Here is a 41,424-nt window from a genome sequence, read left to right as displayed (position 1 = left end):
GTTCCCCCTTCGGGGGGATCCCTAGAAATTGGAAACAACTTGTTGGATCCCTTGCCACCTTGGGGTGTATTTGTTGAGTCAGTTTCCCTGCAGTGAGGGATTCCTGAGGATGGGGAAAGGACTCAACAGCTTGCACCGGCTGGCGCGTCAGTATGCGCTTCGAGTTCTGGATGCTGCCGGCATAACCCTCAATGGCTCACAGCCCTGGGATATTCAAGTTCACGACGAGCGGCTTTACCTGCGCTGCCTGCTCTATGGATCCCTGGGCTTTGGCGAGGCCTACATGGAGGGCTGGTGGGATTGCGAGGCTATTGACGAGCTGGTTTGTCGTCTCCTGACGGCCCAGGTGCCGCAGCGGGTGGGTTGGCTCATTCAGCCTCTAGTGGCTTTGGACAGTTACTTTGTCAACCGCCAGCGGGGCAAGGGGGCATTCGTGGTTGGCCAGCGCCACTACGACCTCGGCAACGACCTCTACGAGGCCATGCTGGATCGCCGCCTAATCTATAGCTGTGCCTACTGGGACGGGGGGGCGCAGACCCTGGACGAGGCCCAGGAAGCCAAGCTGGATCTCATTGCCCGCAAGCTGGATCTGCAGCCCGGCATGCGCGTGCTCGACATTGGCTGCGGTTGGGGCGGCACGGCTCAGTACCTGGCCGAACGCTACGGGGTGCAGGTGGTGGGCATTACCGTCTCCCAAGAACAGGCCAAGCTGGCTAGCGAACGCTGCCGGGGCCTACCGGTGGAGATTCGGCTGGAAGACTATCGCCAGACCCAGGGAAAGTTCGATCGGATTCTTTCGGTGGGCATGTTCGAGCATGTGGGCTACCGCAACTACCGAACGTTTATGCAGGTAGCCCGTCGCCTCCTGACCGACGATGGTTTGTTGCTTCTTCACACCATCGGCACCAATGTCGCCTACCAAGGTCGGGATCCGTGGACTGAGCGCTACATTTTTCCCAACTCGATGCTGCCCTCGCCTCGTCAAATAACCGCGGCCTTCGAGGGCCTGTTCGTGTTGGAAGACTGGCACAACTTTGGCATCAACTACGTGGCCACCCTAAAAGCTTGGCACGCCAATTTTGAGCGGGCATGGCCCCAACTGGCTAGGCGCTACGACGAGCGCTTCCGCCGCATGTGGCGGCTTTACCTGCTAATGAGCGCCGGCAGCTTCAAGGCCCGGGCTAGCCAGCTCTGGCAACTGGTCCTCTCCCCGAGGGGAGTAAAAGGCGGCTATCGCTCGGTGCGGTAGCGAAGACAACCCTTCCCTCTTTGGCTTTTCCGACCCACCCCCGCGCGCAGTAGGCGCTCTCGGCGAGGGTGTTATGATTGATTATCATTCTCATTCAGGCCAGTGGGTTGATGCCCGAAGCTCTGCGGCAGATTGTAGGTCGCTTTCAAAAGGCCAGAACCTCCCGTCAGAAGTACGAATTGCTTCTGGCCTATGCCAAGCGCCTGCCCCCTTTCCCCGAGTCGCAGCGAACAGAGGAGAATCTGGTGCGGGGTTGTGCCTCGCGGGTGTGGCTGGCCACCGAGCTAAAAGACGGCAAGGTCTACATCCAAGGGGATGCCGATGCCCAGTTGGTCAAGGGCTTGGTGGCTGTTTTGGCGGAGGGGTTGAGCGGTCTGCGCCCAGAGGAGATCCTGGAGGTTTCCCTAGAGTTTGTGCGGGAGATGGGCCTCAACTTTAGCCTTAGCCCTTCCCGCAGCAATGGCCTGGTGAGCATGTTTTCGCTGCTGCAGCAGCGGGCCTTGGCTTTTCAGAAGTCAGGCGCTTCCGGCTCTGCTGTCTCTGTCGTCTTGTGAGGTACTAAGGCTCATGGCTGATAAAGCTAACTCTCTGCGTTCGGCTCGACCTGTGCGGTCACTGGTCTCGCTGGTGGCCGCCCTCTCGGTCGGGATCCTGGGCGGCTTGCAGATGCGCCAAGAAGAGTCCCAGGCGCAGCAGGGATCCGACCCCCCGAAGGTGGTGACCACCATCCTGCCGATGACGCAATTTACCCGCGCCGTGGCGGGGGATCGGGCGGAGGTGAGGCCTCTAATCCCTCCCCAGATGGGGCCCCACAGCTTTCAGGCTCGGCCCGAAGACGCGCGTCTGCTGGCCCAGGCAGATGTGCTGGTGATCAATGGGTTGGGAATGGAGACCTTCCTGGAGGGATTGCTCGCCAACGCTGGAAACCCCAAGCTGCGCCTTATTGACAGCAGCCAAGGGATCCCGACCTTGCGGACTGAGGAGCCAGAACATGGGCACTCCCACAGCCATGGGCATGGGCATTCTCACGGTCATGGGCACTCTCATGGGCACAGCCATGGGCATGGGCATTCTCACGGTCATGGACACTCTCATGGGCACAGCCACGGCAAGTTGAACCCCCACATCTGGCTAGATCCCAGGCGGGCCATTCAGCAGGTGGAAAACATCCGCGACGGCCTGATTGCTGTGGATCCAGAAGGGGCAGAGATTTACCGCGCCAATGCTGCCGCCTTTATCGAGCAACTGGAAGCTTTGGATAAAGAAATCGAGCAGAAATTGGCGCCCTTTGCCGGCAGAAAGTTTGTGGTCTTCCACGACTTTGCCCCCTATTTTGCTGAGCGCTACAACCTCAAAGCGGAGTTCTTGGTGGAGATCCCGGAAGCCAGCCCCTCCCCTGAGGATGTGCGGCGGGTGATGGATACGGTACGGCAATCGGGCCTGAAGACGATCCTAGTGGAACCTCAGGTGGGGAGTGACAACCCCTTTGAGGTTTTGGCCAGAGATCTGGGGGTACAGGTTCGCGTGTTCGATCCCATCGAAACCGCCGGCCCGGAGGGGATCGAGCCGGAATACTACCTAGCCATCATGCGGCAAAACGTGGAGAACCTGGTCTCCGCCTTTGAGAAGGAAAAGGCCTGGCTTCCCCTGCAGTTGCCCTTGGTGGGCCAGGCAACTCTCGAACACCTGCTGGCGAGGGGACGGTGACCTCTGGCGAGGTTGTCCTACACGTAGAGGGGTTGACGGTCTATCGGGGATCCCAGTTGGCCGTGCAGAATGTGTCGTTTGCGCTGGAGGCGGGATCCCATACCGCCATTGTCGGCCCCAATGGTGCCGGCAAGAGCACGTTGGTGCAGGCCATCCTGGGCATCCTGCCGCGGCAGTGTGGCTCGATTGGCATTCTGGGAGAGCCGCTGCGCCTGTCGGGGTACTTGCCCCAGAAAGTGCGGCAGCAGATTGCCTACGTGCCCCAGCGGTTGCAGTTCAACCCCGCCATTCCCCTGACCGTGGCCGAGTTTGTCGCCCTGGGCTGGGGATCCCTCAAACCTCGCTGGCCCTGGCAGCAGCAAGCTGCTCGGCAGGAAGCCGTCCAGAAAGCCCTGCAACGGGCCGAGGCTCTACACCTGGCCTCGAAACTCCTGGGTCAACTCAGCGGCGGCGAGCTGAAGCGGGTGCTGCTGGCCTATTGCCTAGTCTGGCCGCGGCGGCTGCTGGTGCTGGACGAGGCCCCCGCCGGCTTGGATAGCCCCAGCGAAGGGGAGTTCTATCGGATGTTGGAAGAGCTGCGCCGATCCCTGGGCTGGACCATCCTACAAGTCTCCCACGACCTGGAAATGGTGTCCCGCCATTGCGACCGCGTGTTGTGCCTCAATCGCTCCCTGATCTGCCAGGGATCCCCCAGCGTGACGCTGTTGCCCGAGGTGTTGAGTCAGGTCTATGGGCCGGAGTTTGCCCGCTACATCCACCATCACTGAGGAGGGGAAATGCCGGAGACCTGGGCGCGGGTGGCCGAGTTGCTGCAGTTGCCCTTCATGCAGCGGGCCCTGCTGGGCGGGATCCTGACAGGGGTAACGGGGGGGCTGCTGGGCAGTTTTGCCATCTTTCGGCAGTTGGCGTTTTTTAGCGATGCCCTGGGGCATTCGGCGCTCTTGGGTATTGTCCTGGGAGTGGTTCTGGGACTGAATCCTACGGCGGTGCTGATGGTGTTTGGGGTGGTGTTTGCCCTGGGGGTGACTTTTATTCTGGAACGCACCCAGCTTTCGGCAGATGCGGTGCTGAACATCATCTACTCTTCCTCCTTGGCCCTGGCCATCATCGGCCTCAGCCTGATCCCCGGCTACCGCGGCAACCTCAACCAACTGCTCCTCGGGGACATCCTGGGCATCAGCCCGCCGGCCCTCTGGATGAGCGGCCTGCTCCTGCTGCTGGCCCTGGGGTACATTGGGCTGACTTTGACTGCCCAGATGTTGCTGACCCTGGACGAGTCGCTGGCGCGGGCGCGAGGGGTGGAAGTGGGCTGGCAGCGGCTAGCCTTTGTGGTGCTGCTGGCTTTGGTGGTGGCGCTGTCGATCCGCTCGGTGGGGGTGCTGTTGGTAAGCGCCTTTGTGGTCATCCCCGCTTCGACGGCGCGGCTTTTGGGATCCCGCTTTACAACCTATGTGTTGCTGGCCATGGGTTTCGGGGGCTTGAGCGCGGTGCTGGGGATCCTCCTCTCGGCCGCCTTCAACCTGCCCTCCGGCCCCAGCATCGTGGCCACCCAGTTGCTGTTTTTTCTCCTGGCTATGGCGGCCAAGGGGGCGTCGCAACTGCTGCGGCTTTAGCCAGGTGCGGGGATCTCCTCACGAACCTGGCCAAACAGGCGGCGGTAGCTCTCTGGAAAGACCTGGCCCATCAGGGTGGGCTGCTCGTAGACCCGCTTGAGGGTGTTGAGATCCCGCTTGGTAATGGTGGGCACCCGCAGCAGGCGGCGATTGCCGGTAGCCTCCGCGTGGTGGCCGCCGTACATCAGATCCCGCGGGTTGGGACTATGGCCCCACAGCCCCAGCCCATGGCCAATCTCGTGCCGGGCCACTGCCGTAACTTCTGCCAGCCCCTGGCCTTCGGCGATGACAATGCGCACCCGCTGCTGCAGCGAGCCATCGGCGGCAAAGAAAAACTCTGGGCGCGCTGCCCCCGCTATCCCGTCGCCAATGCCAGGAACGCGATAAATGCTCATCCCGTAGAGGGCCTCTTCCTCTTTGGCCACCACCCGCATCGGGATATAAGCAGACCACTCCTTCACCGCCTGCTCCACAAAGGTTTTCCACTGGGGGTGATCCCCCTGGATGTAGACGGGGACGGGATAGAAGGCCCACTGGGCATAAGCTCCGCCCGGCAGCAGCGGCTCGATCTCTTCGAAGTAGTCTCCCGCCGACTTGTCGTAGGCGTAGCGGGCTAGGCCTGGGGGCAGCTTGAGGCGAACCGGCTGCGGCAGCTCTTCCAGGGGTCTCTGCGCCTGGGCCAGGGATCCCACCCCTCCTACCGCCAGAGCCAGGAGCATTGCGCAGGCAATAACCCCAAGCTGAAGGACGTGACGCCGCCGCCAGGCCATACCTTGGTTTTCTCCCTTCCTGATTAAAGGCTATTGGCTGGGGAAGCCAACGTCGAGGGCAGGCGAGGGATCCCCTGTCCTAGAAGCGGCAAATTGGCTACACTGAAAGTCTGCCGTCCATAGCTTGGCCAAAGGTTTCCCATGCAGCTTCGTCTTGGCGAGCCCCCTCTAACGCAGGCAGAATGTGCCCTGGTCTACTGCTTTGCCCCCAGCGGCGAAAACGCCACCTTCCCGCTGCCTGCTGAGATCGCTTCCCTGGACGAGAAGGTATGGTCGGGGCTGGTGGCGGAAGCGGTTCAAGAACAGAAGTTTCAGGGCAAGCCCAACAGCAGCCTCGCCCTGCGCCTGCCAGGGCCTATCCGCAAGCTGGTGCTGGTGGGGCTGGGGGATCCCGCAGCGCTGACTTTGGAAGGACTGCGACGGGCTACTGCCAACGGCCTGCGCCAGGCCCACAGCCTTAAAGCCAAGCAGGTAGTGCTGTCTTTGCCGGAAACTGGCTTGGATCAGGGGCGAGCAGTGCAGGCGGTGGTTGAAGCCAGCCTCCTGGTGGCCCACCAGGATAACCGCTTCAAATCTCCCCCCAAGCCCAACGAAGAGCGCGGCTTTTCCGTTGAAGAAGTCACGCTCTTGGTGCCGGGACTGGCCCAGGCCCGCCAAGACTGTGAGAACGCCCTTCAGCGGGCCACCGAGATGGCTGCCGGGACGATCCTGGCCCGAGAACTGGTGGCTGCTCCCGCCAACGTCGTCACGCCTCCTGCCCTGGCTGACACTGCCCGGCAACTGGCCCAAGACTACGGCCTAGAGGTGGAGATCCTGGGGCGGGAAGAGTGCAAAGCCCTAGGCATGGGGGCTTTCCTAGGCGTGGCCCAAGCCTCGGATCTGCCGCCTCAGTTCATCCACCTCACCTACAAGCCCAAAGAAGGGGATCCCGTTGCCAAGTTGGCCCTGGTGGGCAAGGGCCTCACCTTCGACTCCGGCGGCCTCAACATCAAAACCGACTCCCGCAGCATTGCCATGATGAAAACCGACATGGGCGGGGCGGCAGCCGTCTTGGGAGCGGCCCGTGCGCTAGCTGCCCTCAAGCCGCGGGTAGAGGTGCACTTTATCGTCGCCGCCACGGAAAACATGATTAGCGGTCGGGCCCTGCACCCGGGAGACATCCTCACCGCTTCCAACGGCAAGACCATCGAGGTCAACAACACCGATGCCGAGGGCCGTCTCACCCTGGCTGATGCCCTGGTGTTTGCCGAGAAACTAGGGGTGGACGCCATTGTTGACCTAGCGACCTTGACCGGCGCCTGCGTCATTGCCCTAGGAGAGGAAATCGCCGGCCTCTTCACCCCCGACGAGCAGCTGGCCCAGGAGCTGCAGCAGGCAGCCAACCTCTCTGGCGAAAAGATCTGGCGCTTACCCCTGGAAGAGAGCTATTTCGAGGGCCTCAGCTCCACCGTAGCCGACATGAAAAACACTGGTCCTCGCTCTGGCGGCTCCATCACTGCCGCCCTCTTCCTTAAGCAATTTGTGGAGAAAACCCCCTGGGCCCACTTAGACATAGCTGGTCCCGTCTGGGCCGAAAAAGACTCGGGCTACACCAACAAAGGCGCCACTGGCTACGGCGTGCGCACCCTCGTGGAATGGGTCTTGGCACGGGAGATGGCAGCCGCCTCCTCCTAGCATGGTTCACCACTCCCGAAGCTCTGCCTGTTGCGTAGGCGGGTCTTGAACGATCCCCAGAGTAAGGCTTTGTCTCTCCAGAAAAGGAGGGCTCTGCTGGAGGGCTTGCAGGGTCACCAGCCGCGGACTTTCTTCCTCTTGAGGTAAGGCGCTGCTATGCTAGGTCCGCTGCAAGAGAGGCTGCTACAGACCTGCCCTCCGACGATTGATGGAGTGGGAGCCAACCCAGAAAGTTGGCTCTGCAAAGGAACTGACACGATATGTGCTACTCGACTTTGACCGCTGCAAACTTCTGAGCTGCAATTGGGGGAGTCGAAGAGTTAGTAACCGTTACCAGTGCAGCAAAAGAAAAGCCGATTGGGTGTAGCTCAACAGTCTCACCCAAGATGGTCTTGGACATTCATACAAGCCAGGCATGTATCGTCTACTTAACTGTAATGTTCACACGTGCCTGCGCCGAGATAGGAGGACTAGAAGAGTCCGTAACAGTCACCAATGTCAAGAGAGTAGAGCCAATGGGGGCTGGACACTGCACCCTGATTGCCCCCGTTAGCCTGTCAAACGAAAAGCCAGCTGGCGGTGGAGGTTCAGGCTCTGCCTTGAAAGTTAGGGGTCTAAGGACTCTACCTTGGATGGTAATTTTTGGATTTACGATGACTAGCTTACCAGGGTTGTTGGTGCAATCTACTGAATCCTCATATTCAAGCTGGATAGAACCTACAGCTGATTTCACAGGAATCACAAAGTTAATATCACTGGTCAGGAAGTTGCTGGCAGTAGTTAAGGATGGGTTAAGCTTAATAGTGATGGAGCCAGTGAATACCCCGTCCGTTAGTCGAATAACTCCGAATTCTTGAGGCCCTTTGCTACCTTCCTTAAAGAGGAGAGTAGAGGTCGAAACAGTGAACGGAGCGCCCGCCCCAAAGGGGTTAGGAGTTCCGCTGACATCCAAAACAACCTGCCCACCAATCGGAGGGGCTGCGAGTTCGACCCTGACAACCTTGGTAGCCCCAACTATGTCATTATCGAGAAACTCTATCGTCGAAGGGGTAACCGTAATGGTAGGCGGCGCTTTCTGCAATACCTTAACCGGCACAAGAACATTCACACTGCCCACCGGGTAATTGACAGCTGTTGTGGCAGGGTCGCGGGTAACTATTATGGTGGCATTGCCTTCCTGAGTGGCCGGGATCAAACGGGTTAATGTAACTGTGGGCTTATCCTCGGATCCCGGTGGAATGACGACGGTTACAAAAGAGGCAGCCGTTGTAGAAATGCCCACCACCTGCGGGTTGCTGCTTTCCACTTTCAACACCAAACTGCCGTTGGCCGGAGGAGCAGAAGGCGTAAGCGTGAGAGTTTCTATGGAGCCAACAGTTGTCCCTGAGTCAAACGTAACTTTTTCTGGCGTAACGCTAACTTTCTCAACAGGGAACGGAGGGGGGGGAGGAGGAGGGAAAGGAGTAAAAGGAACAGGGATCTCCGCCTTAATGGTGGGAACAGGAGCAGGAGAGGGAATTGGAGGAATGGTTGGGGCTGGGAGAGGAGGTTGGATAGCAATGGTAGGAGTTGGTAAAGGGATCCCTGGGGCTATAGGAGGTAAACCCACCTCAGTGCCTCCGGTAGGTACGCTGGGCGTTTGCGGCGGAATGATCGGCCCAGGAACAAAGCTAGTGGCGCTTTTGTCGTTGGATTGCTGACAGCCGATCAAGCTTGCCGTAGTGAAGAAAACAGCCCCCGCGCTGCCTAAAGCCCGCAACCAACTTCTTTCAGTCTTGAACTTTTGCACCTTCATTTCCTGCCACCTTCGCTTACAAAACGGAAGTCCTCTCCAAAGCCGCATCACCATTGGCTGCTAGTTAGCTACTAGAGTGATGGGAGGAGCTGCACTGGGTAGAGTCTGATTGTTCGACACAAATAGCAGCGGCAATGTGTAGATCCCAGGAGCCGTTGCTTGAATGGAGATGTTCACCTCGCAAGTAGCACCTGCTGCCAGAACTCCGCCCGAAAGGTTGATGATCCTTGTTCCCGGTATTGCGCCCAAAGTGCCCCCGCAGGTATTTGGATTGGCAATGCCGGCAGGTGTGGGAGGATTGGCCACGACCAGCCCCTCTGGCAAGACTGCCTGGAAGCTGAGACCACTCAAGGGAATAGCGCCAGCCACTCGGTTATCGACTACAAAGGTGAGGGTAACAGGTGTATTGACCGGCGCTGGATTGGGCCGTAGGAAGCGAGCAAACAGGGGCGAGGGTCCCACAGGAACCGGCGTTGGCACAGGAGTGGGGCCTGAGGTAGGCGTAGGTACAGGCGGCAGAGGAGTAGGAGTTGGAGTGGGAGTTGGCTGAGGAAGGTTGCCACAGGGTGGAATTACAGAGCCACGAATTTCTGTTCGGCTTTCTTCTCCACTAAATATAGAATCGTCAACTCTTAGCACCTGACCAAAACTATCACGAATAGTTAAGATGATCAGAATGTCATCACCAGTCAGCTCGTCTGTGATCTGAACCTGCCCCTGTGCATCAACTCTACGAACGCCACGAATGGCTTTAGAAAGAATTCTGAGATCATTAAAGTAGCGGGGATCTGTCGGAAAAGTAAAGCTAAAGGTAATTCCCGTCGCATCAAGGAATGTATTTCCTCTGCCAATCAATAGATTCTTAAATTGTTCTAAAGCAGTTGGGAGTATAACATCTGTCACGTCTGTTCCACAGGTGATGTTTAAAACCTGTACATCAACGCTAGCAATGGTCCCACGCACGATCAAACCAGTTATATCGATCTTATAGGATCGCGAGGCAAACTCCTGATCGGCATTGAAGCCGCCCCCTGGCCCAAATTGAGGTGGATCCGGCAGATCGGGTTGAACTGGCGGCGGGGTGATGGGGGCAAAGTCCGGCCCGGGGCGGAAGGTGATGGGCGTGAGGTTGGGTGAAATGGTAGGGGCAACCGCCACCGGAGGGGGTGTAGCTCCGTCGGCAGTCAAGAGGGGCGGCAGCCCACCAGTAGTCTCGCTGCTACAACCAGTGACCAGGGCCAGCGAAGCCCAAGTTACCAGAAGGGAAAGGCCACCGCCGCCAAGGGCTGAGCCAGAACGTCGTTTCATTGGGGAAGTCTCCACTCACTCACACCACAGCAAGTTCTTCCAACTGCGTCCAGCCGAGATCCACTGAATCTGCCCATGTGCATTGGCAAGATTACGTGGAGATCCCGTTTCAAGGGGGAATGTCTGCCGTTAGTTCTACTGCATCTCAGAGCGTTGTCAAGCGACCGGCAAAGCAAATGCAAGAAATTGTTCTGGAAATGGCCCATCCCCTAGATATGGGGTATCATAGCCTCGAGCAGGGGCAACCAGCCTACCTGTAGCGTTGGGGTTGGGTGCCTTCCCCTCCATTTTGTGTGTGAATTTCCCCAGATTAGGGTGTGTGAGGCAGTGCCGTATGAACTTCAAAGGTCGATCATTGGCAGTGTTGTGTGGGGTTTTGCTCTTAGGGGGCTGCGGCGAGGTTAATGAGGCGCCAACCCTACCTGGGCCTGTCCAGGTGGATCCCACAGCGTTTGTCTCGGCCCAGGAGTATCGCTTTACCCCCGGCTCGGTGCTGGAGACCACCAGCCTCCGCTTGGACTATGTCAATCCGAGGTTTGACAACGGGATCCCTGTGCGCACCAACCCCCTCCAAGGCAGCGGTGAAGCTCGCATCGCCAATGTTGAAGCCCGCATCTTGCCTGTGAACGAGATCCCAGCCAGTGACTTGACGATTAGTGACTTGACGATTGACTCCACCCTTCGCTCCAGCACCCTGGCCATCCAAATTGGGCGAACCACACCGCTGGTGAATCTCATTGCCTTTGGCCCCAACGACGGCAGGCTATCTACGCAATTCAATATCGCCGGGCTGGTTGCAGTTTCAACCCTCCCCAACGACCAGCGCATTCGGGTGAATACCACCTTCAGGGCTATCCGAGATGACCGCACTGTTTTAACGCTCACCGTGCGCCGCATTTTGGTGAGTAGAAATGGTAATCAAGTCGTCCTGGAGGGAGATTCTTCCCTGATTGTCCCCACTGTGGGTGTATTGTTTGAAAACGGTGGCCCTGGCCCCGGTGGTGAGATTTTGGCGCCTGGCTCCTTTGTCAACCCTCCTCCACCCCAAGGTCCTGTAGTCGCTATTCTCCAAACAGGCAGTTTCTCCGCGAGCTTTGTGGTGCGGCAGCGAGGTGTTGCGGGCGATGGCACTCCCGAGGACGCCTTGGCTCTCTATGCCCGCCTGAACTTCCGGCCCAACCAAGCGGAGATCGTCTATCGTCCTGCCCAGGTAGGCACCCAGTCGGTGTTGTTTGCCCCAGATCCGACTCGTCCTAACATCTTGCCCAACCAGTTGGTGCGCATCCGACGCCTACTGAACGGTCGGGTTCAGGCGGAGTTTGACCCAGCCAACGTCAGCACAGTCCTCAACTTTGTCCAGGTCAGCCCGCCACCGCGACCTTTCCCCACCCCGATCCCGCAGTTGCCCGTCCCTGAGCGTCCAGATGCTCCTACAGCCTTTGATTATCCTACAGCCTTTGATTACTTTTTCTCATTACGAACTGAAAGGGAAGAAGGCGAGGGTACTCCAGTTGTTTTGCAGGGCATCGTGCCTGCAACGGGGGATTTCGTCTTCCGCACCTTGGCCGGAGCACAATTAGCGGGGCCGTTTAACCGGCTTGACGTAGGGGGTGGTGTTCAGAGAGGGAACCTGAACCTTATCTTTGACTCAACTACTTCCGCTGAGCGCATTTCCGGCCAGTGGTTCCTAGAGCAAGAGTTCCCCACCGGCAACGTTGAAGGCGGTACGGCGGATGAACCAGGGACTCCTGCTAGCCAACAAGGGGCCATTTTGATCATCCGTGGGTTCTTTGAGGGAACTGAGGTACGGCTATAGCCCCAACAGCTTGTTTTGAACCCCTCCAGCCAGAGCACAAAGCAGCTAGGTCTCGTCGGCTTTCGAAGAGGCAGAGCCGCTTGCTGCTTCGCGCCATTGCTGGAGGAAAATGCCTAGGTTGCGGCGGAACTCACTAACCCCCAGCAGGGATCCGGGCTCTGGATCCCAAGAGGCCGAGAAGACACCGTAGCTGATGCCCAAAAAGCCAAGGCCAAAAAAGGCCAGCGACTCCACCAAAGTAAAGTAGGGGGGCAGGGCTATCACATGGTTGGTTAGAAGGTAGTAGTTGACAACAAAGCTACTTAGGCCAAGCGTAGAAGGGATCCCAGAAAAAATGAGGATCCGCCGCACCATGCGCCGGCTTACCTCAGGGGGAATGACAGCAGCCCGCTCTCCTTTGGCTGGCTTTTTCTCCCCCTGCCCAGCAGGCTGACTGGGGCGGCCTTGAGAAGCTTTGGAATGGCGGCTAGATTTGCCCACGGAGGTAGCTCCTCGGCTGTGCCTTGACTGGCTAGCTACTTCTTCACCCGAATGTTTAGCCGTTCGAGCAACTCCCGGAAGCGCTCGGGATGATGCTTAGCGATGTAGTTGAGCAGTCGCTTGCGGCGACCAATCATCATCAGCAAGCCGCGGCGGGAGTTGAAGTCCTTAGGGTTTCTCTGAAGGTGCTGCGAGAGTTGGTTGATGCGGCTGGTCAGCAAGGCAACTTGCACATCGGCAGAGCCAGTATCAGTGTCATGCAGTCGATATCTCTCGATAATCTCCTGCTTTTCTTTCTGCAATAGGGCCATAGGATCGAAAGACGGCACACACTGCTTCAGAATGATAACACTGAGTTTTCCTTCTTTGCTACAGCCAGAGAAAGCTACGGAGGGAAAGAACTATGACAACAACTGCTGGGGATCCGACTTCACTGACAGCCTTGCTGCAGCTGTTGAACTCTCAGGATTTGGGAGAGCGGCTGCGCGCTATTAACAAGGCCAGAGAACTCTCCCCGCCGGAAAGCTTGACGCTGTTGCAGCAGGCAGTAGCCGACGAAAATGCCCGCGTCCGCTACGCTGCCATCAGCCAACTGGGCACCCTGGCCGCAAAAGGGATCGATCCAGCCATCCTTTTGCCAATTCTGCAGCGGTCTTTGCGGGAGGATCCCGAGTTCGACGTGCGAGCTGCCGCTGCTGCTGCTCTGGGGGATCTCAAGCAGCCGCAGGCCCTGGCCGATCTCCTAGAGGCCTATCAGCGGGAGACGGAGTGGCTGGTGCGCTTTAGCATCGTTGCCGCCCTCGGCGAGCTAGGCAACCCCGCCGCCTTCGACACGCTGGTGCAGGCTCTCCAGGAAGGAAATGAACTGCTAATCACCGCCGCTGCTGCAGCTTTAGGGGATCTGGGGGATCCGCGGGCCATCCCCTACCTGGAGCCCCTCATCGCTTCTGAGGATTGGCAACTGCGCTACCGCGTCTGCATTGCCCTCAGTAAGTTAGGGACGGAAGCTGCCCAAGCTGGTCTTGCCCGGCTTGCCCAGGATCCCCAGGAACAGGTAGCCGCCTGCGCCCGTGCGGCCCTAGCCTCCCTTTCCTCCAAGGGCAGCTAGCTCAGGGCATTGATGATGTAGTCAAAGTAGGGAGCGGCCTCGGCAGCCGAATCGGGATCCAACAAGCTGAGGGCTGCTTCCTTCAAAAAGACCATCGCATCGATCATGCCGGCAATGGGTACGTTGAGGCTGTTGTACATTTCCCGCACCCCTATCAGGCCAATGGACTCGATTGGCTCCTTGCTGCCAGCGACGATGCCGTAGGTTACCAAACGCAAGTACCAGTCGTAGTCCCGCAGGCACTGGTTGTAGCGCTTCTCCCCGTAGGCGTTGCCACCAGGTTGTCGGTATTCAGGTCGCTTGGCAAATAGCTGTTTCTGGGCCTGATCGATAATCCGCTTTCTATTCTCAGTTAACACCTGAGCAATCTGCAGCCGTCTTTCCCCGCTGCTCATGTAGTCTTTGATAGCTTGCAGCTCGCTAACTGAGAGATAGCGCAGCTGGTTATCTGCAGTTTCGATGAGCTGGTTGATCACGCTCACGGTAGAGATTCTCCTGTTTTCTAACTTGCTTTTACCACCAACCTATCCCCCTAGCCAAAGCTTGGCTGAGGAGATAAGCATGCCCGTTGCTCTCAGTCTAGGATAAGGCAAGCCTTCCCTCAAGCACCTGCACCTGTCCTGCCTATATCCGGCCCCGCAGCCACTGGGCCATCTCGTTGCGCCGCGGAGCTGCCTCCAGGCACACCTCCGCCGTAATCCGCCCCTCCTGATAGAGCCGAAACAGCGACTGGTTCATGGTACACATGCCCTCGTAGGAGCCGTCGGCAATGAGCTCCTCGATCTCGTCCACCGCTCCCCGCTTGATGTAGTCGCGAATGGCATCGGTGTTGCGCATGATCTCGTGGGCTGCCGTGCGCTTGCCGTCGGTGGTGCGCACCAGCGTCTGAGCAATGATGGCCACCAGGGTTTCCGCCAGCTGCAGGCGCATCGGCTCCTGCTCTTCCGGCTTGTAGATCCCTAGCAGACGCTCGATGGTGCGGACAGCGCTGTTGGTGTGCAGGGTTCCAAACACGAGGTGGCCTGTCTGGCCGGCCTTGAGGGCGATATCTACGGTTTCCCGATCCCGCATCTCCCCAATGAGGATGATGTCCGGATCTTCCCGCAGGGAGGCTTTCAGAGCGTTAGCAAACTCCAGGGTGTGGATCCCAACCTCCCGCTGCCGAATCAGGGATTTCTTGCTCTGGTGAACAAACTCGATGGGATCCTCAATGGAAATGATGTGCTTGGCAAAGTTGGAGTTGATATAGTCCACCATTGCCGCCAGCGTCGTGGACTTACCGGAGCCAGTTGGGCCAGTCACCAGCACGAGGCCCTTGGGCTCCTCGGCAATGCGCTTGAGCACTTCCGGCGCCCGCAACTGCTCCAGCGTCAAAATCTTGAGCGGGATGAGGCGCATTACCATTGCGGGGCCAAGGAGGGAAACAAAGCAGTTAATCCGGCAGCGCACCAAGCCCTCGTACTGGATGGCGGTATCCAGCTCTAAGCACTCTTCAAACTGGCGGATTTGGTTTTCCGGCAGGCTTTCCCGCAGCCAGCTATAGAACATCTCGGTGGTGGTAACGGGGTGGTTGCTGATCACAATTTCCCCCCGATCCCGAAAGCGGGGTACTTCTCCCACCCCCAGGTGAATGTCCGAGTAGCCTTTTTCGTAGGCTTCCTGCACCAGTTGGCGCAGCGTCGGGCCAGAGGGGGCAGACTTAGGAGCAGCAGCCAGCGGGACCTGACCAACAGCCGTCGGACGAGCCGGCGGGACAAAAGGCGGAGCCGCTGGCCTGGGAGGGGAGGCTTGAGGCCGAGCTGCCGCAGCAGCAGTGGGCAGAGATCCCTGCGGAGGAGCCACAGAGCCCGGCATGGGCACTGGCGTCTGGGGAGGGGCGACAGCCACCTCTGGCGGGACGGGCCGGCCTAGAATGGGCTTAGGAGCACTCACAGAAGGACGCGAGCCGATCCCTGGCGCGAGAGGGGTAGTCCTGTTCACCAACGGATCCAGCTGAGTTGGGGGTTCCGCTGATGGTGTTTGGGCAGCCGCCCGTGGGGAGCGTTGGACACCAGGCGGGGTTGGCGGCTTCCAACCAGCGTCTTTTTCGGGGCTGACCTCGCTCATGACAGGCCTCGCTGCTGGCAGAGTTTGCATCAATCTTAGGCTAGTCTTCCCCACTTAAGTAGGGAATTATTGCCGGCAAAACTCTGCGGGAGCCTTAAAGGTTGGACGGGTGGCGAATAAGGCTCAAGAACTCCTCGCGCGTGCGGGGATCCTCCCGGAACACCCCCACCATCGAGCTGGTAACCGTCCAGGAGCCTGGCTTTTGAACCCCGCGCATCACCATGCACATGTGGGTAGCCTCGATAACCACTCCAACCCCATAAGGATCCAACACCTCCATCAAGGCTTCCGCAATTTGCCGGGTCAGGCGTTCCTGAACCTGCAGGCGGCGGGAGTACATCTCCACAATGCGGGCAATTTTGCTCAAGCCCACTACCCTTTGCTTAGGAATGTAGGCCACATGGGCCTTGCCGATGAAGGGCAAGAGGTGGTGCTCGCAGAGGCTAAACACAGTGATGTCCCGCAGCAGCACCATCTCATCGTGGCCTTCGTCGAAGATGGCCCCATTGATGAGCTCTTCCAAAGACTGTCGATAGCCGCTGGTCAAAAACTTCAGCGCCGCCACCACTCGCTCCGGGGTTTTCTTGAGGCCCTCCCGCTCGGGATCCTCGCCAATTCCCCGTAGCAACGTCTCCACTGCCGCCACCATTGCCGGATCTAGGCTTTCTGAAGTCTCTGGCTCTGTCGAAGGGGACAGATCGCGGAGAACCCGAGACTTGAGGTTGGCTTTGTCGCTTAGGCAAAACTCGGCACTCAGTCCAGGCTTGGCAAGAGTCATAGCAGGATATCCCTTAAGTTGAACGAGGAGTTGAAGAAATTTGTCAGGAGAGACGCTGCTGGGAGATGGTTGGCTCAAAAGCCGGAAAAGCCGGGCTGACAAGCATTGCTTTCGGAAGGGTCAGAGCTGGCCCCACCTACAAGGTCCCGGCTGCTGGCATGAGGGTTAGGTCCTCCACTACAGCACCCCTGGGCAGGCGGACGAGATAGGCCACCACATCCGCTACCCACTCCGGCGAGAGCATCTGGGAGCGGTCAAAATCAACCTCCACCCTATCCCAGAGGGGCGTGTTCACCGCTCCAGGGCAGAGGCTGGTTACCCGGATACCGTGCTGCCGTTCTTCCTCAGCCAAGGCTTGGGAAAAGCCGAGTAGGCCAAACTTGCTGGCACAGTAGGCCCCCCAATTGGGAAAAGCTCGCTTGCCCGCAATCGAGACCACGTTGACAATCACGCCAAAGCCCTGCTGGCGCATTCCCGGAAGGACGGCTTGGGCACAGAGGAAGGCTGCTGTTAAGTTTAAGTCGATCACCCGTTGCCACTCAGATAGCGAGAGAGTGGCCAAAGGCCCAACGTGGGCTATGCCGGCATTGTTCACCAAAACATCACAACCGCCAAATCGATCCAGAAGAGCTTGCAGCCGCTGCGGTAGAGCGGTCAAATCGGCCAGGTCGATAGGAAAAACCTCTGCCTTTCCCCCTTTTGCCTGGATCTCCGCCTGCACTGCCAGCAAATCAGGTTGAGAACGAGCCACTAGCGCAACTGTCAGCCCCTGCTGGGCTAGGGCCAGGGCCACAGCTTTGCCGATCCCTCGACTGGCCCCTGTAACCAGAGCACGTTCCGGCAACTTTGTCTCAAAACTCATCCACAAGAAAACCTGGCACGCGCCGTCGGGAACAAGCGCCGCCAGAGCCTGAGAAACTTCGTTAACTCAGTGTAACACGAGTTCCTGCTTGCCCCTTATCTAACCGGCAGCAGGCCGGGGAGGGCCGGAGGTGTGGTAGCGTGGTAAAGGTAGTGAAAATCTCTTGCAACAATTGTCATGGCCGAGTTCTTGGCTTTCTCGATGTCCAACGCTGGCCAGGCGGACTCTTCCTACATTCTTGAGGTTGAGGGCCTCAGCAAGGGTTTTCCTGGTCAGCGGCAATTGGTTTTGCAGGAAGTGGCGTTTCGCCTGCCCCAAGGGGATATCCTGGGGATCGTCGGTCCGTCGGGCTGTGGGAAAACCACCTTATTGCGCATCATTGCTGGCTTTGAGCAGCCGGACAGCGGCCGGATCCGAATAGGGGGTCAGGTGGTGGCGGGGGAGGGGCAGTGGGTTCCGCCAGAGCGGCGGGGAGTGGGGCTGGTGTTTCAGGACTTTGCCCTGTTTCCCCACCTGAACGTGTTGGCAAATGTTATGTTCGGCCTTCAATCCCCTGCGGTGGCCAGCAAGAGGCAAGCTTACCACCAACAGGCACGAGAACGCGCCTACGAGGTGTTGCGGCTAGTGGGCCTAGAAGACTATGTCCACCGCTATCCCCATGAACTTTCGGGTGGACAACAGCAGCGGGTGGCGCTGGCCCGAGCCTTGGCCCCCAAGCCCAGCCTAATCCTGTTGGATGAGCCGCTGAGTAACTTGGATGTGCAGACACGCTACTACCTACGGGAGGAAATTCGCAAGATCCTCAAGCAAACTCGGACTTCGGCCATTTTCGTTACCCACGACCAAGAAGAGGCTCTCTCTCTTTCCGACTGGGTGGCGGTGATGCGGGGAGGCCGTATTGAGCAATGGGGATCGCCAGAGGAGGTCTACCGGGAGCCGGCTACTCGCTTTGTGGCCGAGTTCATTACCCAGGCCAACTTTCTCCGCTGTGAGCGGCGCGAGGGGGGTTGGAAAGTTGAGGAGCTGCTGCACCTTCCCTTCCGCGCGGTCGGGGATCAGCCCGACTCCCATCTGCAGTGGGCAGAGTTGATGGTTCTGCAGGAGGAGCTCCGCCTGCATCCCGATCCCCAAGGAAAGGCAATCATTCGGGATCGCCAGTTTTTGGGGCGGGAGTATCGCTATTGCCTAGCCACGGAGACGGGCAAGGAGTTGCATGCCCTAGCGCGGGAGGCATTGCCAGTGGGCACGCGAGTTCGAGTTACCGTCGAGCAATGCCGCCTGTTTTGTCCTGAGGAATCCCTGGCACCTGATCTCAGGCAAAACCACTCCACAAGCAAGGGCTTTGCCTGAAGTTGGGATGAGGATTCACGGTTTGCCCTGAGATCTGCATTTAGGGTGGTTCGATTTCCTTCGACCCCGTATATAGTAGGGGGTATGCGGGATCCCCACCCAAAGCAGGAGCCTTACCCCTCGACAGGGCTTAACAAATGCTTTAACTTGACCTCTAGGGTGGCCCAGGAGCTCTCGCCAGGAGGGCAACAAGAACAAGGCGCGACGTCGGGAGTAGACGATGGAAATGATGCACAGCAAGGCAGCGCCACCTTTGCGATTCTCTTGCCGCTCTGCAACTCAGGCCGGCAGACGGACAGCAATGGCGTTAGCCCTCCGTAGCACTCTGCTGCTGGGGCTGGTGGGGATCCCCGTATTGGCTCAGGGGAGCTTCTGGCCGGCTCAGGCAGTGGCAGCCCCCCTGAGTCGTCAGGAGGTAGCCGAGCGGCTCAATCTGGTGCCGGTTTTTGCCATTGTCTCGCAGAACGGCACCCCTGTGGTTGCCAACGTGGAGCGGGAGGGTCGCACCATTCAGGTGGCTTCTCTTTGGCTAGATCAAAACCAAGCCCAGCAAGCCCTGGAGCAGGTGAAGGCCAAAAACCCCGAGATAGGCAAGCAAGCCCGAGTGGTGCCCATCCCCCTAGGCTATGCCTATGAGAAATCGGAAGAAGAGCGAGCTAAAAATAGCAATCTGTACTTTGAGGTGGTGCCCCGCCCTGGCGATGTAGAGGCAGCCAAGCAGGTGCTCAAAGAAACGGGGCAAAAGGTGCCCCCAGAGGCCATTGGCGTGCCTCTGTTCTATGGCCGCTCCCCCGAGGGGCTGCTGACCATCGAGCAGAATGGCCAGGAAGTGGTGCCTTTCTTTTTTGACCGCAACGACCTAAAGAAAGCTCTGGAGCGGGCGGCGGCGCAAAACCCCAGCGTGGTTGGCAAAACCCAGATTGAGGTCACTTCCCTAGCCATTGTGGTGGAGCGCATGTTGGCACCTGATGCCCAGGAGGATGTGCAAAAGATTGCCTTCATCCCACCGCGTGCCTCGCTGGAGTACGTGCAGTCGTGGATACGCTCCGCAACTCCCCAGGCCAGTCCCTCGGCCACGCCTCAACCTCAGCGCCGTTGAACCAAGCTGCAGGGGGATCCCGCTCGGCGCTGGTGGAAGAGTTGCTGGCATGGCGGGCGCAGGCTCTCCAGGCAGCACGGGCTGCTGGCATTTCCCCGCAGGAAGTGGATCTCTTGCTTAGGGAGCATCTGGGCTGGGGGCCATTGGAACGGCTGCTGGGTCGGCCGCCAGTAGGGAAGGGGGATCCGCTGGCTGAGGTGGAGGCGCTGTGGCGGCGTCGGCTAGAGGAGCGCATCCCTCTGCAATACCTGCTGGGCAAGGTAGAGTGGGCAGGGCTGAGCTTGCAGGTAACGCCAGCAGTGCTGATCCCGCGCCCCGAGACTGAGCTGCTGGTGGAGCAAGCCTCCCTGTGGCTGCAGGCCAACCCTCTGCCCCCGGGCTCCCCTTTTGCTGACTTGGGTACCGGCAGCGGCGCCATCGCCATTGCCTTGGCCCACAGGCACCCCCAGCTGCAGCTTCTGGCCGTGGACGTGAGCCCGGCAGCCCTGGCAGTGGCAGCAGCCAACGTGGCCAATCACGGGCTGCAGGAGCGGGTGCATCTGCTTGAGGGATCCTGGTTTACACCCTTGGATCCCTGGCGGGGTCGGCTGCGCGGCCTTGTCTCCAACCCTCCCTACATCCCTAGAAGGGAGCTAGATCACCTCATGCCTGAGGTGCGGCTGCACGAGCCGCGAGAGGCCCTGGACGGCGGGGAAGATGGGCTGGTTCATCTGCGGGTGTTGATTGAGGGCGCGCCGGATTATCTAGCCCCCAACTCCTTCTGGGCAGTGGAGGTGATGCAGGGCCAGGCACCTTGGGTGGCCGAGCAGTTGCGAGCGCAGGGGTGTTACCAGCAGATCCAGGTGCACCGGGATCTGGCCGGGATTGAGCGGGTAGTCAGCGCCTGCTTTGTCGGGTAAAAAAATGGTGAGCAGCGTTGCCAGCCCAGAGAGGGGCCAAGAGCTGCTGCCGCCAATGACGGGTTGCCTTTCCAGTTGAGCAAAGCCTTGCCTGCCACCCCCCCCGATCCTCCCTCTTTCCCGCCTGCCCCTGCCGCAGACCAGGAGGGGATGGACTGGCAGTTTGCCTTTGAGCGCTCTGAGGTGATGCGCGCTTTTCAGCAGGAGCTTCTGGTGAGTATCGGCCACGAGCTGCGCAATCCCCTCAGCAGCCAGATGGGAGCCCTGCAGTTGGTGTTGTCCAATCTGTGCGACTCTCGAGAGGAGGAGCGAGAGTGCCTGCAGAGCGCCAAGGAGGCGGTGGAGCGCCTGCTCAAGCTGCTGGAAGAATACACTCGCCTGGCTCGCCACGACCTGCCCATTCAGCCGCTGCGGCCAAGGCCAACGCGCCTGCGTCCTCTTTTGCAAGAGATCCACAGCCTCACTCGGCTCCAGGCCCAGGATCGGAGCATCCGCTACGACTGGCCTGCCCTCCAGTCCTCTTGGCTTCCCGACAGCCTCACTGTCTGGGCGGATCCCCATGGCTTGGTGCAGGCGCTGCTGGGCGTGTGTCGCTGGGGCATTTGCACCCTCTGCTACGGCTCAATGGCTCTGAGCGCCTATCCTGGCGGGGAGGAGCACTTCTGTCTGGAGTGGAAGCTTGAAGGGCGGTGCTGCCTGCCCATCCAGCCACAAGACAGCGCCGCCTGGCGGGTTAGCGAGCGGCTCCTGAGGGAAATGGGAGGCCAGCTGGAGCTGTGGGAGAGCGGACTCCACCGCGTTGGCATTAGAGCAACGCTGCGCCTTGCCTAAAGCTTAACCCTCACGGCGCAAGGCCATCTCTGCCCGATCCAGTTGCATCAGCACCCGCTCTAGCTTTTCTGGCTCCAGCGGTCGATCCGAGGTGCGGTAGTGGGAGGCCACGGTGTTGAACACCGTGCGCAGGGTCGTGAAGGATGGCAACTTGTTGTAGCGAGGGCCATGGTAGCGCCCTACAAATTCTTGCATGGCCTCCATGACCTCCGCCCGCGCCTCCTCCGGCTTGAGGACAGGATCCCCCTCCAAGAGAGCCGTGCGCAGCGTTTGGATGATGGTCATGCTGTCTTCGTAATACTTGCCAGTGAGACGGGCTGCTTGCGCGCCTGGGATCGCCCAGCCCAGGATAAGGGCCATCGCCAGGAGCAGGCCGACAAGACGTAGGAAGAGAGTCTTCTGCATGGGGAGTCGAATGTAACTTATCTTTAAGCTAAGCATAGGTCACGGCAACCGCGAAAGAGGATGTCACCCCCCCTTTTTAGCCACTGGCTGCCAGGGCTGGCCCCCTACTGCTCCCATGCCATCATGCTGGGCATGATCTTGGGATTTGCCTGCGCCCACAGTGGACTAGCCTACTTGCGCCCCTGGGGAGAAGCGTGGCTGGGAGCGCGTCTGTACCGCCTTTTCTTTGTCCTGGTCAGTCTTAGCCTGGCGCCGCTGTTGCTCGTCTACTTTTCTAACCACTGCTACGACGGCGTAATCCTTTGGAATCTGCAGGCTGTTCCCGGGATCCACACCACTGTCGTCCTTTTGTCTGCGCTCTCGTTTTTCTTCCTGTATCCGGCCACCTTTAACGTGCTGGAGATTGTCGCCCTTCGCCAGCCGGAGATCCACTTGTTTACAACTGGGATCATCCGCCTCACCCGCCATCCCCAGCTAGTCGGTCAGCTCATCTGGTGTGTGGCCCATTCCCTGTGGATTGGCTCCAGTTTTATGCTGGTCACCTCGCTGGGGCTGGTGGCCTACCACCTATTTGCCGTTTGGCACGGGGATTACCGCCTGGAGCGCAAGTACGGCCACGCCTTCCGCGATCTCAAGGCCCGCACCTCCGTGATCCCCGGCTTAGCCATTCTGCAAGGGCGCCAGCAACTGTACCCGCGCGAGTTTCTCCGCTGGGCCTATCTGGGGGTGTTGAGCTTTGTTGTGATTCTTTATGCTTTCCATCCGCAACTGGTTTCTGCAGCCAGCAGAGTTGCCTGGTAGCATGATCCCAAACAACTGCTTTAGTTTGGGAGCAATGATCTCGCCAGTTGCTTTAGAGGCTTTTAATCAAGAACTTTTGACAAGCGATGGGTTGGTGTTGTTAGAGTTTGGCGCGCCTTGGTGCGGTTTGTGTCGCTTCGTTCAACCGCTTATCGACCGCCTGGCCTCCGAAGGGGAGAGAGCCGTTGAGGTGGTGCGGGTGAATGTGGATAACAATTTTTGGCTGCCGCGCCGCTATCGGGTGCGCTCGCTGCCGACCTTAATTTTGTTTGAGAAAGGTCAACAAGTGCAAAGGCTGGAGCACTTTACCAGCCGCGAGGATGTGCTCCGCCGCTGCGAGCAGTTGTTGCTTGCCCATCTGGGCTACCCAACCTCCCGCGCCTGCCCCTCGCTGGAGCCCCAGGCGCCGCCGCCAGGGGTATAGAGGGTCACCACATCGCCAGCTTTCAGGGGGCGGCTAATCTTGCTGGGCAGGGGTTCCCCATTGACAAGGTTGATCCCCACCTGGCCGGCTCCGCCGCCCTCTTCTCCTTGGGGGGCGTAGTAGCGGCGGTCGGTGAGAAGGGAAAGGGTGCAGTCTTGTAACACCTGGAGGGAGCGGATCAGCCCCCAGCCGCCCCGCTGCTGCCCAATGCCCCCAGAATCTTGGCGCAGCTCGTAGCGCAACACCCGCAGGGGATACTCCAGCTCTAGGGCTTCGATGGGGGTGTTGAGGGTATTGCTCAGGCCCACATGCACCCCATCCAGGCCTGGCCGCTGGCGACTGGCCCCTTGGCCGCCCCCCAGGGTTTCGTAGTAGGTAAAGTGGCGGTTGCCCAGGACACAGTTGTTCATGGTGCCCTGCCCTTGGGCAATGCTCCGCGATCCAGCCACCGGCGCCAGGGCTTTGAACACCACATCGGCAATGCGCTGCGAGGTTTCCACATTGCCGGCCACCACCGCCGCCGGAAATTGGGCGTTGACCAGGCAGCCGGGTGGGGCCACGATCTCGATGGGCTCCTCTAGCCCGGCATTGCTAGGGGCGGTGGGATCCAAAAGGCAGCGCAGGGCAAAGAGCACCGCCGAGCGGGTCACGGCCAGGGGGGCGTTTAGGTTGCCCGCCGTGGCTGGCGCCGTGCCGCTGAAGTCCACCCGCAACCTCTCCCCCTGCACTTCAATCTGCACTTGGATGCGGAGCGGCTTGGGCGGATCCCCCTCCCCTTCCAACCAATCTGCAGCCCTGTAGATCCCATCGGGCAGCGCGCGGATCTGGGCCTGCATCCGCCGCCGACTATAGGCAATCACTTCCGCAATGAGCTGCCAAGCCTCCTCCTCGCCAAAGCGGGCTAGCAGCTGGCGAAACCGGCTTGCCCCTACCACGTTGGCTCCCACTTGGGCCTGCAGGTCTCCGCGGCGCTGCTCAGGATTGCGCACATTGGCCAGAATAAGGCGCAGCAGATCTTCCTGCCAGCGCAACTCTCCTTCCAGAGAAAACCTGGCCAGCCGTACGGGTGGGATCACCAAACCCTCCTGCCAGATCTCGCTGGAATCAGCGGGCATGGAGCCGGGGCGCATCCCCCCGACGTCGGCATGATGGGCGCGGTTCACCGCATAGGCACAGACCTGGCCGGGATCCCGCAGGCCGGGAATGGCCGCCACCACGGTGATATCCGGCAGATGGGATCCCCCTTGATAGGGATCGTTGAGGACAAACACCTCTCCTGGCTGGGGGCCAGCTGCCACCACTGCCTGCACGGCTTGGGAAAGAGCGCCTAGGTGAACCGGGATGTGGGCCGCCTGGGCAATACAAGCCCCCTGGGCGTCAAACAAAGCCGTGGAGCAATCCCGCCGTTCCTTGATGTTGGCAGAGTAGGAGCCGCGAATGAGACGTGCCCCCATCTCCTCGGCAATCCCGGCCAGAGCATTGCCCATGACCTGCAAGCGGATGGGGTTGGGTAGGGAGGAGCAGCTATCCATAGAGCCTTTGTTGCAGCCAAAGCGCTAGCCGGCGGATCCCCTGCCAGAACTGGAGCCGGCGCCGCCAGCGGCCAAGGGTGGTGCGATTGGCTTGCAGGCGAGCCCGTAGGTGGAGAAGCTCAGCCGAGGTAAGGGCCAAAGCCGGCTTTGCTGCTCTTTGCCAGTTGTCCAGAGCCCGCTCCGTAACCCAAAGCGCTGTACGCAAGCGCAAGATTGGGCGAGCTAAAGCAAGCAGGCCAAGAGCCAGCAAGCCGTTGAGGCCGCAGACCACCCAGACCGTCTCTGCTAGGCCTACCTCAGCGGTCACCCGCTTACCGCTGCTGCAGCATCAGGGGGCGCAACACGCGGCCATCGCCCACCACCACCACTGTGGATAGAACCTGCCCGCCGCGCCGGAAGGTAATCGGTAGCCGCTGGCCCACAGGGGTGTTTTGGATGAGCTGCTGAACCTGCTGCACCGAGGTGACCCGCTGTCCGTCGACCCCGAGGAGAATGTCGCCCTGCGCCAGACCTGCTTGGTGGGCCGGTCCATTCTGGAGGAGGCCAACGACCCGTATCCCTTGCAGGCGAGGGGCAGGGCCAAACAGGCGGCGGCTAATGGCGCCTTGAGGTGCCTGTTCATCTACCGTTTCAATAGCCACCCCAATGAAGCCGTTACCTGCAAAGGAGGAGGCAGGCAACACTTCGAAGCTGTCAACCTCAACCGTGGGGCTGGAGAAGTTGTAGGCTTCAGCCCCAACCCAGTTACAGGGGTAGGCCAGAGCAGCCTCTGCCAGCAGGAGGGAGGCGGGCAGGGCGAGGGCAAGCCTGGAAAGAAGGGTTGATTTCTGCATAGGTTGACCCTGGAAACGGCAAAGAAAACACAGTTGCCTCCGCCGCGCGCTGGGGTCGAGCCACTAGCCCAGGGTAGGTAGCGGAAGGCTTAGGTGGGCAGCTTGCACCACCCTCCCCTCAGTGATAAACCCAAAATCGGCAACTGTCGATAGGCCAGGTCGTTAACCTCTGCAAAATCTGCCCCGTGCCTTCGAGCTCTCGGCTAGGTCTAGAATCCAGCGCCTGGGTGGTTTCCCACCAAGAGGCTAGGAGGAGCTGCGTTCTCGCATGGCCTCCACAAGGAGCTGGGCCACTTCGGGGCGGGAGAACTCCGGCGGCGGCACTTCGCCACGGCGCAGCATTTCCCGCACCTTGGTGCCCGAGAGGTGAATGCGCTGGTGGGGCTGGCTGGGACTGGTCTTGACCGTGGCCATGGTGCCCGTGACGGTGCAGTAGAAGGCGTGTTCAAACTTGAGGGGGATGATGCCCAGCTCCTCGGGTCGGAACTCGTCGAAAATGTGCTGGGCGTCATAGGGGCCGTAGTAGTTGCCTACCCCAGCGTGATCCCGGCCCACAATGAAATGGGTGCAGCCGTAGTTTTTGCGAACAAGGGCGTGGAAGATGGCTTCCCGCGGTCCTGCATAGCGCATGGCTGCAGGGTTAATGGCCAAGATCACCCGCTCTTTGGGGTAGTACTTTTCAATCAACACCTCATAGCAGCGCATGCGCACCTCGGCGGGAATGTCGTCGCTTTTGGTGGCTCCCACCAGCGGGTGGAGAAACAGGCCGTCCACAATTTCCAGAGCGCACTTCTGGATATACTCGTGGGCGCGATGGATGGGGTTGCGAGTCTGAAAACCGACAATCGTCTTCCACCCTCTTTCCCGAAACAGTTGCCGCGACCGAGCTGGATCAATCTGGTAGGCCGGAAAAAGGGGATGCGGATCCCGCTGCAGGAGCGTGACAGGGCCGGCTAGGTAAACGGATCCCTGTTCGTAGAGCACCTTCACCCCTGGGTGTTGTTCATCCGTAGTGCGGTAGACCTGCTGCGCCTCGCGGGTTTTGTCGTAGGTAAATTTCTCGGTCAGTTCCAACACGCCCAAAAGCTTGCCCTCAGCATTGGCTAGGGCCACGGTTTGCCCTTCCTTGAGCCCGGCAGCTATTTCCTCCGAAATTGGCAGCGTAATCGGCAGCGACCATGCCAGGCCGTTGGCCAAGTGCATTGTCTCCAAAACCGAATGGTAATCTTCCCGCCCCATAAAGCCCGTCAGCGGGCTGTAGCCCCCGATGGCAATCATCTCGAGATCCGATTGAGCCCGCTCGTCGAGGCGGATAACAGGGCAGTGTTGGGCCTTGGAGCGGAGCTCCTCCGCCTCCTCAGGCGAGGCAATGCGGTTAATTAGAGTACCTCCGTGGGGTGGAATGGCATCGCCAGAAACCGTCATCTTTGCCTGGGACGCAGTCATAGCGTAAAGACAGGGATCCCTAACCATACACCCCCCTTCCCCTGGGTGCAATACCCAACTGTTTGGGCAGGGGATCCCAGCGGGGCCTAGTCCAGCATGTAGGGGGGCATGTCTTCGTCGGTGGGGGACACATTGTCAAAGATAGGCCGATTGAGGATCTTCTTGGGTGCCTGCAGGGGGGAGGCAGAGGTTTGGGGCTTAACCGGCAGCGTGGCCTGCCCTTGGCGGCTTTGCAGTTCCTGGATGGTTTTGGCCCGCTCATCTGCCACTGCCTGGAGTTGGGCCAGTGCCTTTTGCAATTCGTCGCGGTGGGCTGTGACTTGCTCGAGTTGAGCCTGTAGGCTGGAGATTTTGTTTTGGTATTCCTGAAGCTGCCGTTGGGCCTCCGCCAACTGGCCTTTGAGGGCTTCGAGTTCCGACGTTTCTGCGGTAGACATTGCCGTTTCCTCACGTCCAGGGGTGGAGGGGGAGTCTGACTTTACTTTGCGCCGGGCGGGGCGGCGGGGGGCTCCTCCCGCACGAGAAAACAAGCTACGCTCAGATCCAGTCACAGGAGCACCTCACGTTCAACAAACTGCAGCAGGCGCCCACACACGGCCGCCCCGGGCCGATAGTCCATGACCGTCAGGCCATAATCAAAAGCTGTGCGCAAGTCGCTACTATCTGGAATGGTAACGGGTGAGAGCACATCCGCAAAAATCTGTTGCGCTTGCACGTACAACTGTCCAGTGTGAGATCCCGACCAAATGCCGCCGGGCAGGTAGCGGTCGTCCAACATGGTCAGGACAGCGCGGGCCTGGCTCAGCTCGCCCTTGAGGGTCTCGATATAGCGCAGGGTCTCTTCTGTGCAGGAGAAGTCGGCGCGGTTGAGCCGTGTCGGGATCAACACCCGCTGGGCTGCCCGCAAAGCATTGGCGGTGAGGGCATTCAGCTCCCCTGGCGTGTCGAGAAAGATAAAGTCGTACTCCGACAGCAAGGGATCCAGTTGACGCTGGAGGAGGTTTTGGCCCGCCTCCCCGGCAGCCGCTAGCTGGGCTGCCACTTCGGCCATGGTGCGGTGGGAGGGCGCCACATCCACTCCCTTGTCGGTGCAATAGATGACTTCCTCCAGAGGCCGCTGGTGGTGAGGGTGGAGGCTAGCCCAAACGGTCTCCTCTGGGGGAAGGGATCCGGCCTCTTCGAGGTAAAAGCTGCTGGCGGTGGTTTGGGAGGTGAGATCGACTAGCAGAACGGCGTGGCCCCGCTGGGCCGTCAACTGGGCCGCGTGGACGCAGAGGGTGGACTTGCCAGTGCCGCCCTTGTTGTTGGTAAAGGCCAGGATGCGTGCCATCAGCTTCCCCAGGGCCGTTGCAGCCGCTTCCCCTCACCGCGGTCTATGCTATTGGGTGTAACCTGGTGGAGAACCACCATGCGCGATGTACTGGCAATTATCCTAGGCGGTGGGCGGGGCACCCGCCTCTATCCTCTAACCAAGCGCCGCGCCAAGCCGGCTGTACCTCTAGCAGGCAAGTATCGCCTTATCGACGTTCCGGTTAGCAACTGTATCAATTCCGATATCGGTAAGATCTACGTCCTCACGCAGTTCAACTCCGCCTCGCTAAACCGCCACATCATCAACACCTACCGCCTGTCTCCCTTCACCGGCGGCTTTGTAGATATCCTAGCGGCCCAGCAAACCCCCGATAACCCCGACTGGTTCCAGGGCACGGCTGACGCCGTCCGCCAATATCTCTGGCTGATGGACTCCTGGAAGCCGCGGGACTTCCTCATCCTCTCTGGGGATCACCTCTACCGCATGGACTACCGCCCCTTTATTCATTATCACCGGCAAACTGGAGCGGATGTGACGCTGGCGGTGCTCCCCTGTGAGGAAAAAGTGGCCTCCAGCTTTGGCTTGCTCAAGATTGACGCCGAGGGGCGTGTGATCGATTTCAAGGAAAAGCCGCAAGGGGAGCTGCTAGAAGCCTGCCGAGTCGATACCCAAGTCCTCGGCCTCAGCCCAGAAGAGGCGAAAGCCAAGCCTTACATCGCTTCTATGGGCATTTATGTGTTCAAGCGGGAAGCTTTGATCGAGATGCTGCAGGTGAAGGAGCACACCGACTTCGGCAAAGAAGTGCTGCCGGCAGCCATCGGCAAGTACCACCTGCAGGCCTACCCCTTCAAGGGCTACTGGGAGGACATCGGCACCATCGAGGCCTTCTATCGGGCCAACCTGGCCTTGGTGCAGCAGCCCAACCCGCCCTTCAGCTTCTTCGACAGGGACATGCCCATCTACACCCGCCCGCGCTTTTTGCCTCCCAACAAGATCCTCGACTCCCACATTGTCAACTCCATGATTGCCGACGGCTGCATCATCAAAAACGCCCAAATTCGCAACTCCATCATCGGCATTCGCAGCCGCATAGAGGCCAATGCCGTTATCGAAAACACCCTGGTCATGGGGGCCGACTACTACGAGTCGGCAGAAGAGCGGCAGGCCAAGCTGGAGGCCGGGATCCCGCCGGTGGGCATCGGGCCCAACTCCCACATTGCCAACGCCATTGTGGACAAGAACGCCCGCATTGGCCGCAACGTCCGCATCATCAACAAAGATCACGTCACCGAAGCCCAGCGGGAAGAGGAAGGAATCTGGATTAGCAACGGCATTGTCACCATCATCAAGGACTCGGTGATCCCGGACAACACCGTCATCTAAGCAAGGTCGTGGCTGCAGCGGGCCGAAGCTAAAGAGGTGCTGTTAAAGAAAGTGAAGAAAAATCAGGTAACTTTTGCCATTACGATAGGTATTGCTCGTTTAAGACGACTGTGAGATCCCTGGAGCGTGCCTAACCAGATTGTCTCTGTTGCTGACCTAGAAGTTTACGATCCGCAGGTTATTGCCCGTTACTACCGCTGGCGTCTGCCCCAAGTGGTGGCGCGGGCACTGGCCATCCTTGGCCCTCTCTTGTGGTTTGTTCTCTGCCTGCGCTGGGATCAGCTCTGGGGGCAGGGCAATCGCAAGGTGCCCCAGCGTGCGGCGCAGCTGCGCAAACTGCTCACCGACCTGGGGCCAACGTTCATCAAGGTAGGGCAGGCCCTCTCCACCCGGCCCGACTTGGTGCGCAAAGACTACTTGGAGGAGCTGACCAAGCTGCAGGATCAACTGCCCAGCTTTCCTTCAGAGGAGGCGTTTGCCTGCATTGAGGCGGAGCTGGGCCGTCCAATTGCCGAGATTTACGCCCAGATCTCGCCCGAGCCGGTGGCTGCGGCCAGCCTGGGCCAGGTTTACAAGGCGCAGTTGCACAGCGGCGAATGGGTGGCGGTCAAGGTGCAGCGGCCTCACCTGCGGGAGCGGCTGAGCCTGGATCTCTACCTCATCCGCTGGGCCTCCACCTGGCTGGGCCCTTGGTTGCCCCTCAACCTGGGCAACACCTTGACAGCAGTGGTAGACGAGTTTGGCCGCAAGCTCTTTGAGGAGATTGACTACCTCCAGGAAGGACGGAACTGCGAGCGCTTTGCTGAATACTTTCGCGACGATCCCGATGTGTATGTGCCGCGCATCTTCTGGGCCTACAGCACCCGCCGCGTGTTGACCCTGGAGTGGATTGACGGCATCAAGCTCACCGATGTGGAGCGCATTCGGGCCGCCAACTTGGAGGTGAAACGATTGGTGCGCATCGGTGTGGTAGCCGGCCTAAAGCAGTTGCTGGAATACGGCTTTTTCCACGCCGATCCCCACCCGGGCAACCTGTTTGCCCTGCCGGATGGCCGCCTGGCCTACATCGACTTCGGCATGATGGACCAGCTCACCGACCAGATGAAGGAGTACCTGGTGGATGCGCTGGTCCACCTGGTGGATCGCGACTACAACGCCCTGATTGACGATTTCATTCACCTGGGCTTTTTACAGCCGGATGTAGATCGGCAAGAGCTGCTCCCTGCTCTAGAAACGGTGTTGGCGGATGTGCTGAGGCAGGAGGTGGCTAACTTCAACTTCAAAACCGCCACCGACCAGTTCTCCGATTTGATGTACCGCTACCCCTTCCAGGTGCCCTCCCACTTTGCCTTGGTGATCCGCTCTTTGGTTACCCAGGAGGGGGTGGCCCTCAGTCTCTATCCGCAGTTTCGCATCGTCGGCGTGGCCTATCCCTACGTGGCCAAGCGCCTGCTGACCGATGAATCCCCTCGTATTCGCCAGCGGCTGTTGCAAGTGCTGATTAAGGATGGCAAGTTCCGCTGGAACCGCCTGGAGAACCTGCTTCAAGTTGCCCGCAGCGATGGTGGGCTGGATTGGATCCCTGCTGCCCGCATGGGCTTGCGCTATCTCATGTCGGAGGAAGCACGGGAGCTACGCCGCCAGCTAATCCTCTCGCTTACAGAAGATGATCGCCTGCACTTCGAGGAGTTGCAGCGGCTGTGGCGGGTAGTCAGCCCTGACTTGTCACTAGCTCACCTTTGGCAAGCCGCTCTAGCCTCCTTGCCCTTGACCAACAGACTGGAGGCCATCTTGGCCGGGTTGAGGGAGCAGATGCAAGATTACCTGGAAAATTTGAGCCAATGGCGACTCCCCCAGCTCTGGCCTCGTTTGCTGGCAGGGGCGGGGCAAGAGAGCTAGAACGGAAGAAGGGAGACTCAATTGACTGGGACGCAAGCGTGGCAGATCGGCAGAGTGATTTCATTGCTGGTGTGGTAACGGGGGCTGTGGTGGGAGGGATCCTCGGCGGGATCCTTGGGCTTGTGCTCGCCCCCAAGCTAGGTAAGGAATCCGCTGAAGGTCAAGGCCGGGATCCCGAGCGCCTCGACGGCACCGCCACTAGCCCTGAATGCCCCCGCTCTCGAGGGCTGGGGAAAGCAACGGAGTCCAGCTTGAGGAGCTGGAGGGAGTGGGAGCAGGAGGCAGAACGGATTGCCCAAGTTCGCCGCACCCTCGAAGCCAAAATTGCCGAGCTCAACGAGGCCATTCAGGCCACGCGGGCCCAATTGCTCATCAAGGAAACCTCCTCCCAAGCTGTGGAGGAAAAGTCTTGAGCAAAGGATCCCTGCCCATGCCAAACTAGAGGCGGCAGAGGTTCTGCCGGCGCTACCCTAAGCCGACTGCTCTGCCGATAAGCTGTGGATGAGTCCTTTCCCCCTTTTCCAGTCATATGCTTAGCCACGTGTTGTCCTCTCTTGCTGGCCTAGACGACCTCCCTCTGGGGTTGGTCTACAGCGGTGCAGTCTCTTTGCTGTTTCGCTCCCTTTACCAGTTCATCGTCATCTACAACGCCCTGCTGATCGTGCGGATTTTGCTAAGCTGGTTCCCGCAACTGAACTGGTCTAACCCTATCCTGTCGGTGCTTAGCCAGCTTACGGATCCCTATCTCAACCTCTTCCGCGGCATTATTCCCCCCATCGGCGGCTTGGACTTCTCCCCCTGGTTGGCCTTCCTCTTGCTGAGTTTTGCCCTACAGGTGGTGGGCCAGTTTGCCTAGTTGCTGGGCCAGCAAGGCGCTGGGCTTTCTCGGGCTCATCCAGTTCTTGCATTTCCCGCCCGATAGGTGCCAGCACGTTCGAGGTTGCCGACGCCCATGGGCAGGCCAGTCATTCCCAGATTAAGGTGAGATCGGCAACGAAGCCGGGGAGGACGGGATCCCCTTCTAGGGAGGTGGGCCGCTCTAGAACCTGGACAGGCTGGCCTGGACGGTAGACGTAGACCCTTTGGCTTTCCGGGTCAATCAGCCAGCCCAGTTGGGAGCCGTTTTCGAGGTACTCCTGCAGCTTGGCCTGCAAAGTGGCCAGGTCATCACTCGGGGAGCGCAGTTCCAGGACAAAGTCTGGACAAAGGGGTGCAAAGCGGCGCCGCTGCTCTGGAGTCAGCTGCTGCCAGCGCTCCCTGGCAACCCAGGCGGCATCAGGAGAGCGAATGGCCCCGTTGGGCAGGGCAAAACCCGTGGAGGAGTCGAATACAAGTCCTAAGTTTGTGCGTCGGTTCCACTGCCAGAGCTGGCCCAGCAGGTCGGCATTGCGAAGTCCGCTCTCACTGCCGACGGGGGCCATGGCCACTAGCTCCCCTTGGGCAGTCCGCTCCAAGCGCAGCTCAGGATTCTGCCGGCAGAGCTGTTCAAAAACTTCATCCGTCAACTCCAGGCTGGGTCGCAGGTTAAGGGCAATCATAAGCGGTTAGGAACTATTCCCAGACGAGGTTGAGATCGGCAACGAAGCCGGGGAGGACGGGATCCCCTTCTAGGGAGGTGGGCCGCTCTAGAACCTGGACAGGCTGGCCTGGACGGTAGACGTAGACCCTTTGGCTTTCCGGGTCAATCAGCCAGCCCAGTTGGGAGCCGTTTTCGAGGTACTCCTGCAGCTTGGCCTGCAAAGTGGCCAGGTCATCACTCGGGGAGCGCAGTTCCAGGACAAAGTCTGGACAAAGGGGTGCAAAGCGGCGCCGCTGCTCTGGAGTCAGCTGCTGCCAGCGCTCCCTGGCAACCCAGGCGGCATCGGGAGAGCGAATGGCCCCGTTGGGCAGGGCAAAGCCGGCAGAAGCATCGAAGGCTACGCCAAGCTGAGTTTGGTGGTTCCATTGCCAGAGTTGGGCGCTGAGGCTCAAGTTTTGGCGACTGCTTTCACTGCCGACGGGGGCCATGGCCACTAGCTCCCCTTGGGCAGTGCGCTCCAAGCGCAGCTCAGGATTTTGCCGACAGAGCTGTTCAAAAACTTCATCCGTCAACTCCAGGCTGGGCCGCAAGTTGAGGGAGATCATCCCGTCCCACTAGCGCGAACAGAAGATTTGAGGAGGCGCTGGCGCTATTGTAACTAAACGCGGCGAGGAAGCCAGAGGAAAAGCTGGCAGCTGGGGAACGGCGGGGAAGGCTAAGAAGAAGGCTTGCCTCCTACCCCTGCAAGCCGCTATGCTACCGCCCAGGTTGAGGCATCCTCCGGTGGCAAGTCAGCAACTGCGGGTTTACGTCCCTCCCCATCCCCTCATCAAGCACTGGCTAGCCGTGGCCCGCGATAGAGAGACCCCCATGCCTCTTTTTCGCACGGCTTTGGTGGAGCTGGGCCGCTGGCTGACCTACGAGGCGATGCGGGAGTGGATCCCGACCCAAGCGGTGCAGGTGCAAACTCCTCTGGAAGCTGCGGCAGCAGAAGTTATCGCCCCCAACACGCCGCTAGCCATCGTGCCCATTTTGCGGGCTGGCCTGGCCATGCTGGAAGGCTGTCAGGCCCTCTTGCCCCAGGCACGGATTTTTCATGTGGGCTTGGTGCGGGACGAGGAGACGCTGCAGGTGAGTTGTTACCTCAACCGCCTGCCAGAGCGGATTCCAGATCAGATGCGCATTCTCATCCCTGAGCCAATGTTGGCCACGGGGGGTACCTTGCTGTGGGTTTTGGATGAGCTGAAAAGACGGGGAGCGGATCCCAGCTTGGTGAGGATTGTCAGCGTCTTGGCCGCGCCGCCAGGGCTGCAGCGACTGGGATCCCATTACCCAATGGTGCAAGTTTTCTGCGCCATGATCGACGAGCGGCTAAACGACCGGGGGTTTATCCTGCCCGGGCTAGGGGATGCTGGGGATCGCGCTTTTGGCACTTGAGTTCCGTTGCTGCTTGCCCAAGAGGTTCCGATTTGGGGACTGAACAGCTCCGGAGTTGGCAGCGGCCACGGGGATCCCTTGGTGAAGAACCAGAACGGGCGCAACAGCGTGAGTACAGCGAGATTTTTAGCTATTTCGGGGATCTAGCCACCCTAAAGGCAGCCCTTGCCCACCAGGAGGCCCCAGCCAGCCCTTCGCACTGGTATCTCAATCTGGCCTTTTTGCGCTGGATCGAGTGGAAAGTCGTGCTTCCCAGTCTAATTGCGGATAGTCTCTGGAGTGAGGCCGTTGCCTCGGTGGGCCTGGGATCCAGTTCGCTTCCTTTCCCGGCCGTGAGGGGTGGAACAAGTGGTGTTGAGGTGGCTGGAGGAAACCGATCATGGTGATGAATAGGCAACAAACCGGTGGACAGGCTGCTCCCTGGGGCCTGAGTTCAGTAGTATGCCTGCTGGGTTTGGCGGTGGGCCTGCCTGCCTATGCGCAGCCGCCTATGAATTTGCTCACCGGCGAGCCAACGGTGGCCCAACTCAAGGAAGATGCAGCTCGTTACCTGCAGATGGGCTTTTACACCTTAGCCATCAACGCCTACCGGGCCGCCCTTGAACTAGAAGACAAAGCCCAAGTGCTTCCCAGGGAGCGGGATCCTGACGTGCCCTTTAACCTCGGCTTGATCTACGCCCGCCAAGGCAAGCTGGCAGAGGCGCGAGCCGCCTTCCAACGCTCAGTGGAGGTGGATCCCACTAGCTTTAAGGCCCGCTACCAGTTGGCGCTGGTGGATCTTAAGTTAGGGAACCTGGTGGCGGCCAAGGAGCAGCTTACCCTCTTGGCCCATGCTGCCCGCAGCAACCCCGAAACCTACAGCCACATTCAATCCCTGCTGGCCCCCTTGGAGTCGATCCCTCTGCCTGGCCAACAGACCAACGACCTCCCTTCTCCTCTAGCCGTCGATTCGGAAGCAGGCAAACTTTCGCCCGAACCCGAGAAAAACAAAACAGCTCCTCTGCCGGTAGCAACCCCAGAAAAGCAGTCGGAAGAGGAGAAGCCTCTTTCTGCCCTGCAGCGGCTGCGCCGGGAGGAGAGGGACTAGATCCCTTTCTGTCAGCAAGCGGTTGGGGACAGACAGAGCTACGGCCTGGGAAGAAGAGCCAGCCATACTCAGAGAGCTGTTGGGACGGCAGCTTTCTCCAGTGTGGCTGATACTTAGGACGGGGTTAAAGCAGCAATAGAATCCCCCTGGCATTGATCCTAGGCCGGCAGGAGGAGCAAAATCTTGGAGTCCTGATCCTCAGACGAGCTTTTTGGCGGCAAAACCAGATCTTGCCATTCCCGGAAGCTAAGGCCAAGCCGAACCATTTCATTGATTTCGTGTCTGTAGCCTTCCAATCTTCTGTGCAATTCAATCATGGACTGGGCAGCCGCTATAACTTGATTAGCTCGAGACATCAAACCGAGGATGACTTCTCTCCGAGCGCCAGTGTTCCACGGCATGCGATCCCATAACGTCCATTCTACTCCAACCAAAGATGGGGCAACGAGGGCAAGGATAGCATTCCTAGATCTTAGCGGTATGCTATCAGTCCAGGATTCGATGCTACATCTGTTGAAAATAGCTGTGCGTATATGTTCATCAAACAGCTTATCTACATTTGACTCAGCCGTTACATACTTAAGAATTTCCAAAATGCTTGACGGTCTAACTCCTTGACAGGCACTGTGAAGATATCCTGAAGGATCTTCAAAAAGAAGCTTGACGTACTTCCTAATACGAGGTTTCAGAATCTCCTCGGCCTCAGCCAAGCGCTTAAGAGCCATCTCGTGCTCTTCAAGCTCTAAGTAACACTTAGTCTCTGTAACATAGACTAAAGATAGGATTAAGATGTACTCACGGGACAAAATACAGTTACCTTCATTCCAGTCAGAATCCCAAGCAGCTTGATAATAGTGCTCAGCCTCAAGTAAGGGTTGAATGACCTCGCTCACCAGCCGCCTCCTGCTGGACGAAGAAGACATCTTTAGAGCTATTTCTGCAACTTCAATCGCAGACCTAGTTTTAGCAAAGATCGATCTGTCTATTTTATTCTTGATTTCAGAGATGGAGGCCTGAAGATTTTGGATCCGTGAATCAATTTGATTAAGCTTGGAGATGACGACTGCAAAGCCTATGGCAGACAAACCCAAGTTAGCTAGACCAAGAGCGGTGTTGAATTAAGTCAAGCCTAAGATGGTATTCAGTGTATTCCCGATATCGATTAATTTTAGGTTAATTTGTCCCAACTGAATGTTGGCAATAATCCCGTTGACAATGTCCAACCCGGGAATTCATTTACCAATGCTATCTGCAAGTGTCAGGCCTCCAGTTTCTCTCAGCCAGGCTACCACCCGCTTAGAAGCCACTTCTCTCACAACACCGCCTATGCGCTCATAGGTGCCATCTTGCAGGCCTTTCAGGATGGCTTCGGGAATGTCTAGGATGACTTACTCAGCAACCATAAATCAGCAGCTCCTTGTCCTTGGTGCCATCAGACTAGCACAAAGAAAACCTTCTGAAAGTACTTGTACTTAAAAGTTTGCTAAAGCTTGAGGGAGGCCAGTCTCTTTGTTCTCAGTCGCAAAGGCGAGAGCCTATCATGGAAGTCTAGCCTCTCCTTACCGTTAGTCTGCCACTATGTCTGAGCCTTCTGGTCGCTTAGTTTGGAACCATTCCACTCACATCTCTGGCTTGATCCCTGTTCTGGAGCGCTTAACCCGACAACCCGGCATTAAAACTGTAACGCCAGGTGCCTTATCTTGCGCTCGCGGGCGGATCCCGCAGTTGCAGTTGCGGGTTTCTGTGCCCATTCGAGGTGGGTACAAGTTAGTTGCCCGCAAAGGCAGCAGCGTGCAGGAGGTCTTTGTGGTTACCGACCTCAGCCAGTCGGAGCTGGAAGCAGCGATTCGCCGCTGTTTAGAGTAGGTTTGAGTTCTCTTGGCAACGCAGTCCCGCCTTGGGCGCGCTATGTCCCGCGCTAGCGTCAAGCCCGCCCGTATCAGCGCCGTCCTGCCCGGATCCCTGGCGGCAAAGGCAGGCATTCAACCGGGGGAGGCGCTGGTGAGCATCAATGGCGAGCGGCCCCGCGACCTCATTGACTATCGCTTCCTCATTGCTGAGGAATATCTCTGCCTGGAGATCCTGGACAGCCAAGGAATCCCGCGCACGGTTGAGCTGGAAAAAGACATTGACGAGGATCTGGGGCTGGAGTTTGAGACGGCTTTGTTCGATGGCCTCATCCAATGCAACAACGCCTGCCCCTTTTGCTTTATCGACCAACAGCCCCCTGAGATGCGGGCAACCTTGCATCTCAAAGACGACGACTACCGCCTCAGCTTTCTCTACGGCAGCTACCTCACCCTCACCAACCTGACCGCTCCCGAGTGGGAGCGCATTGCCCGCCTGCGCCTTTCTCCTCTTTATGTGTCGGTACATGCCACCGAGCCGGAGCTGCGCAGCCGCCTGCTCAAAAACCCCCGCGCCGGCCTCATCCTGGAGCAGTTGGCCTGGTTTCGCCAACACCGCCTGCAACTGCATGCCCAGGTGGTGGTCTGCCCAGGCTGGAACGATGGGGAGCACCTCACCCGCACGCTCTTGGATCTAGCCGCTTTTCGTCGGCCAGAAGAAGGGATCCCAACCGTCCTCTCGGCGGCAGTGGTGCCAGTGGGGCTGACCCGCTTTCGCCCCCCCAATGATGAGCTGATCCCGGTGGATGCTGCCAAGGCGGCGGAGGTGATCGATCAGGTGGAAGCGCTACAGGCGCAGTTTCGGCAAGAGTTGGGATCCACCTTTGCCTGGCTAGCCGATGAGTGGTATCTGCTGGCGGGTCGGGAATTGCCGCCGGAAAAGCACTACGAAGATTACCCCCAACTGGGCAACGGGGTGGGATCCCTGCGGCTTTTTCTCAGCCAATTCGAGCAGCTCAAACTGCCGCTGGAGATCCCTGCTCCTCTCAAATTGCTTTGGGTGGTGGGCAATGCGGTGGAGCGAGCCTTCCAGCCTGTGGTAGAGCGGATGAACCGCATCCACAGGTTGCAGTTACATCTTTTGCCCCTTGCCAGCCAATTCTGGGGACAAACCCTGACGGTAACCGGGCTGCTGACAGGGCAGGACATCCTCAACGCCTTGAAATCGGTTGAGAACCTGGCAAGTTACGACGGCCTGCTTCTGCCCCAGATTACCCTCAAGGATGGGGAGCGCTTCCTAGATGACCTCACCTGGCAAGACCTGCAAGCCCAGGCTGGGATCCCGGTGGTGCGGGTGGATGGTGGTCCAGCGGGCTTGTTGGAGGCGGTGCAGCAGCTAGGATCGAGGGCAAGTTTGAACAAGCTGCCATGAAGCCATGCAACGGCTGCGGCGAGGCGTGCTCCTGCTGCTCTGGGCGGGGCTAGGGATCCTGGCCATTACGGCCTTGGCCTCTTTCTACGTCGATCTGGCCTGGTTTGCCGAACTGAACGCCCTGCCAGTGCTCTGGACACGGGTATTTGCCCGCTGGGGGCTGGGCCTAGGCGCCTTTGTCTTTGCCCTGGCAGTGGTAGGAGTCAACATCCGCGCCTGCTGGCGGGGAGCAGACCCAGCCTGGGCCTGGGCCATTGCGCTGGGCCTGAGCGGCTGCTTGGCCTGGTTTCTTTCCCAGCACTGGTTTACGCTGCTGCTTTGGCTGCACCAAGTGCCTGTGGGGGAGTCGGATCCAATCTTTAACCGCGATCTGGGCTTTTTTCTTTTCAGCTTGCCCTTTTGGGAAAAGCTCCAGCACTGGTGCTTCAACCTGGTGCTATTGACCTTGGTTGCCGTTGCTCTCATCTACTTTGTGGAGCTGGGACTCTCGGAACAGCGGCTGACGCTGGCCCTTTCCCTGTTTGCCCAGCGGCACTTGCTCATCCTGGGGGGAGCTCTGTTTTTGCTTCGGGCCTGGGGCCACTGGCTGGAGCGCTACAAGTTACTCTACTCCACCCGCGGCGTGGTTTTTGGAGCCGGTTTTACCGATGTGCACGCCACTTTGCCAGCTACCACTTTGATGAGTGGGGTGGCTTTTCTAACTGCCCTTGGCTTCTGGGCCTTGGCCCGCCAAGGGATCCGCCTCAACCTTCCCTTGTTCAAATCCTGGTGCCCCCCCTGGGCCAGCTCCCTACTGGCGCCAGCTCTGCTGTGGGGAGCCTACCTGGGGTTTGGGTTACTAACTACCCGGCTTTACCCCCACTTGGTGCAGACCTTCTTGGTTACCCCCAACGAGCTGGAGCTGGAACGCCCCTACCTCGAGCACAACATCCGTTTTACCCGCGCCGGCTTTGGCTTAACCCAGGTGGAGGTCAAGCCCTTCCCGGAGGAGGGATCCCTTACCTGGGAGATCCTGCAGCAGAATCAATCTACCCTGAGCAACGTGCGCCTTTGGGATGCGGAGCCCTTGTTGGCCACCTACCGCCAACTCCAGGAGATCCGCCCCTACTACCAGTTTCCCTATGTGGATGTGGATCGCTACCGCATAGGGGGAGAGCTGCGCCAAGTCATGCATGCAGCACGCGAGCTGGACTTTGCCCAGGTACCGCCAGCGGCCCAAACTTGGGTTAACCGGCGCTTTTTCTACACCCACGGCTATGGCCTCACCCTCAGCCCAGTTAACGTGGTTACTCCGGAGGGGCTGCCAGACTTTTTTCTGGCAGATATCCCACCGCGGATTTCCCCGCGCTACCCGGAGGTAGCGGAGGTGCTGCAGGTGGATCAGCCGGCCCTCTACTACGGCGAGCTAACCACCACCGAGGTGTTTGTCGGCGCAGAGGCAAGGGAGCTGGACTACCCTGCTGCCGACCACTACGTCTACAGCAGCTACCGCGGCACAGGGGGTGTCCCCATTCCTCACCTTTGGCAGCGCTTTCTCTATGCCTGGCACTTCCGGGATCTGCGCATTCTCCTCAGCCGTGAGCTTTCCCCCAACACCCGCTTTCTCTACCGCCGCCAAATCCGCGAGCGGGTGCGCCAGGTGATGCCCTTTTTGCTCTACGACCAGGATCCCTACCTGGTGATTCAAGGTGGTAAGCTCTACTGGTTTTTCGACGCCTACACCACCAGCAGCCACTACCCCTACTCCGAGTACCTGCCTGACTTTCCCTTCAACTACATCCGCAACTCCGTCAAGGCGGTGCTGGATGCCTACAACGGCAGCATCAACTGGTACATAGCTGACCCTCAGGATCCTCTCATCCAAGCCTACGCCCGCATCTACCCCACGCTGTTCAAGCCCCTGGAGGCCATGCCGGAGCCGCTGCGGCAGCACCTCCGCTACCCCCAGGATCTCTTCCGACTGCAGGCCCAGCAATTTGCCACCTACCACATGACAGATCCCCGCCTTTTCTACAACCGGGAAGACCAGTGGCAGATCCCCAACCAATTCCGCAAGGGACGGCGCCTCCCCATGCAGCCCCAGTACCTCATCCTCACCTTGCCGGAGGAGCGGCAAAAGGGATCCCCCAACGAACCTGAGTTCGTCTTGCTCTCTCCCTTCACCCCCCTCAACAAGCAAAACATGGTGGCTTGGATGGCCGCCCGCTGCGATGGGGAAAACTACGGCAAGTTGCTGGTGTATGAGTTCTCCAAGCAGCGTCTCATCTACGGCCCGGAGCAGGTGGAGGCGCGGGTGAACCAGGATCCCGCCATTTCCGAGCAAATTGCCCTCTGGAATGAACATGGGTCGCGGGTTAACCTGGGTACCCTGCTGGTTATCCCCATCGAGACCTCCCTTCTCTATGTCCAGCCTCTCTACCTGGAGGCGGAACAGAGCCGCCTGCCTCAGCTTACCCGGGTCATCGCCGCCTACGAAGACCGGGTGGTCATGGAGCCAACCCTCGCCCAGGCTCTAGAAGCCCTCTTCTCCCCCACTCTCCGCTAAGCCAGGATTTGCTGAGGGAGAGTTGACAGAACTTAACGGTTGGATTAAGGTTAGGTTGTCCATCTTCGCACTTCCAC

At 59.2% G+C, this 41,424-nt stretch carries 42 protein-coding genes; 23 read left to right on the top strand and 19 right to left on the bottom strand.

All coding sequences use genetic code 11. The annotated features are described in order from the left end of the window. The first annotated feature begins 109 nt into the window (after positions 1–109). From cfa to NW814_RS09165, 5 genes are all read left to right on the top strand, one after another. Complete coding sequence (gene cfa, locus NW814_RS09185; protein WP_414406064.1) at positions 110–1,249, top strand: cyclopropane fatty acyl phospholipid synthase; 1,140 nt, start codon at positions 110–112, stop codon at positions 1,247–1,249. Positions 1,250–1,326: 77 nt separating this feature from the next. Continuing rightward, positions 1,327–1,803 (top strand): SufE family protein, encoded by a 477-nt coding sequence (locus NW814_RS09180; RefSeq protein WP_228375339.1) that lies wholly within the window; start codon positions 1,327–1,329, stop codon positions 1,801–1,803. 13 nt (positions 1,804–1,816) lie between these two features. Then, positions 1,817–2,956: a metal ABC transporter solute-binding protein, Zn/Mn family gene (locus NW814_RS09175; RefSeq protein ID WP_414406063.1), complete on the top strand. Its 1,140-nt coding sequence runs from the start codon at positions 1,817–1,819 to the stop codon at positions 2,954–2,956. Next, positions 2,953–3,723, top strand: a complete 771-nt coding sequence (locus NW814_RS09170; protein ID WP_414406062.1) for a metal ABC transporter ATP-binding protein — start codon at positions 2,953–2,955, stop codon at positions 3,721–3,723. Before NW814_RS09175 ends, NW814_RS09170 begins: the two co-directional genes overlap by 4 nt. Positions 3,724–3,732: 9 nt before the next feature. Further along, positions 3,733–4,569 (top strand): metal ABC transporter permease, encoded by an 837-nt coding sequence (locus tag NW814_RS09165; RefSeq protein ID WP_414390587.1) that lies wholly within the window; start codon positions 3,733–3,735, stop codon positions 4,567–4,569. Here NW814_RS09165 and NW814_RS09160 read toward each other — a convergent pair. Beyond that, positions 4,566–5,339 carry a hypothetical protein gene (locus tag NW814_RS09160; protein WP_414406061.1) on the bottom strand — a complete coding sequence of 258 codons (774 nt, stop codon included), beginning with the start codon at positions 5,337–5,339 and terminating at the stop codon, positions 4,566–4,568. The two genes, NW814_RS09165 and NW814_RS09160, sit on opposite strands and share 4 nt — an antisense overlap. A gap of 141 nt (positions 5,340–5,480) precedes the next feature. On the opposite strand from NW814_RS09160, the gene NW814_RS09155 reads away from it, so the two are divergent. Continuing rightward, entirely contained in the window at positions 5,481–7,013 is a 1,533-nt protein-coding gene (locus NW814_RS09155) for a leucyl aminopeptidase (protein WP_414402871.1), read from the top strand. A 424-nt stretch (positions 7,014–7,437) separates the two neighbouring features. On the opposite strand, the gene NW814_RS09150 is transcribed toward NW814_RS09155, so the two are convergent. Both NW814_RS09150 and NW814_RS09145 read right to left on the bottom strand, forming a co-directional pair. Further along, complete coding sequence (locus NW814_RS09150; RefSeq protein WP_414406060.1) at positions 7,438–8,331, bottom strand: hypothetical protein; 894 nt, start codon at positions 8,329–8,331, stop codon at positions 7,438–7,440. A gap of 537 nt (positions 8,332–8,868) precedes the next feature. Beyond that, positions 8,869–10,116 carry a hypothetical protein gene (locus tag NW814_RS09145; protein WP_414406059.1) on the bottom strand — a complete coding sequence of 416 codons (1,248 nt, stop codon included), beginning with the start codon at positions 10,114–10,116 and terminating at the stop codon, positions 8,869–8,871. Positions 10,117–10,450: 334 nt separating this feature from the next. Between NW814_RS09145 and NW814_RS09140 the strand changes: the two genes are divergently transcribed. Next, positions 10,451–11,932, top strand: coding sequence for a hypothetical protein (locus tag NW814_RS09140; protein WP_414406058.1), 1,482 nt, complete (start codon positions 10,451–10,453; stop codon positions 11,930–11,932). A 45-nt stretch (positions 11,933–11,977) separates the two neighbouring features. Here NW814_RS09140 and NW814_RS09135 read toward each other — a convergent pair whose 3' ends face one another. Together NW814_RS09135 and rpsO are read right to left on the bottom strand one after the other, a co-directional pair. Continuing rightward, positions 11,978–12,412: a PAM68 family protein gene (locus tag NW814_RS09135; protein ID WP_414406057.1), complete on the bottom strand. Its 435-nt coding sequence runs from the start codon at positions 12,410–12,412 to the stop codon at positions 11,978–11,980. A gap of 35 nt (positions 12,413–12,447) precedes the next feature. After that, positions 12,448–12,723: a 30S ribosomal protein S15 gene (gene rpsO, locus NW814_RS09130; RefSeq protein WP_414406066.1), complete on the bottom strand. Its 276-nt coding sequence runs from the start codon at positions 12,721–12,723 to the stop codon at positions 12,448–12,450. A 92-nt stretch (positions 12,724–12,815) separates the two neighbouring features. Here rpsO and NW814_RS09125 point away from each other — a divergent pair, with 92 nt between their 5' ends. Next, complete coding sequence (locus tag NW814_RS09125) at positions 12,816–13,520, top strand: HEAT repeat domain-containing protein (RefSeq protein ID WP_414406056.1); 705 nt, start codon at positions 12,816–12,818, stop codon at positions 13,518–13,520. Here the strand turns inward: NW814_RS09125 and apcD are convergent. The 4 genes from apcD to NW814_RS09105 form a co-directional block, all read right to left on the bottom strand. Then, positions 13,517–14,002, bottom strand: a complete 486-nt coding sequence (gene apcD, locus NW814_RS09120; protein WP_414406055.1) for an allophycocyanin subunit alpha-B — start codon at positions 14,000–14,002, stop codon at positions 13,517–13,519. The two genes, NW814_RS09125 and apcD, sit on opposite strands and share 4 nt — an antisense overlap. A 142-nt stretch (positions 14,003–14,144) precedes the next feature. Beyond that, positions 14,145–15,374 carry a type IV pilus twitching motility protein PilT gene (locus NW814_RS09115; protein WP_414406065.1) on the bottom strand — a complete coding sequence of 410 codons (1,230 nt, stop codon included), beginning with the start codon at positions 15,372–15,374 and terminating at the stop codon, positions 14,145–14,147. 346 nt (positions 15,375–15,720) lie between these two features. Next, positions 15,721–16,404, bottom strand: a complete 684-nt coding sequence (folE, locus tag NW814_RS09110) for a GTP cyclohydrolase I FolE (protein ID WP_414406054.1) — start codon at positions 16,402–16,404, stop codon at positions 15,721–15,723. Positions 16,405–16,540: 136 nt separating this feature from the next. Further along, a complete protein-coding gene (locus tag NW814_RS09105) occupies positions 16,541–17,266 on the bottom strand; it encodes an SDR family oxidoreductase (RefSeq protein WP_414406053.1) in 726 nt (241 codons plus the stop codon). A 177-nt stretch (positions 17,267–17,443) separates the two neighbouring features. Here NW814_RS09105 and NW814_RS09100 point away from each other — a divergent pair, with 177 nt between their 5' ends. The 4 genes from NW814_RS09100 (at position 17,444) to NW814_RS09085 (ending at position 21,445) form a co-directional block, all read left to right on the top strand. Further along, positions 17,444–18,616, top strand: coding sequence for an ABC transporter ATP-binding protein (locus NW814_RS09100; RefSeq protein WP_414406052.1), 1,173 nt, complete (start codon positions 17,444–17,446; stop codon positions 18,614–18,616). A gap of 301 nt (positions 18,617–18,917) precedes the next feature. Beyond that, positions 18,918–19,715 (top strand): Tic22 family protein, encoded by a 798-nt coding sequence (locus NW814_RS09095; protein ID WP_414406051.1) that lies wholly within the window; start codon positions 18,918–18,920, stop codon positions 19,713–19,715. Then, a complete protein-coding gene (gene prmC, locus NW814_RS09090; protein WP_414406050.1) occupies positions 19,652–20,614 on the top strand; it encodes a peptide chain release factor N(5)-glutamine methyltransferase in 963 nt (320 codons plus the stop codon). The genes NW814_RS09095 and prmC overlap by 64 nt, the downstream gene beginning before the upstream one ends. 150 nt (positions 20,615–20,764) lie before the next feature. Next, positions 20,765–21,445: a sensor histidine kinase gene (locus tag NW814_RS09085; RefSeq protein ID WP_414406049.1), complete on the top strand. Its 681-nt coding sequence runs from the start codon at positions 20,765–20,767 to the stop codon at positions 21,443–21,445. Positions 21,446–21,448: 3 nt separating this feature from the next. Here the strand turns inward: NW814_RS09085 and psb27 are convergent, their stop codons facing one another. Beyond that, entirely contained in the window at positions 21,449–21,850 is a 402-nt protein-coding gene (psb27, locus tag NW814_RS09080) for a photosystem II protein Psb27 (RefSeq protein WP_414395619.1), read from the bottom strand. Between the two features lie 60 nt (positions 21,851–21,910). Between psb27 and NW814_RS09075 the strand changes: the two genes are divergently transcribed. Continuing rightward, a complete protein-coding gene (locus tag NW814_RS09075) occupies positions 21,911–22,651 on the top strand; it encodes an NnrU family protein (RefSeq protein WP_414406048.1) in 741 nt (246 codons plus the stop codon). A gap of 34 nt (positions 22,652–22,685) precedes the next feature. Further along, positions 22,686–23,075 (top strand): thioredoxin family protein, encoded by a 390-nt coding sequence (locus NW814_RS09070; RefSeq protein ID WP_414406047.1) that lies wholly within the window; start codon positions 22,686–22,688, stop codon positions 23,073–23,075. Here NW814_RS09070 and NW814_RS09065 read toward each other — a convergent pair. The 6 genes from NW814_RS09065 to NW814_RS09040 form a co-directional block, all read right to left on the bottom strand. Continuing rightward, a complete protein-coding gene (locus tag NW814_RS09065; protein ID WP_414406046.1) occupies positions 23,015–24,607 on the bottom strand; it encodes a hydantoinase B/oxoprolinase family protein in 1,593 nt (530 codons plus the stop codon). The two genes, NW814_RS09070 and NW814_RS09065, sit on opposite strands and share 61 nt — an antisense overlap. Next, on the bottom strand, positions 24,600–24,914 hold the full coding sequence (locus NW814_RS09060; protein WP_414406045.1) for a hypothetical protein: 315 nt from the start codon (positions 24,912–24,914) through the stop codon (positions 24,600–24,602). The genes NW814_RS09065 and NW814_RS09060 overlap by 8 nt, the downstream gene beginning before the upstream one ends. A 4-nt stretch (positions 24,915–24,918) precedes the next feature. Beyond that, on the bottom strand, positions 24,919–25,440 hold the full coding sequence (locus NW814_RS09055; protein WP_414395609.1) for a PDZ domain-containing protein: 522 nt from the start codon (positions 25,438–25,440) through the stop codon (positions 24,919–24,921). 246 nt (positions 25,441–25,686) lie between these two features. Continuing rightward, positions 25,687–26,865 (bottom strand): sulfate adenylyltransferase, encoded by a 1,179-nt coding sequence (sat, locus tag NW814_RS09050; protein ID WP_414406044.1) that lies wholly within the window; start codon positions 26,863–26,865, stop codon positions 25,687–25,689. 107 nt (positions 26,866–26,972) lie between these two features. Then, complete coding sequence (locus NW814_RS09045; RefSeq protein WP_414406043.1) at positions 26,973–27,323, bottom strand: hypothetical protein; 351 nt, start codon at positions 27,321–27,323, stop codon at positions 26,973–26,975. 110 nt (positions 27,324–27,433) lie between these two features. Then, the gene (locus tag NW814_RS09040; RefSeq protein ID WP_414406042.1) at positions 27,434–28,216 is read right to left on the bottom strand and encodes a ParA family protein; all 783 of its coding nucleotides are present in this window, start codon (positions 28,214–28,216) and stop codon (positions 27,434–27,436) included. Between the two features lie 78 nt (positions 28,217–28,294). Between NW814_RS09040 and NW814_RS09035 the strand changes: the two genes are divergently transcribed. The 4 genes from NW814_RS09035 (at position 28,295) to NW814_RS09020 (ending at position 32,336) form a co-directional block, all read left to right on the top strand. Then, positions 28,295–29,581 carry a glucose-1-phosphate adenylyltransferase gene (locus NW814_RS09035; RefSeq protein ID WP_414406041.1) on the top strand — a complete coding sequence of 429 codons (1,287 nt, stop codon included), beginning with the start codon at positions 28,295–28,297 and terminating at the stop codon, positions 29,579–29,581. A 126-nt stretch (positions 29,582–29,707) separates the two neighbouring features. Next, on the top strand, positions 29,708–31,480 hold the full coding sequence (locus NW814_RS09030; protein WP_414406040.1) for an ABC1 kinase family protein: 1,773 nt from the start codon (positions 29,708–29,710) through the stop codon (positions 31,478–31,480). Positions 31,481–31,518: 38 nt separating this feature from the next. Then, positions 31,519–31,893: a hypothetical protein gene (locus NW814_RS09025; RefSeq protein ID WP_414406039.1), complete on the top strand. Its 375-nt coding sequence runs from the start codon at positions 31,519–31,521 to the stop codon at positions 31,891–31,893. A gap of 116 nt (positions 31,894–32,009) precedes the next feature. Then, the gene (locus tag NW814_RS09020; RefSeq protein WP_414406038.1) at positions 32,010–32,336 is read left to right on the top strand and encodes a YggT family protein; all 327 of its coding nucleotides are present in this window, start codon (positions 32,010–32,012) and stop codon (positions 32,334–32,336) included. A 109-nt stretch (positions 32,337–32,445) separates the two neighbouring features. Here the strand turns inward: NW814_RS09020 and NW814_RS09015 are convergent, their stop codons facing one another. Both NW814_RS09015 and NW814_RS09010 read right to left on the bottom strand, forming a co-directional pair. Next, positions 32,446–33,018: a Uma2 family endonuclease gene (locus tag NW814_RS09015; RefSeq protein WP_414406037.1), complete on the bottom strand. Its 573-nt coding sequence runs from the start codon at positions 33,016–33,018 to the stop codon at positions 32,446–32,448. Between the two features lie 13 nt (positions 33,019–33,031). After that, a complete protein-coding gene (locus tag NW814_RS09010) occupies positions 33,032–33,604 on the bottom strand; it encodes a Uma2 family endonuclease (RefSeq protein ID WP_414406036.1) in 573 nt (190 codons plus the stop codon). 148 nt (positions 33,605–33,752) lie between these two features. On the opposite strand from NW814_RS09010, the gene upp reads away from it, so the two are divergent. Beyond that, positions 33,753–34,436 (top strand): uracil phosphoribosyltransferase, encoded by a 684-nt coding sequence (gene upp / locus NW814_RS09005; protein WP_414406035.1) that lies wholly within the window; start codon positions 33,753–33,755, stop codon positions 34,434–34,436. A 385-nt stretch (positions 34,437–34,821) separates the two neighbouring features. Beyond that, complete coding sequence (locus NW814_RS09000) at positions 34,822–35,523, top strand: tetratricopeptide repeat protein (protein ID WP_414406034.1); 702 nt, start codon at positions 34,822–34,824, stop codon at positions 35,521–35,523. A gap of 158 nt (positions 35,524–35,681) precedes the next feature. Here the strand turns inward: NW814_RS09000 and NW814_RS08995 are convergent, their stop codons facing one another. Continuing rightward, positions 35,682–36,608, bottom strand: coding sequence for a hypothetical protein (locus tag NW814_RS08995; RefSeq protein WP_414406033.1), 927 nt, complete (start codon positions 36,606–36,608; stop codon positions 35,682–35,684). Positions 36,609–37,101: 493 nt separating this feature from the next. Here NW814_RS08995 and NW814_RS08990 point away from each other — a divergent pair, with 493 nt between their 5' ends. Genes NW814_RS08990 through NW814_RS08980 form a run of 3 tightly spaced genes read left to right on the top strand, consistent with a single transcriptional unit; the run spans position 37,102 to position 41,347 of the window. After that, the gene (locus NW814_RS08990) at positions 37,102–37,389 is read left to right on the top strand and encodes a DUF2103 domain-containing protein (RefSeq protein WP_414406032.1); all 288 of its coding nucleotides are present in this window, start codon (positions 37,102–37,104) and stop codon (positions 37,387–37,389) included. A gap of 12 nt (positions 37,390–37,401) precedes the next feature. Then, positions 37,402–38,802, top strand: coding sequence for a TIGR03279 family radical SAM protein (locus NW814_RS08985; protein ID WP_414406031.1), 1,401 nt, complete (start codon positions 37,402–37,404; stop codon positions 38,800–38,802). Between the two features lie 4 nt (positions 38,803–38,806). Then, positions 38,807–41,347 carry a UPF0182 family protein gene (locus NW814_RS08980; protein WP_414406030.1) on the top strand — a complete coding sequence of 847 codons (2,541 nt, stop codon included), beginning with the start codon at positions 38,807–38,809 and terminating at the stop codon, positions 41,345–41,347. Positions 41,348–41,424: the final 77 nt, after the last annotated feature.

The sequence above is a fragment of the Synechococcus sp. R65.1 genome (assembly GCF_047461755.1).
Classification (GTDB): Bacteria; Cyanobacteriota; Cyanobacteriia; order Thermostichales; family Thermostichaceae; genus Thermostichus.
The sequence above is the reverse complement of the archived record's forward strand: the minus strand, read 5'-3'. Positions and strand labels throughout refer to the sequence as shown.

Coding starts and splice junctions, on each gene's coding strand:
- cfa (WP_414406064.1), top strand. CDS start 110: ATGGGGAAAGGACTCAACAGCTTGCACCGGCTGGCGCGTCAGTATGCG.
- NW814_RS09175 (WP_414406063.1), top strand. CDS start 1,817: ATGGCTGATAAAGCTAACTCTCTGCGTTCGGCTCGACCTGTGCGGTCA.
- NW814_RS09165 (WP_414390587.1), top strand. CDS start 3,733: ATGCCGGAGACCTGGGCGCGGGTGGCCGAGTTGCTGCAGTTGCCCTTC.
- NW814_RS09160 (WP_414406061.1), bottom strand. CDS start 5,339: ATGGCCTGGCGGCGGCGTCACGTCCTTCAGCTTGGGGTTATTGCCTGC.
- NW814_RS09155 (WP_414402871.1), top strand. CDS start 5,481: ATGCAGCTTCGTCTTGGCGAGCCCCCTCTAACGCAGGCAGAATGTGCC.
- NW814_RS09145 (WP_414406059.1), bottom strand. CDS start 10,116: ATGAAACGACGTTCTGGCTCAGCCCTTGGCGGCGGTGGCCTTTCCCTT.
- NW814_RS09140 (WP_414406058.1), top strand. CDS start 10,451: ATGAACTTCAAAGGTCGATCATTGGCAGTGTTGTGTGGGGTTTTGCTC.
- rpsO (WP_414406066.1), bottom strand. CDS start 12,723: ATGGCCCTATTGCAGAAAGAAAAGCAGGAGATTATCGAGAGATATCGA.
- NW814_RS09125 (WP_414406056.1), top strand. CDS start 12,816: ATGACAACAACTGCTGGGGATCCGACTTCACTGACAGCCTTGCTGCAG.
- NW814_RS09115 (WP_414406065.1), bottom strand. CDS start 15,374: ATGCCGGGCTCTGTGGCTCCTCCGCAGGGATCTCTGCCCACTGCTGCT.
- folE (WP_414406054.1), bottom strand. CDS start 16,404: ATGACTCTTGCCAAGCCTGGACTGAGTGCCGAGTTTTGCCTAAGCGAC.
- NW814_RS09105 (WP_414406053.1), bottom strand. CDS start 17,266: ATGAGTTTTGAGACAAAGTTGCCGGAACGTGCTCTGGTTACAGGGGCC.
- NW814_RS09100 (WP_414406052.1), top strand. CDS start 17,444: ATGGCCGAGTTCTTGGCTTTCTCGATGTCCAACGCTGGCCAGGCGGAC.
- NW814_RS09095 (WP_414406051.1), top strand. CDS start 18,918: ATGGCGTTAGCCCTCCGTAGCACTCTGCTGCTGGGGCTGGTGGGGATC.
- NW814_RS09085 (WP_414406049.1), top strand. CDS start 20,765: ATGGACTGGCAGTTTGCCTTTGAGCGCTCTGAGGTGATGCGCGCTTTT.
- psb27 (WP_414395619.1), bottom strand. CDS start 21,850: ATGCAGAAGACTCTCTTCCTACGTCTTGTCGGCCTGCTCCTGGCGATG.
- NW814_RS09075 (WP_414406048.1), top strand. CDS start 21,911: ATGTCACCCCCCCTTTTTAGCCACTGGCTGCCAGGGCTGGCCCCCTAC.
- NW814_RS09070 (WP_414406047.1), top strand. CDS start 22,686: ATGATCTCGCCAGTTGCTTTAGAGGCTTTTAATCAAGAACTTTTGACA.
- NW814_RS09065 (WP_414406046.1), bottom strand. CDS start 24,607: ATGGATAGCTGCTCCTCCCTACCCAACCCCATCCGCTTGCAGGTCATG.
- NW814_RS09055 (WP_414395609.1), bottom strand. CDS start 25,440: ATGCAGAAATCAACCCTTCTTTCCAGGCTTGCCCTCGCCCTGCCCGCC.
- sat (WP_414406044.1), bottom strand. CDS start 26,865: ATGACGGTTTCTGGCGATGCCATTCCACCCCACGGAGGTACTCTAATT.
- NW814_RS09045 (WP_414406043.1), bottom strand. CDS start 27,323: ATGTCTACCGCAGAAACGTCGGAACTCGAAGCCCTCAAAGGCCAGTTG.
- NW814_RS09040 (WP_414406042.1), bottom strand. CDS start 28,216: ATGGCACGCATCCTGGCCTTTACCAACAACAAGGGCGGCACTGGCAAG.
- NW814_RS09035 (WP_414406041.1), top strand. CDS start 28,295: ATGCGCGATGTACTGGCAATTATCCTAGGCGGTGGGCGGGGCACCCGC.
- NW814_RS09020 (WP_414406038.1), top strand. CDS start 32,010: ATGCTTAGCCACGTGTTGTCCTCTCTTGCTGGCCTAGACGACCTCCCT.
- NW814_RS09015 (WP_414406037.1), bottom strand. CDS start 33,018: ATGATTGCCCTTAACCTGCGACCCAGCCTGGAGTTGACGGATGAAGTT.
- NW814_RS09010 (WP_414406036.1), bottom strand. CDS start 33,604: ATGATCTCCCTCAACTTGCGGCCCAGCCTGGAGTTGACGGATGAAGTT.
- upp (WP_414406035.1), top strand. CDS start 33,753: ATGCTACCGCCCAGGTTGAGGCATCCTCCGGTGGCAAGTCAGCAACTG.
- NW814_RS09000 (WP_414406034.1), top strand. CDS start 34,822: ATGAATAGGCAACAAACCGGTGGACAGGCTGCTCCCTGGGGCCTGAGT.
- NW814_RS08990 (WP_414406032.1), top strand. CDS start 37,102: ATGTCTGAGCCTTCTGGTCGCTTAGTTTGGAACCATTCCACTCACATC.
- NW814_RS08980 (WP_414406030.1), top strand. CDS start 38,807: ATGCAACGGCTGCGGCGAGGCGTGCTCCTGCTGCTCTGGGCGGGGCTA.